This is a genomic window from Nitrospirota bacterium, from assembly GCA_016180645.1.
Taxonomy (GTDB): domain Bacteria; phylum JACPQY01; class JACPQY01; order JACPQY01; family JACPQY01; genus JACPAV01.
Map to the genome: position 1 here is coordinate 1 of JACPAV010000034.1, position 57,061 is coordinate 57,061.

Annotated in this window: 46 protein-coding genes; 21 read left to right on the forward strand and 25 right to left on the reverse strand. The window is 61.4% G+C overall.

What is annotated here, in order from left to right:
- The 6 genes from HYT87_17140 to HYT87_17165 all read left to right on the forward strand — a co-directional run.
- Positions 1–328 (forward strand): hypothetical protein (locus HYT87_17140; GenBank protein ID MBI2061467.1); only part of this gene is annotated, 328 nt, incomplete at its 5' end.
- Positions 329–347: 19 nt separating this feature from the next.
- Positions 348–1,400, forward strand: coding sequence for an NAD-dependent epimerase/dehydratase family protein (locus HYT87_17145; GenBank protein ID MBI2061468.1), 1,053 nt, complete (start codon positions 348–350; stop codon positions 1,398–1,400).
- A gap of 43 nt (positions 1,401–1,443) precedes the next feature.
- On the forward strand, positions 1,444–3,240 hold the full coding sequence (locus tag HYT87_17150) for a thiamine pyrophosphate-binding protein (GenBank protein MBI2061469.1): 1,797 nt from the start codon (positions 1,444–1,446) through the stop codon (positions 3,238–3,240).
- A gap of 33 nt (positions 3,241–3,273) precedes the next feature.
- Complete coding sequence (locus HYT87_17155; GenBank protein MBI2061470.1) at positions 3,274–4,224, forward strand: glycosyltransferase family 2 protein; 951 nt, start codon at positions 3,274–3,276, stop codon at positions 4,222–4,224.
- Between the two features lie 23 nt (positions 4,225–4,247).
- A complete protein-coding gene (locus tag HYT87_17160; protein MBI2061471.1) occupies positions 4,248–6,386 on the forward strand; it encodes a hypothetical protein in 2,139 nt (712 codons plus the stop codon).
- Between the two features lie 20 nt (positions 6,387–6,406).
- Positions 6,407–7,117, forward strand: coding sequence for a glycosyltransferase (locus HYT87_17165; GenBank protein MBI2061472.1), 711 nt, complete (start codon positions 6,407–6,409; stop codon positions 7,115–7,117).
- Between the two features lie 69 nt (positions 7,118–7,186).
- Here the strand turns inward: HYT87_17165 and HYT87_17170 are convergent, their stop codons facing one another.
- From HYT87_17170 to HYT87_17185, 4 genes are all read right to left on the reverse strand, one after another.
- Positions 7,187–8,188 (reverse strand): class I SAM-dependent methyltransferase, encoded by a 1,002-nt coding sequence (locus HYT87_17170; protein MBI2061473.1) that lies wholly within the window; start codon positions 8,186–8,188, stop codon positions 7,187–7,189.
- On the reverse strand, positions 8,181–9,110 hold the full coding sequence (locus tag HYT87_17175; protein ID MBI2061474.1) for a glycosyltransferase family 2 protein: 930 nt from the start codon (positions 9,108–9,110) through the stop codon (positions 8,181–8,183). The genes HYT87_17170 and HYT87_17175 overlap by 8 nt, the downstream gene beginning before the upstream one ends.
- A 95-nt stretch (positions 9,111–9,205) precedes the next feature.
- Complete coding sequence (locus HYT87_17180; GenBank protein ID MBI2061475.1) at positions 9,206–9,919, reverse strand: methyltransferase domain-containing protein; 714 nt, start codon at positions 9,917–9,919, stop codon at positions 9,206–9,208.
- Positions 9,920–9,945: 26 nt separating this feature from the next.
- Positions 9,946–11,832, reverse strand: coding sequence for a DegT/DnrJ/EryC1/StrS family aminotransferase (locus HYT87_17185; GenBank protein MBI2061476.1), 1,887 nt, complete (start codon positions 11,830–11,832; stop codon positions 9,946–9,948).
- A gap of 189 nt (positions 11,833–12,021) precedes the next feature.
- Here HYT87_17185 and HYT87_17190 point away from each other — a divergent pair, with 189 nt between their 5' ends.
- Together HYT87_17190 and HYT87_17195 are read left to right on the forward strand one after the other, a co-directional pair.
- Positions 12,022–13,767 carry a hypothetical protein gene (locus HYT87_17190; GenBank protein MBI2061477.1) on the forward strand — a complete coding sequence of 582 codons (1,746 nt, stop codon included), beginning with the start codon at positions 12,022–12,024 and terminating at the stop codon, positions 13,765–13,767.
- Between the two features lie 11 nt (positions 13,768–13,778).
- Positions 13,779–15,545, forward strand: coding sequence for a hypothetical protein (locus HYT87_17195; GenBank protein ID MBI2061478.1), 1,767 nt, complete (start codon positions 13,779–13,781; stop codon positions 15,543–15,545).
- Between the two features lie 104 nt (positions 15,546–15,649).
- Here the strand turns inward: HYT87_17195 and HYT87_17200 are convergent, their stop codons facing one another.
- The 14 genes from HYT87_17200 to HYT87_17265 all read right to left on the reverse strand — a co-directional run bounded on the left by HYT87_17200 (position 15,650) and on the right by HYT87_17265 (position 31,662).
- On the reverse strand, positions 15,650–16,708 hold the full coding sequence (locus HYT87_17200) for an NAD-dependent epimerase/dehydratase family protein (GenBank protein ID MBI2061479.1): 1,059 nt from the start codon (positions 16,706–16,708) through the stop codon (positions 15,650–15,652).
- Positions 16,709–17,017: 309 nt separating this feature from the next.
- Complete coding sequence (locus HYT87_17205; protein MBI2061480.1) at positions 17,018–18,721, reverse strand: hypothetical protein; 1,704 nt, start codon at positions 18,719–18,721, stop codon at positions 17,018–17,020.
- Positions 18,714–19,718 (reverse strand): FkbM family methyltransferase, encoded by a 1,005-nt coding sequence (locus HYT87_17210; protein ID MBI2061481.1) that lies wholly within the window; start codon positions 19,716–19,718, stop codon positions 18,714–18,716. The genes HYT87_17205 and HYT87_17210 overlap by 8 nt, the downstream gene beginning before the upstream one ends.
- Positions 19,718–20,479, reverse strand: a complete 762-nt coding sequence (locus HYT87_17215) for a class I SAM-dependent methyltransferase (GenBank protein ID MBI2061482.1) — start codon at positions 20,477–20,479, stop codon at positions 19,718–19,720. Before HYT87_17215 ends, HYT87_17210 begins: the two co-directional genes overlap by 1 nt.
- 27 nt (positions 20,480–20,506) lie before the next feature.
- The gene (locus tag HYT87_17220) at positions 20,507–21,736 is read right to left on the reverse strand and encodes an NAD-dependent epimerase/dehydratase family protein (protein MBI2061483.1); all 1,230 of its coding nucleotides are present in this window, start codon (positions 21,734–21,736) and stop codon (positions 20,507–20,509) included.
- A gap of 18 nt (positions 21,737–21,754) precedes the next feature.
- Positions 21,755–22,912, reverse strand: a complete 1,158-nt coding sequence (locus tag HYT87_17225) for a glycosyltransferase family 4 protein (GenBank protein MBI2061484.1) — start codon at positions 22,910–22,912, stop codon at positions 21,755–21,757.
- On the reverse strand, positions 22,909–23,868 hold the full coding sequence (locus HYT87_17230) for a glycosyltransferase family 2 protein (GenBank protein ID MBI2061485.1): 960 nt from the start codon (positions 23,866–23,868) through the stop codon (positions 22,909–22,911). Before HYT87_17230 ends, HYT87_17225 begins: the two co-directional genes overlap by 4 nt.
- An 11-nt stretch (positions 23,869–23,879) precedes the next feature.
- Positions 23,880–26,114: a lipopolysaccharide biosynthesis protein RfbH gene (rfbH, locus tag HYT87_17235; GenBank protein MBI2061486.1), complete on the reverse strand. Its 2,235-nt coding sequence runs from the start codon at positions 26,112–26,114 to the stop codon at positions 23,880–23,882.
- 20 nt (positions 26,115–26,134) lie between these two features.
- Positions 26,135–26,584: a dTDP-4-dehydrorhamnose 3,5-epimerase family protein gene (locus tag HYT87_17240; protein MBI2061487.1), complete on the reverse strand. Its 450-nt coding sequence runs from the start codon at positions 26,582–26,584 to the stop codon at positions 26,135–26,137.
- A gap of 10 nt (positions 26,585–26,594) precedes the next feature.
- Positions 26,595–27,599 carry a GDP-mannose 4,6-dehydratase gene (locus HYT87_17245; GenBank protein MBI2061488.1) on the reverse strand — a complete coding sequence of 335 codons (1,005 nt, stop codon included), beginning with the start codon at positions 27,597–27,599 and terminating at the stop codon, positions 26,595–26,597.
- A 16-nt stretch (positions 27,600–27,615) separates the two neighbouring features.
- Positions 27,616–28,929: a glycosyltransferase gene (locus tag HYT87_17250; protein MBI2061489.1), complete on the reverse strand. Its 1,314-nt coding sequence runs from the start codon at positions 28,927–28,929 to the stop codon at positions 27,616–27,618.
- The gene (locus HYT87_17255; GenBank protein ID MBI2061490.1) at positions 28,922–30,208 is read right to left on the reverse strand and encodes an ABC transporter ATP-binding protein; all 1,287 of its coding nucleotides are present in this window, start codon (positions 30,206–30,208) and stop codon (positions 28,922–28,924) included. Before HYT87_17255 ends, HYT87_17250 begins: the two co-directional genes overlap by 8 nt.
- Positions 30,209–30,212: 4 nt before the next feature.
- On the reverse strand, positions 30,213–31,052 hold the full coding sequence (locus tag HYT87_17260) for an ABC transporter permease (GenBank protein ID MBI2061491.1): 840 nt from the start codon (positions 31,050–31,052) through the stop codon (positions 30,213–30,215).
- On the reverse strand, positions 31,036–31,662 hold the full coding sequence (locus HYT87_17265) for a winged helix-turn-helix transcriptional regulator (protein ID MBI2061492.1): 627 nt from the start codon (positions 31,660–31,662) through the stop codon (positions 31,036–31,038). Before HYT87_17265 ends, HYT87_17260 begins: the two co-directional genes overlap by 17 nt.
- Positions 31,663–31,811: 149 nt before the next feature.
- On the opposite strand from HYT87_17265, the gene HYT87_17270 reads away from it, so the two are divergent.
- From HYT87_17270 to HYT87_17280, 3 genes are all read left to right on the forward strand, one after another.
- Positions 31,812–32,735, forward strand: a complete 924-nt coding sequence (locus HYT87_17270; protein MBI2061493.1) for a glycosyltransferase — start codon at positions 31,812–31,814, stop codon at positions 32,733–32,735.
- A gap of 101 nt (positions 32,736–32,836) precedes the next feature.
- Positions 32,837–34,012, forward strand: coding sequence for a glycosyltransferase (locus HYT87_17275; protein ID MBI2061494.1), 1,176 nt, complete (start codon positions 32,837–32,839; stop codon positions 34,010–34,012).
- Positions 34,009–35,577 (forward strand): hypothetical protein, encoded by a 1,569-nt coding sequence (locus tag HYT87_17280; protein ID MBI2061495.1) that lies wholly within the window; start codon positions 34,009–34,011, stop codon positions 35,575–35,577. Before HYT87_17275 ends, HYT87_17280 begins: the two co-directional genes overlap by 4 nt.
- A gap of 411 nt (positions 35,578–35,988) precedes the next feature.
- Here HYT87_17280 and HYT87_17285 read toward each other — a convergent pair whose 3' ends face one another.
- From HYT87_17285 to HYT87_17310, 6 genes are all read right to left on the reverse strand, one after another.
- Positions 35,989–37,512, reverse strand: a complete 1,524-nt coding sequence (locus HYT87_17285; protein ID MBI2061496.1) for a hypothetical protein — start codon at positions 37,510–37,512, stop codon at positions 35,989–35,991.
- A 200-nt stretch (positions 37,513–37,712) separates the two neighbouring features.
- Positions 37,713–38,435, reverse strand: a complete 723-nt coding sequence (locus tag HYT87_17290) for a glycosyltransferase family 2 protein (GenBank protein MBI2061497.1) — start codon at positions 38,433–38,435, stop codon at positions 37,713–37,715.
- On the reverse strand, positions 38,432–39,055 hold the full coding sequence (locus HYT87_17295; protein MBI2061498.1) for a methyltransferase domain-containing protein: 624 nt from the start codon (positions 39,053–39,055) through the stop codon (positions 38,432–38,434). The genes HYT87_17290 and HYT87_17295 overlap by 4 nt, the downstream gene beginning before the upstream one ends.
- A gap of 182 nt (positions 39,056–39,237) precedes the next feature.
- On the reverse strand, positions 39,238–40,968 hold the full coding sequence (locus tag HYT87_17300; GenBank protein ID MBI2061499.1) for a hypothetical protein: 1,731 nt from the start codon (positions 40,966–40,968) through the stop codon (positions 39,238–39,240).
- Positions 40,969–41,088: 120 nt separating this feature from the next.
- A complete protein-coding gene (locus HYT87_17305) occupies positions 41,089–42,231 on the reverse strand; it encodes a glycosyltransferase family 4 protein (GenBank protein ID MBI2061500.1) in 1,143 nt (380 codons plus the stop codon).
- Entirely contained in the window at positions 42,228–43,364 is a 1,137-nt protein-coding gene (locus HYT87_17310; GenBank protein MBI2061501.1) for a glycosyltransferase family 4 protein, read from the reverse strand. Before HYT87_17310 ends, HYT87_17305 begins: the two co-directional genes overlap by 4 nt.
- Positions 43,365–43,461: 97 nt before the next feature.
- On the opposite strand from HYT87_17310, the gene HYT87_17315 reads away from it, so the two are divergent.
- The 10 genes from HYT87_17315 to HYT87_17360 all read left to right on the forward strand — a co-directional run bounded on the left by HYT87_17315 (position 43,462) and on the right by HYT87_17360 (position 54,576).
- Positions 43,462–44,511 carry a class I SAM-dependent methyltransferase gene (locus HYT87_17315; GenBank protein ID MBI2061502.1) on the forward strand — a complete coding sequence of 350 codons (1,050 nt, stop codon included), beginning with the start codon at positions 43,462–43,464 and terminating at the stop codon, positions 44,509–44,511.
- A 4-nt stretch (positions 44,512–44,515) separates the two neighbouring features.
- Positions 44,516–45,703, forward strand: a complete 1,188-nt coding sequence (locus HYT87_17320; GenBank protein MBI2061503.1) for a glycosyltransferase — start codon at positions 44,516–44,518, stop codon at positions 45,701–45,703.
- 153 nt (positions 45,704–45,856) lie between these two features.
- The gene (locus tag HYT87_17325) at positions 45,857–46,993 is read left to right on the forward strand and encodes an NAD-dependent epimerase/dehydratase family protein (GenBank protein ID MBI2061504.1); all 1,137 of its coding nucleotides are present in this window, start codon (positions 45,857–45,859) and stop codon (positions 46,991–46,993) included.
- Positions 46,994–47,012: 19 nt separating this feature from the next.
- The gene (locus tag HYT87_17330; GenBank protein MBI2061505.1) at positions 47,013–47,552 is read left to right on the forward strand and encodes a methyltransferase domain-containing protein; all 540 of its coding nucleotides are present in this window, start codon (positions 47,013–47,015) and stop codon (positions 47,550–47,552) included.
- A gap of 716 nt (positions 47,553–48,268) precedes the next feature.
- Complete coding sequence (locus HYT87_17335) at positions 48,269–49,768, forward strand: hypothetical protein (GenBank protein MBI2061506.1); 1,500 nt, start codon at positions 48,269–48,271, stop codon at positions 49,766–49,768.
- A gap of 42 nt (positions 49,769–49,810) precedes the next feature.
- Positions 49,811–50,536 (forward strand): hypothetical protein, encoded by a 726-nt coding sequence (locus HYT87_17340; GenBank protein MBI2061507.1) that lies wholly within the window; start codon positions 49,811–49,813, stop codon positions 50,534–50,536.
- A 93-nt stretch (positions 50,537–50,629) separates the two neighbouring features.
- A complete protein-coding gene (locus HYT87_17345; GenBank protein ID MBI2061508.1) occupies positions 50,630–50,944 on the forward strand; it encodes a hypothetical protein in 315 nt (104 codons plus the stop codon).
- Between the two features lie 235 nt (positions 50,945–51,179).
- The gene (locus HYT87_17350) at positions 51,180–52,184 is read left to right on the forward strand and encodes a WYL domain-containing protein (GenBank protein ID MBI2061509.1); all 1,005 of its coding nucleotides are present in this window, start codon (positions 51,180–51,182) and stop codon (positions 52,182–52,184) included.
- A gap of 27 nt (positions 52,185–52,211) precedes the next feature.
- Complete coding sequence (locus HYT87_17355; GenBank protein ID MBI2061510.1) at positions 52,212–53,294, forward strand: transposase; 1,083 nt, start codon at positions 52,212–52,214, stop codon at positions 53,292–53,294.
- A gap of 322 nt (positions 53,295–53,616) precedes the next feature.
- On the forward strand, positions 53,617–54,576 hold the full coding sequence (locus tag HYT87_17360; protein MBI2061511.1) for a transposase: 960 nt from the start codon (positions 53,617–53,619) through the stop codon (positions 54,574–54,576).
- A gap of 2,040 nt (positions 54,577–56,616) precedes the next feature.
- Here HYT87_17360 and HYT87_17365 read toward each other — a convergent pair.
- Positions 56,617–56,823, reverse strand: a complete 207-nt coding sequence (locus HYT87_17365) for a hypothetical protein (GenBank protein ID MBI2061512.1) — start codon at positions 56,821–56,823, stop codon at positions 56,617–56,619.
- Positions 56,824–57,061 lie beyond the last annotated feature (238 nt).

A 57,061-nucleotide genomic window follows, 5' to 3' on the forward strand; every position in this document is an offset into this window, starting at 1 on the left:
CAGGTTCTATTCCGATATCGAACGGGTCAAACAGATATTCAGCAAACCCGAAATGAACGTAGGCTGGTTCAGCGCGGGCGAGCGGTTCGCCGATTTCCTGAAGAAGATACCCGCTCTCCTGCTGCTCGGGTTCTACATGCTCTGCAAGTTCATACAGGTGTTCTCCTTAAGCGTGATCCAGAAACGCACACGCATCTCTTTCGGATTCTTTCTTGGCATGTTCGACGGCTTTTTCCCCGCAAGAAAGAAACCGGCAACCTTTGGACGATCCGAAGGGCTGCCGGATGGAGAGAGTCCGGTGTCTCCGGAACCGGCGTCGAATCCATAAGGAACCAGGCGGGCTCGCCGTGAGTGTCATCCTTGAAGCGGATGTGCGTCAGGTGGTTGAGAGAGTCGGGAACGCCTTCCGTCGACTCAGCGGCAGGAGCCTGCTGCTTGCGGGTGGAACAGGATTTGTGGGGACCCATCTCTTGGAAACTCTGGCCTACCTAAACGACCGAGTCCTGGATCGGCCCTGCCGTGTGGTTGCCGTTGCCCGCCATCCGGAGTCCTTCTCTCGGAAATGCCCACGATTGGCCCATCGTAGGGACATCCAGTGGGTCAAGGGAGACATCCGATCCTTTCATCCCCCGCGAGGCCCGTGGTCGTTTATCGTCCACGCGGGCGCCCCATCCGATCCCAAGAAGCTGAAAGGTAATCCACAGGAGGTGATGGACGTGATCGCGGCGGGGACCCGAAGACTTCTCGAATTCGCCTCGGAGAAGGAGACGGAGGCGTTTCTGTTCCTGAGTTCGGGCGCCGTCTATGGTCCTCAGCCTCCTCAACTGGACTCACTCCCCGAAACTTACCAGGGCGGACCCGACACCCGAAACGGCCGCTCCGGATACGGTGAAGCCAAGCGTTATGCGGAAGTGCTCTGCCAAGCGTGCCTGGAGAGCAAGGGGATCCCCATCGTGGTGGCCCGGTTATTCACGTTCGTGGGCCCGCACATGGATCTAGACGCAGGCTTCGCCGTCACGGATTTCGTCCGTCAGGGCCTGAGGGACCGCGTCATCCGAATACAAGGAGATGGCCGCGCTATCCGCACGCTGTGCTACAGTGCGGACATGACCGTAGCGATATGGAAAATACTGTTGAGCGGGCGCAAAGGACAGGCCTATAATGTCGGGTCGGATCTGGAAAGGATCTCCATTGAAGAATTGGCCGGAAAAGTTGCGGGCATCATAGGACTTCGATGCAGGATCAGAGTCGAGAGGAAAGGGGGCGGAGATTTTCTTCGGCCGCGGTACGTCCCCGACATCACGAAGCTCAAGTCCGAACTGGGGTTTTCTCTCCATCACGATCTGGATCTCTCTCTTCGAAGAACGATCGAGCACGTGAGAGAGAAGGCCGCCACATAGTCCTTACAGGGCGGGCCGCGCTGGAAAAGAAGAGAGCAAAACCGTGAGGGGCTGCGACTACGTGGCGGAGTTTCTGCATCAACACAAGAGCAGGCATGTGTTTGTTTTGACGGGCGGGGCGATCGCGTTTGTCGTGGATGCCGTGGCACGCCGGAGGGACATCGAACTGGTGGGATTCCAGCACGAGCAGGCTGCCGCCATGGCCGCGGACGCCTATTCTCGTTTCGGCGAAGGGCTTGGGACAACCTTGGCCACGAGCGGGCCTGGAGCGACGAATCTGATCACCGGCATAGCCTGTTCATTCTTTGATTCGATTCCCACGCTCCATATCACGGGCCAGGTTCCCGTGCAGGAATCCAATGTCGGAACCCGAATTCGGCAAGTCGGTTTCCAGGAAACCGACATCGTTTCGATGGTGAAGCCCATCACCAAGTATGCGGTTAGGGTGACGCGGATCGATGACCTGCGGTATGAAATGGAGAAGGCGGTTTACCTGGCCACCTCTGGCCGAATGGGGCCGGCCCTGGTCGATGTTCCGATGGACATTCAGCAGCAGGACTTTGATTTTGGGTCCGCTCGTGAGTACGTGGCTCCAAGCGCCCGCGGATCGGGGGAAGGCGGCATGACCGGCGACTCGATGGAACTCCGTCGTCAAATCGATGAAGCGCTCCGCCTGATCGCCCAAGCACGGCGGCCTGTGGTGATCGGTGGATCCGGGGTGCGACGGGCAAAGGCGGAGGCCGAATTCATGGAGTTGGTGGAACGGCTCCAATTCCCGGTTCTGGTCCCCTGGGGCGCCTTGGACCTTGTCCCCCACGACCATCCTCTGCATGTCGCCCAGTTTGGCATCTATGGAAATCGCGGCGCCAACCTTGCCGTTCAGAACTGCGACCTCCTGTTGTCGATCGGTTCCCGACTCGATACACGGCAGACCGGTGGGGACCCGAAGACTTTTGCGCGTGAAGCAAAGAAGATTGTTGTTGATATTGATCGCGCAGAGTTGGGCAAGAGGTTGGAGGTGACCCACCCGATTGAGTGTGATGCCGGAACGTTTCTGCGAACGATGAACAGGGCCCTTTCCGAGTTCCGTGTGCCTGATGTCACCGAATGGAAATCACGCGTGGCGACGTACAAGGCAAGATATCCTGCCGTGGTGAGGGCGGACTTTGACGAGAAAGGATACGTCAATCCGTACGTTTTTTCGCAGCAGGTCGGAGGGCTGACGGAGCCGGGGGATATGCTGGTCATCGATACCGGTGGAACCCTGGTGTGGATGTATCAGGGGCTGTTTGTGAAAAAGGGCGTGAGAGTGTTTACGGCGGCCGGCCATTCCCCGATGGGATACGCGTTGCCGGCGGCCATGGGCGCTTGTCTCGCGCGTGGACATCAGCCTGTTCTTTGCTTTATCGGGGACGGCGGTTTGCAGCTTAATATCCAGGAGTTTCAAACCCTCAGGAACCTGTCTCTCCCGATCAAGGTTTTTGTTCTGAACAATAACTGCTACGGCATTATCAAGCAGTTCCAAGACTCCTGGTTGGGTTCCCGGTACTGGGCCAGCGACCCCCAGGGGGGGTACAGCTCGCCGGATTTCCGGGCCGTGGCGGCAGCGTACGGAATCGAATCCATCGCGATTTCCAGCAATGACGAGATCCGACCCAAGGTGATGGAAGCCTTGAAACACCCGGGGCCTGTCCTCGTTGATGTTCTCATCCGGGGCGACCAAAAGCTTGTCCCCAAGACGGAGTTCGGGAATCCCATCGAAGATTGCTCCCCGATGCTTCCGGATGACGAATTCTATTCGAACATGCTCGTGAAACCGCTGCCGAGAAAGAGGGAATAGGTTTTGCACGACGCGCAGAAAGAACGAGCCAGGGTGTCCATCGTAATCCCGGTGTTGAATGAGGAGGATAACATTCCCCGTCTGGAGCAGGAACTGCTCGCCGCGATTGCACACCTGCCCTATCAATTTGAGTTTCTGGTTGTGGATAACCACAGCGCGGATGGGACAAGGGAACGGGTTAAGGCCATCTGTCAACGCGATGATCGATGGAAGTACCTCCGCTTCAGCCGCAACTTCACGGTCGAAATGTCCATCACCGCCGGGTATCATTTCGCGTCCGGTGATGCGATCATCGTCCTCTATTCCGATCTTCAGGATCCCCCCGACGTTGTACCCCGGCTGATTGAAAAGTGGCGCGAGGGGTACGATGTGGTGTTCGGGGTGCGGGAGGTTCGGCCCGGGGATCCCGCATGGCGCAACTTCGCCGTCAAGGTTGCTTATCGACTGATCAACCGGCTTTCCGACGTTCCGATCCCCGAGAACACCGGTGACTTCCGACTGATCACGCGGCGGGTGAGGGATGCCTTGGAGCAATGCGGAGAGTACAACCGGTACCTGCGCGGGCTCATCGCGTGGCTCGGTTTTCGGCAGATCGGCATCCCCTATGAGCGACGGCCCCGAACCGCGGGTGCGAGCAAAGCCCCGCTCTGGGACCTCATTTTCTTCGTGTTCAATGCCATTACAAGTTTCTCCTTGAAGCCGTTGAGACTGTTTACGTTGATGGGATTCGTGCTGATTGGAATGTCCTTGATCGCCGCCTGCGTCTACTCCTTCCTCTATCTGATCGGGTCCCCTCCTCCGGGAATCACGACCTTGATCGTGCTCTCCTTTCTAGGCATCGGCCTGAACAGTCTGGGGATCGGGGTGCTGGGCGAGTACCTCGGCCGGGCGTACGCCGAGACCAAGCATCGACCGCTCTACGTAGTCGAGGAATCCGTAAATGTCCCATGGCCGAACCGTGGGGCGGTGGAGACCCGCGGCTGACCGCCTGACGTCGGAGACGAAGGATGACCCCGGCGAAGCGTCAGACACTCCTCCCCCAACTTCTTGCCCTCCTGGGCGGAACCTCCTATGTTGTCCTTGTTCTCTGGGGTTCGCCCATCCGGGGTCTCTCCATGGGGAGGCAACATCTCAGACACGATCATGTTTGGCTCTACAGTTTCTTCTACGATCACCTTCACTCCGTCAACCACTTCGGAGAGATCGCCTGGTGGCACCCCAATATTCAGTACGGGTTCCCTCTCTTTTTCCCGTCGATTCTCGGAACCAACACCACCACGCCGCTCTTTGCCGCGTTCACGCTCGTCGCCTGGCTCTTGGGACGTCTGGGCGTTCATCTTTCCTCATTCTTCGTCCCCTACCTGCTCTATCACGCGCTCCTGGTTCCCCTTTTGTTCGGTCTTGGCCTCCTGCTGCTTGTCCGCCGCCTCCTGAGAGAACGAGCGCTCATCCTTTTCGTGATCATGGCGGGCTGCGCATGTCCCGCCGTGGTCTTCCAGAACTCGGACGTCGGCTTTCTCGAACAGACGGGCTACGGCTTTCTCTATGCGGCGGCTTTCCTCCGATTCCTGAAGAACCCGGGGCCGCGGACTTTTTGGCCCGCCGTCGTGTGCTGCCTCGTATTGGGAGTTTCAACCAACCTCATGTTCTTTTGCTGGAACGTCCTCTTCGTGCCGATTTGGACCTTCCTGTCGATGATGTGGCGGCCGGGAGGCATGGGAGGCCAGGTTCGCAAACTCGTGAGAAGTGTCCCCATCGTGCATGGGTGCGCCGCCCTGCTCATGGCAGGGATCTGCATCCTCCCGGGTCTCGTCACTCTGATCGACGGCGAAGGTATCCTGAGATCCAGGATGGGGGCTGAGACCTACAACTACACCGACCTGTTCCCCGGGAACCCGCTTGAGATCCTGAGCGCGGGGGTCCCGGGAGCGGGGTTTGAATGGAGCGACAACCACGAGTGGGAATTGGCGCCGATGCACAAGGAAGGGGCCCATCGCGGATATCATTATGTCGGGTCGCTTGTCCTGGCTCTGGCTTTTTTCTGCCTTGTTCTGGGCCGACCTTTCTGGCGCCAAAGACTCCTTCTCTTCGTGGCCGCTTTCTCGATGATCGTGCTCCTTAGCGCGCACAGCCCGGTGTTCAGTCTGCTGCTATCCTGGCTGGGTCCGCTCAAACGCATCAATCACTACAGCGATGTGGTATTCCGGGCCGGGTTCTCGGCGATCCTCACCCTGATGGCCGGGATGGGTTTGGAGGGAATCTTGCGGAGTAGCCAACGTTGGAGATGGGTGTTTTTGGGAGTATTCGTCTTGACCGCAACCGGGTCCATGCTTCTATTTGGGGTGATCTACCGCAACGAAATATACTCGAACTGGCTGTTCGGGTTTGAGCTGGTGGCCATCATGCTGGAATTGGCCGTGGTGGTGTGGCTTGCTTTGGCCCGGGGACGGGTTCAAGTCCGCAGATCGGTTCACTTCCTTGCCTTTCTCGTTCTCTTGGACAACTCTACCGTGGCCTTCTGGTATATCCGGTCAATCGGTTTGCCTCATCGCGCCGAGATCATCGAACCCTCCTTGGAATCGATCGGCATTACGGGTCAGCCGAGTTTTCACGCCAATACGTTGCTCTATTTGAAAAATGTCAAAGCATTGCAGGCAGCGGGCATCAATCCCGAATCACTGCCAAAACTGGGGTTGGCCGAAATGGGGGGAGAGGAAGGAAAGAGAAACGGGTCGGAAGTGAACCCAGGCATGCCCCTCCAAGGGTCAGCCATCCGCTCCAATCAGGGTCCCGCGATTCCCGATAACGCTCCGGTGGCCATCCGTCCACTGCTCGCCGGCGAAGAGATTGCCATCCTAGGACAGACGTACAACCGGATTCAGTTGAGCGTATCCGCCGCCGAACCGTCGCAGCTTTTCTGGAGAGACGCCTACTTCGCCGGTTGGTCGGCCACGGTGAACGGAAGAGCGGAATCGATCACAAAGCCTTTCGGGGCATTCAAGGCTGTCCCGGTGCCACGAGGCCGCTCCAGCGTGGAATTCCGCTTCTCACCCCCCGGCTCCGTGGGGCTTGCCTTGTTAGCAGCCTATGCGTGCATCGTGGGCGCCCTGCTTCTCTGCGTTTGGGTTCCGAGGAGACATCGCTAAAGCCGGTTGCGGGGGGTGGGGTGAATTCTCCATCGGAGCGGTCGGAGCTGACCGTTATCATTCCTGCGAAGGATGAGGCGGAGAACCTCTTGACCCTTCTCCCCAGCCTGAGAGACACCCTTCGCGGCCTGCCCTGCCGGACGGATATTCTCGTCGCCGACGGTGGATCGAGCGACGATACCGCGGGTGTTCTCGGTCGGCTGGGCGTGGCGATGTTCAGACAAGAGAGTGCCGGCTACGGGGGCGCGCTACGCGAGGCTTTCAAGAGAGTGATCGCCCCCTACGTGGTTACTATGGATGCCGATTACTCCCATCCGCCGAGATTCATTCACCAACTCTGGGCCGCGCGCGGCACGGCGGATCTGGTCATCGCTTCGCGGTATGTTCCCGGCGGTCGGGCTCAAATGCCGGTCGTGCGGCTGGTCCTGAGCCGGGTCCTCAACCGGATCTACGCGCGTTTCCTGCGCCTTCCGTATCGCGACCTCTCCAGCGGCTTCCGCTTGTACCGCCGGGCCGCGCTCCAAGATATCGGCGAACTCACTTCATCGCATTTCGAGGTCTTGCAGGAAATCTCCATCAAGCTGCACGGCCGTGGTCGCCGGATCCGCGAGATTCCCTTTCACTACGCTCCGCGCAAGGAGGGGAAGTCGAAGGCGCGAATTTTCCGATTCGGCGCGGCGCACCTGCGATCGCTGAGGAAGATGTGGATCCTGAGAAATACTCGGAAATAAACCGAATAAACCGTGACAGTATACTATTATTCTTCCAAATAGAGTATACTGTCACCGAGAATATCGATCCTAAGATCCATCAAAGCGGGCGATCGCATAGAGATTTTCACCGCCGAAGTTTCGGACCGCCAGGTAGGGAATCATGAAGGGGCCTCCGAGGTTCACCGCCGATCGAATCATCGCCCCTTTCGCGCGGCGGAGTGGCGTGATCCAGCTTCGTAGGAACGCGGATCGGCCCTTCGGTCCATTTTCCGTTCCCTGCATCCCCGGCGCCATCGTAGAAGAGAGGGCATTCACGCTCGTGGCGGAGAGCAGAAGATTTTCGAGGTAAGATCGCGCCGCGCGGAGATCGTGGGAAGGCTGGATCACCAATTTTTCAACGTGGAGCCCGGCTTTCTTCAAGGCCTTCTCGAAGGCGGAATGGGTCCACCGGGTCAGGTGGTGGGGAGGGAAATCCCAACTTTCCCGGCCGAACCGAAGGGTCCACCGCTCCGCATTCGGAGTCGACAGGACCAGACACCCTTGCCTCTCAACCAGCGGCCGGAGGTTCTGGAGAAATCCGACGGGGTCCGGGAGATGTTCGATCACCTGAAAGCAGACCAGTACGTCGAACGACCGGACCCCCGCCATCGAGCGGGGTTCAAGAAAATTCGCCGTGCGCAGATCCGAGAGCCCGTAGTGTGCGCCGGCAAATTTCAAGGCCCGCTCGTTTACGTCAAACCCCGTGACTTGGTAGCCTGCATCGCGCGCCCGACTCAGGAAATGACCGGTATGACATCCCAACTCGGCCAGTCTCCCTCCGCGACAGGGAAGATCTTTGAGGAGCCGGCCGAACTCCCACCTCCAGTAGAAATCCGGCGAGAAGTGAGTCTCATAGTACGCTTGATCGCCTGCTTTCATCGGTGAGCTGAAACACAGACCGCACGAGAGGCATTCCGCCACGGTGAATTCGCCGCAACGCTCCACCGCGCGGAACTTGCGTTCTTCGCGACAGACAGGGCACGGTCCCTTCACTTCTGTGGACTCCGCGCTCCGGCTTGACCCTGCCGGGTGGGACGACGGATCAGGCATGATGGCGAAGTATGCTTTTGTCCCGGTGGAAAGCCAAGTCGAACATCCCGGCACAAAGGGCGGCCGAGTAGATGGTGCAGGCGATGGGGAACAGGTACGGATGGGTCACATTTCGGCGGTTCAACACCCAAATCCGGAATAGGCCGGAGATGGCGGCAAGGCTGGCCGTTCCCTGCCAGTTCTTGAGATAGAAGTAGAGAAGCGATTTCAACTCCTCGGCCAGCGGCAGGTGTGCGAATCGCCGCTTCGTGCGGGTCCCCCCGCTGGGCGCTTTTAGGTGGTAGATCCCCGCTGTGGGATCTTGAGCGATGCGGCCCCCGGCGAGGTGGAACTTTCGCCCGAAATCGAGGTCCCCGTGAAGGCTGGCGCGACCGAAACACTCGTCCAGCCCCCCCACCGCGATGGCTGCGGAGCGAAGCACAGAGCAGTTACACGTGCGGAGGATCGAGATTTCGGTGCGGAGGGTGAGGGTTGCCGGGATGTGTGTCCATCCGAAAGGGTGGGTGAGCATCCAATCGGGGATCTTGTCCAGCGGCTCAAGGTTGCTGCCGCGCTCCCACCAGATGGCGCCGTTGACCGCCACGAGGTCCTTTTCTCCGTAGTTCAGGAGATGGCGCCGCACGAAATCGCGCTTGATGAGGATGTCATCATCCACAATCAGCACGATTTCGCCTTTCGCCTCCCGGATGCCCACGTTCCTGGCGCGGCACGGATTGGGCTCCTCCTGCCGGATGAGCCGAATGGCACCCGAACGATTGAGGCGGTCCAAGTCTTCGCGGGTCTTTTCCAGATGCGAGACCGACTGGTCGATGACGAGAATCTCGTCCGGCTTGCGGTCTTGGTCGAGGAACTGCTGAATCGTCATCCGGAGGACTTCCTCCCGGTTATACGTAGGGATGACGACGCTGATGGAGGGGTTCACCCCGCTAGAGGCCCAGCGGCCTGCCGCGGGGAGGGACTCGGATCCGCCTTCTCGTAGGCGGGGGTCTGAATGCCCGTGCGAGCCTCTAACGGGGTTCAAGTTTGGGCGCAAATCAGGATATTCGCGCCTCCGGGGAGCCTTTCATCGAGATCGATGAGGGCCTCCCAGAAGCCAGCCCGGCTCATCGGCAATTGGATCCCGCTGCCATACCCGGACAGGAGGTAGAAGAGGGATCCCCACCGGCGATGGGTAACGACGCGAAATCCCGCATCGGAAAGCCAACCCAGAACGCCCTCCGCCCGCGCTTCCAATCCCCGAATGTCCTCGGGTTTGGAAAGAAATGCCGCGGCGGCCTTCCTGGGCACGGCCCCCAGCCACGAGAAAACGGGCATGAAGAGAACCAAGCGTCCACCGGGTTTGAGAATCCGTCGAATTTCTCCAATGGCCGACTGCGGCTGATCGAGATGCTGCAAGACGGCCCGGCACACGGCCGCGTCGAACTCCCCGGTTTTGAAGGGCAGTCGCTTGATGTCCGTGCGGACAAGATTCAGAAGGGGCGTGCGCTTGGCGGCATCGCCCAGCATCGCGGCGGAAACGTCCACGCCGACCCTTTGGACACCCTCCGGGAGGTGGGAGAGAAGAATCCCCGTTCCGCAGCCGACGTCCAATACGCGGGCACCGGGGGTGGGACTCAGCCATTCGACGCACCGTCGGATGGAGCGCAAATAGACGCGCTGCGCGGAAACAGATCGGACGTAGTAGTTGCGCACGAAATCGTCGCCCAGCTTCAGGAAAGTATCTTCGGCCATGAAAGGGGGGGGGCCTCGACTCCGGCCTAGGCGGCCTTCAACGCCATGGCAACCCGGTCCACCTGTGTCTCGGAAAGCGAGAGGGCGGAGGGCAGGCTGATCAGGTGCCGTGACCAATAGTAAGCGTTCGGGAATCGCTCGGCCAGTTCGGCCTCCCGCATGGCGCCGTAGGGCTTCAGGGCGGGAATGGGCACGAACGCCGACCGAAATTCAATTCGCGCCTGGGTGAGACTCTTCCTGATCCGATCGGCCGAATTTTCGTCCGCCGCCAGCAGACTGCACAGCCAGGGCACCTCGTTTTGATCCATCTTCAGCATCCCGCCCAGCGGGGATCCCTTGAGGCGCTCTTCGTACCATCGTTGGATTTCCCTTTTTCGAGCGACGATCTCCTCCAGGCGCCGGAACTGACCCACCAGCAGCGCGGCCTGGAGATTGGTCAATCTGTAGTTGTAACCGGTTTCGAGATGGTCGTAGGAGCCGGCGGTCAACACGCCCTGATTGGACAGCAGGTAAACCCGGTCGTGAACCTCGCGGTTGCGCGAGGCGACGGCGCCACCCTCGCCCGAGGTCACGTTCTTGTTGGCGAAGAAACTGAAGGCCGAAACAATCCCGGAGGCGCCGACCGGCCGCCCGTTGACGCGGCATCCCAGGGCTTGGGCGGCGTCTTCAGCCACCCAAAGGCCTCGCCGCGAAGTCTCTTCAACCAGCTCAGAGAGGTCGGCAACCACTTTGCCGTAGAGATGAACGGCCCAGAGTCCGACCGCACCCTGCCGGGCGAGTTCCGGGAGGCATGAGCCATCGAGAACGGGCCGGTCTCTGCGAACATCCACAAAAACCGGTTGGGCCTGTTGGTATCGGACGGCGTTGGCGGTGGCGACGTAGGTAAACGCGGGAACGCCCACCTTATCGCCCGGACGGACGTTCACGGCGAGCATGCAGAGATGACAGGCCGCCGTCCCGTTCGACACGAGACGGATGTGCGGCATTCCCGTAGCCAGGGCCAAGGCTGCTTCCGCTTCGGCGCTGAACGACCCCTTGGCAATCTCATTCCGTCGGACCGCCTCCGCGAGGCGGTCTGTATCCTCCTGAGCGAAGGCCGGCCCGCTCACGCGGATGAACTCGGGCGCGTTGGCTGAGGAAGAGCTTCCGGCGGGCTCAAGGCCGGCGGTCGATGGGATTCGCCCTTGGACGGTGGGAAGCGTTCGATGGAGACCGATTCGGACGAGGTACTTGAACAGGGCGGCGGTATATCCCGAGAAAATACTGAGAAACTTCGTCTTGCTTTGGCCGGCGGGCCGCAGCTTGTAGAAGACCGGAATTTCGATCATGGAAAGGCCGAGCCCAACCGCCTGATGGAGCAGGCGAAAGAAGTAGTCCCCGTATCCGAAAAAAATGGCATCGAGAGGGAGACGATCCATCCATGCGCGCCGCATCGCAAAGAACCCGCAGAGATTGTCCTGGATGCGGGTGCCCAGGACGATCCGAATCGCCAGGTTGTAGAGGGAGCTGCAGTAGTAACGGAACCCGTCCTGCATCCCCCCCCCGAACACGAAACGGGAGCCGACCACAAGATCGTAGTAGCCCAGGAGGTCTCTCATGACCGGGATGACGCGCGGATCGTGGTTGAAATCGGTGTCCATGACCAGCAGATGGTGCCCCCGGGCCTCTTCGAGTCCCCTCCGAATGGATTTCGCCAGGCCCCGATCCGTTTCGCGGATGATCAGACGCACACGGCCGTCCGCGCCGAATTCCCGGCGCACGACGTCCGCCGTTCCGTCCGGACTCGAATCGTCCACCACGATGACTTCAACCCCCGCTCCAGAGGCATCCAGGATGGCACGAATCAGTGGGGCGATGTTTTCTGCCTCGTTGAAGGTGGGAAGGATGACGGAGAGCAGCGTTGATGGACCCATTCAGGAAAGCCTTGCCGCCCTATATAACAAAGCACAGTCGCGCGGGCAAACCCGTCCCAGCCGGCTCGATTCAGGTGAAGTCCCACGTTCGGACTTGTGCAAACGGGACGGAAAACGTATGGTTCGCGGCGAATGGGCCACCCCCGGCCGAGCCGCTTTCAGCGGGCCCCCTTGCGGGGACTCAGCGTCGTGCTTCTCTCGGCACGGCGGCTGTCCTGCCGCCGGACACGCCGCCTAGCCCACCTCGCCGCATTGGCCGTCTTGGTCACAATCCTTTCAGCTCTGAAACCCATCACCCTCGACGAAACGGCCTACCACGCGGCCGCCGCGCAGATCGCCCGCGCCCCCTTGGACCCCTATGGATTCGTTCTGTTCTGGCTCCAGTCTCCCCTGCCCGCCAACCATTCGATCCTCCCGCCGGTGAGCAACGCGTGGTGGGCTCTCGGGCTCCGGATTCTCGGTGACCATGTACCCGCGTGGAAGCTGTGGATGTTCCCATTCAACTTTCTTTTCGTCCTTGGACTTCACGGCCTGCTTCGCCGAACGTGCCGGGGCCTTGAAACGACGCTGTTGTGGATGACTTCTCTCTCCCCGGTCTTTCTCCCGGCTTTCGGCCTCATGTTGGATGTCCCGTCCATGGCTCTTGCGCTGACCGGGCTGAACCTTCTCATGACGCCGGGGCAGAGGGGGAGTGTCCGCCGCGCGTCCCTTGCAGGCTTGTTCTTCGGCCTTGCCGTCCAGACGAAGTACTCGGCGTTTGTCCTCCTTGGAGCTGGATGCCTGCACACGGTCCTGTTTGGAAGAATCCGGCGGGGAGTTGCGGCCGCGGTCATCGCTTCAACCCTGTTCCTGTCGTGGGAGGTGTTCACGTACGTGAAGTACGGGGAATCTCATTTCCTGCATCCGATCCTCCACGGATACCCCATTCACGTTGAGCCATGGCCCCATTTCATCCGGCCGCTATTTGTTTTTACGGGAGGGCTGCTGGCCCTGCTCGCCCCGCTCGGATTTCTGGGTCTCGGTCTTCCCGGCTGGGTGTCCGTGGCCCTCATGGCGTCAACGGCGCTGGTCTATGCGGTTGTGGGCGTGTTCCCGGAGGCCGCGATGCCGTGGGCGACGCGGTTTCATATTGCCGAAACGCACTTCTCGCTGATTCGAAGGCTGTTTGCGGGGCTGGGCATGGTTCTGTGGGGAACGATTCTGGCCGGCGCCGTTCGCGGCATGGCATGGGATGCGGCGCATCGAGGGTGGAGGGCCTTTCGGCGGGCTTCGCGGAGATCCGAGATCTTTTTGTTCGCCTGGCTCGCGGCTGAAATCGTGGGGTACTTCGCCCTCTCGCCCTTCCCGGCGGCACGGCGGTTCATGGGAATGGCGGTCGTGGTCACGATGATTCTGGGCAGGCTGGCGTGTGTCCGGCGGGGGCGAGGCGCAAGCGCCTTCCTCCTCCCTTGCGCCGCCGTTCTCCAGATACTTCTGGGTCTCGCCTATGCCGGGGTCGATGAAATGGAAGCCCGGTCACACCAGCGGGGCGTGGCCTTGGCCAAGGATTGGATCGAGCAGCGCGACCCCGCGCCCTCGGTCTGGTACACGGGCCACTGGGGATTCCAGTTCTATGCGGAGCGCGCCGGGATGCAGCCGATCGTCCCGGAGCACTCGATGGAAAAATCCTATCTCGACCTTCCGCCGGCCTCCTTCATCCGGGCTGGGGACTGGTTGGTCATCCCGGATGGAAGCGTGTCCAAACAGCAGGTCAAGCTGGATGGAGAGTCAGGACCGCTGAGCCGGAGGACCACCCTTCGGATCGCGGATCGCAATCACTATCGCACGCTCTGGTGCTATCACGGCGGGTATGCGCCGCTGTGCCGCCTCGGAGGTCCGAGGCTGGAGGTGGACGTCTACCGGGTGGATCGGGACTTCACGGCCGGCCCGCCGTAGGATTGTTTTTCATGACACCAATGCGCCGCCAAATCTGTCTTGCTCTTTTCTGGAGCGGGCTGTTCGGCTTCTTCGTCGGCGCGTTCGGGCACGCCACATGGCAGATCGCCGTGGAAGATGCGCAGGTGCTCGCCGGGGTTGTCCAATATCCCTTCAAATCTCCCGAGTACCAGGCGCGTACGGCTCTCTGGGCCTTTGCAAATCAGATCAGCGCCGTCTTGCTCTGGCTGGGGATCTCCGAGAGGGTCCTCTCGATTGCCTGGAGCGGATTTCTGAGCTGCCTCTCTTTTCAGGCGCTTTCGTTGCTGACCCTGGTCATCAGTCGGAACGTGCTGCCGGCCATCGCATGTCCATTCCTGGTCCACTACTCGCGCCTGCTGGAATCCGTGGGCGATGTGGTCTACCCCGTCTACCTGTCCGGCCTGCATACCCACGGGATTCTGGGGCTGTCGTACATGGTCCTTACCGTGGGAATCCTCTCGTCGGGGCGCCGCCGCCTCGGGGCGTTCTTGCTCGGATTCGCCCCGGCCGTACATGCGAGTTGGGCCGTTTGGACCTGGGGACTCGTGGGCATTGTTTGGCTGATTTCCGAACACCACAAAAAGTTTGCCATGCGAAAAAACGCCGGAGCATTCCTGTTCGGGGTTCTGATCGCCGGGATAAGCTACTCGGTTCAGCGCTTCGGCTTCCGAGATGTTCCCGCGGTGCCGGGCGAGACGGCCGCGGCCTACTGGGATGCCTTCACGCGGCTCTGGGACTATCACCGAAGGCCGCTTTCATGGGCCGAGATCTCGTCGAGTCGCACGTTCTTTCTTTCGGTGATCGGTCTGGGCATCGGAGGGTGGGGCCTGCTGAGGATGAGGCACTCGATCCCGGCCGGCGGCGTTGTGCTTCTGAGGATTTTTTTCCTGGCGACGGGCCTGGGCATCTTCGCGCTGCTCCTGCACGCGGTCCCGTTGGGCAAGTTGCCCTCCGCCGTCGCCCTCCTGATGCCCGGACGGTGGATCAACCTCGCGTCGTTCATGACGCTCCCGATCTTCCTGGGCTTGCTGGGAAGTCGAAGGGAGAATGGCGCCACGCAGGCGGTCTTGGCCGGATTCCTATTGGTGGTGGCGATCCAAGCGCCCTTCTGGGTGCTCAAGGGCCTGGCGTTGTTTCTCGTCCTGTTCGTTGCCTCGGAATTCTTCAGCGGTGTCTTGCGCACATCGAGCCGGGCGGGCAGGAGGGTTGCCGCCGCCGGGCGGGCGGCACAGGCGATCGTTCTGCCGGCGATGGCCTTGTCGGTCTTGATCCACTCATGGAAGGCCTGGCCCGACTCCTGGAGGCAAATGCGAGACCGGGAAAATGACCCGTTTTTCTCCTCGATGGCCGGCGGCCAAGGAATGGTGATCGCCTCGCCCGCCGCGAACATGCTGCAACTCCGGACGCGACGGCCGATGCTTTTTTCCGAATCCAAATTGGATCTTGTCTCGTACGTGCCGTCGATCGGTCCCGACCTCAACCGGCTTCTCAACGTTATTTCGAACCTGGATTTTCTCTCCCCGCCGATGCGTCCGGACGCGCACATCGACGGTTTGAGGTCGATGAACTTCGGTTGGCTGGGCGGTCGAGTGAAGCAGACGTGGGAGTCGCGCGACGCGGCGGGTTGGCAGGCGATTCGCAGGGAATTCGGCGCGACCGAGGTGGTGACGTTGGCCGACTGGCGACTCCAACTTCCGGAAGCCGCGCGCAACGAAGAGTTCGCGCTCTACCGCATCCCGGCCGGCATGGAGGAATGACGGCGGCGAGTCGGACGGAAGAGACCCGGGTCACAGGCCGGCCGTGATGGCCGATCACGAAAGGACAGGATCACGACTGCGCCCCCGCGGCCGAGCACCGCGGGCTATCGTTCCGTAAGCCTGACACGGAGGGCTTCCTCGACATCCTTGCCGGTCTTGGCGGCGAAGTACCAGTCCATGGTTTGCTTGAGCCCTTGATGGAAGGCGACTCTCGGTTTCCATCCCAGGAGCTTCTCGGCCAGTGAGTTGTCGGCCACTCGATTGACGGGCCCCGTAGGCATCTCCGGCTTGGTCACGATTCGGGGCCGGAAGGAATCCCCGCGAAGTTCCGCCGCGTATTGGATGACGGAGTTCACCGCATCCAAGACCCGGATTCGCTCCATCGTCCCGAGATTCACCGCCGTTCCGTCACTTATTTTCTCCGCGGCCAGGAGGGTCCCTTCCACGATGTCGTCCACGTACGTCCAGTTTCGGATCTGTTCGCCGGTTCCCCACACTTCGAAGGGATCCTGCTTGACAAAGGCGCGAGCGATCATCGCCATGACGGCATGGTTCTCCACGCCCCTCGGGCCGTATACGGTGAAGAACCTGCAACTGGCGCAGCCGACTCCGAACTGCTTGTGAAGCGCCACCAGGGTCATTTCCGCCATGAGTTTCGCCCAGCCGTACATATTGTCCGCGTCATAAGGCGGGCCGACGTCCGTTTCTCGGAGGTAACGCTTGGTCTGGGGATCCCGTTGCAGATGGTTTGGGTAGACGCATCCTGACGATGCAAAGACGATCTTCTTCACGCCCGCCGCGACGGCGGCGCGAAAGACCAGCCCGTCCAGAACCAGGTTTGATGCGCATTCGGCCTGATGGAGGTCCACGTACCCTCGTCCGCCATGGTCGGCGGCGAGGTGGAAGACCACCTCCACGCCCTCGGCGGCGCTCTTGGCCGCCCCCTGCTCGTTCAGATCCGCGCGCGTGAATTGAACTCCTCCACGGGAGATCAGCGGTTCCAGGTTTTCCAGCTTTCCGCTGCTCAGGTCATCCACGACGCTCACCTTCGCGCCGCGCCTCGCGAGTTCGCGGACAAGATTGGAGCCGATGAAAGATGTACCCCCCGTCACCAAGACAGGCTTGTCTTTCCACTCGTATTCGGAAACAACCCGTTGATTCATTTCACGCCTTTCAAATCACTTTCCTGATTCCATCTCGACCCGCGGTCTTGCCCGCCTACCGGGGCCCGACGACAGCCACTGCGGGGCAGGAGTTAGGCCGCCGGAGCACTTCCGCGTCTCAGCCTTGCCCCGGAACCACTCGTGGATGATACTCCGAAATGTCGGCATTCGACTCTGGAAGGAAGAGGAAGGGGTCAAGTCTTGAATTGGCACAGGTGGGCAGGGATGGTGGTTCACAGATGTATCAATTCAAGACTTGACCCCAGGTCTGCCAAGACTTGACCCCAGGTCTGCTAATAAAGTATACTGTCACCTATTATTCCATAAATGGCGGAGCGCCAGGGCGAAGCAGATCGTCTGGATGGACGCGGCGATCGTGGAGACGGGCTCCGGAGGCAGAACGGCCCCGATGAACTCGTTCACTCGCCCCTGAAACGCGATCCATGGATCGGACGGAATGGATTCCAGCAGCGGGCGGATTTTCGCAAGGAGCGGTTGCGCGGGTGCCGTGTCCAGGTGGAAACTGGGGAGGAGTTGCGGGCGTCCGAAGCGGGCGTGGGAGAGAATCACCAGGAAGTGGGCGCCGCACATGGCGAGCCAGATGGGAAGCAAGGGACGGTGAACGGCCGCCCTTATCGCTCGTGGGCCTTGCTTGGCTTCGCGCAAGGTCCACGTCCAAGGACGGCGAAACGAGGGTGCATGGAGACCGGGCGCCGCCAGCAGGATCATCAGCACGAGGGCCGCGTAGGCGTGGTTCTCGTGGGCGCGGGTTCCGAGTTGCGGGACAGTCAGACCCGTCACGATCATGAGGAGCAGGATGGCGGTATGCCGCTGAGATCCCTCCCGCATATCCGTGCCGGCCCTGAGGACTTGAGGGAGCCCGCGGAGAATCGCTTCGGTGAGCCGCAGGAGGGCGGGACCGGCAAGGATCAAGAGAAGCCCCGCGGCGAGGAGGACCAAGAGTGAAACGAAGTAGAACATTGAATACCGGCCGAGAACGAGACTTGGGTGCATTGCGGGATCGGAGGGGCGAAGCCATCCCAGTCCGCAGATCACCAGCAGGAGCCAGCCGCAGAGTCGCGCGAAGCGGCCGGGGTCGCCGGTCCACCGGCGGCCGGGGATCGCGGGAATCCGGAGCGTAAACGCGAGGATAATCAGAACGGCCAGGATGATGCCGGTCCGATCCAGCGCCGCGAACAACGAAGGGGGAAGTACCAGCGCATAGGTCGGCCCGGGCTGATCCAGAACGGCTTGGAAGAGTCGCGTGACCGGTCGCCAGACGCTCACGCAGTTGTTGCAGAGGGCCACCATGTACCCGGATACGAAAACGTACTGCCTTGGAAGGGCCGCCGCATCGCCGCCGCCGAGCACGAGAAAGACCGCGCCGGCCAGGAGAACCGAGGATGCCCCCGCTGCGTACCAGACCAAGGCCGCTCTTCTTTCCCGGAGGAATTGGAAGGTCAGGAGCAAGAGGACCGGAGCCCCGAAGAACATGAGGCCTTGCGGCTTGAACATGGCGCTTCCGAGGAGCGCGGCGCCCGTGGCCGCCCATGCCAAGCGATCGTCCCGGATACCACGGAGCAGCAATAGCGACAGCAGAACCATGGAAGTATGGGCGCCGTCCCAGTAGCCCTGCCATGCGCCGTGAAGGATGAACCAGGGGTTCAACCAGAAAAGATAGTACGCCCATCGCTTGCGCTCCGCCCCCAGAAGACGCGCCAGCAGCCAGAGGATTCCGGCTTCAAAGCACAGTTCGAAAAACTTGTGCGGCGCCCACCAGAATCTCGGGATGGCATCGGCGATCCGGTATGCAGCGCCGGCAAACCAGAAGGAGAGGATTCCGTACCCGCCGTCTCCCGAGAAGGCGTGGGCCAGACCCTCGCTCGTGACCCGGGGGCCCCAGTCGAAAACCCAGGGGTCCGGGTCGGCCATCCCGTTGAAGAGAAGTCCCGGGGCCCTGAGTAGAAGGCCCAGAAGGAAAAGGAGGACTTCAGCCCGGCGATTCCTATCCACTTTTCTTTCCCATGGCGCGGAACCGCCGGGTTGCCCGACCGACGATGGGCGGAAGGAGGGCCTTTGCTCTCGCTTTCCATTTTCCGGCCGCCGCGCGCTTGAAGAAGTTCACGCACTCGCATTTCATGAAGCGAGAAGCGTCGTCATGGCCAAATTGCGACTCGTAGGCGCGTGTGAGATCCATGGCGAAGCCGGCCTGAGTGTCCAGGAGGGCGAACACCCACAGGAGGAGATAGTCGCGCCGATCCCGCTTCGATTGTTCCAGCCAGGCGATGGAGCGAAGATACCGGGCTTCCGCGTACGCGGGCGACGGCTTGCAGGCCCACGAGACGAGGGACTCGGTCAGAGGCGGGGCCTCACGGGAAAATTCTCCCACCGTTGCCTGCCTGAGACGCAGGGCGGCGCCGATTTTCAGATCCGAGATCCAGAAGCCCGTTTCCGCCAGTTCCCGGTGGGCATCGACGAACAGATCCTCCCCTTCGTAGGCGTGGATCAGGCCCGGTTCGATGTCCAGCGCCAAGACGCCGTTGCGGAGGGCGTTCGGGAGGCTGTTGAAGATCCGGAGATCCGCCCCCTGAGTGTCGCACTTGAGCCAGTCCACGCGATCCAGTCCGAGCGATCGAATCACGGTCTCCAGCGTGGCCGTGGGAACCCGCGTCTCTTTCACCACCCGGAAGGAATCGACGAATTGGTAATCCGAGAGGGACTTCAGGTCGGGTCGCAGGAGGCTCGAACAGTAGGGGGAGCGCGTGAGGTAGAACGGCGCTTCCGCGATCGAAGCGTCCCACGTTACGGCCTTGTTGACGATACAGGTTCGGTGAAATCGCCCTTCCTTGATCTCGCGCATTTCCCGGAGATCCGGATCAAAGCCGATGTAGATCGACTGGGGGGCGATTCGTTCCCAGATGGCGGGAGGATCACCGGAGGCCCCGACATCGACGAGAACCGGAGGCGTTCCCAACCGGGCCAGCGGGATTTCGAACGAGGAGGACTTCATCAAGCCACGCGGCACAGGTAGGTTCGCGCTTGGACGGGCTCGCCCAGGTGGCTGTCCAGATAGCTGTGTGGGACGCTTTCATAGGTGCGCTCCAGATGGAGAGGGTCTTTCTCGAAGTGCGCGCACAGCTCGTTTTCGTTGAAGATGATTTCGACCACCGGGCTGTTGTAGGCCAGTTTGCGAAGCAGGGTCGTGGCTCGGCGCCGAACGACGGGAACGGTGTGAAAAATGCACCAGCGGCGCGAAACCCGCCCGGCCTCTTGGATGGCCTCGGCGTAGCCCAGGAGATGCATCAGCACGGTGCCGGAGATCAAGACATCGCAACCGTTCGTCTTCAGGGGCAGGGCCGTGGCATCGCCCACCAGAAACGGATGATCGGGTTGGCTCGACCGGGCCAGATGGATCATGGGCGTGGAGTAGTCCAGGCCGACGTAATCGATGGGTTGCTTGAGGAGGAAGCGGAGGACTTCCGCATTCCAGCCGTTCCCGCATCCCGCTTCGACCAAGCGGGAAGATGCGAGACCTGTGTCCGTCACGGCTTGGGAGAGGGCCAGAAAATCCTCTCGGGGCCGGCCGGCGTACATCTCCTGCAGGACCGGCTGGAACGCGTCCCGCTGGCGGGCGGGGACGTCCGGGGATTGCCAGCCCTTCGTCAATTCCGCCGGGGGGGGGGAGGTCAGGATTTCGCATCGAAACGGGTCGTGAGCCGGCCGATCCCGTCGAAGGATTCGGCGAAGCCGTCTACGCAGTTCAGTCCGCATCCGCAAGGCCCGACGTGCTTTTCTCCCTCAGGCCTGCTGGAGCTGCGCGCCGCGGCCCGGCCCCGAGGAGGACGCAGGGAGAAACCCGACTTTACTCCGGGCGCCGGTCCAGCGCACATCCGGGATCAAGACGTGTTTCCGGGCCAGGATACGCGACTTGAACGGCCCGAGGTCCTGAAGCATCGTCCGCACTTCCGTTTCGACGTCCACGGAAGGCTTGTAGCCCAAATCGAAAAGCTTCCGGTGATCCGGGTTGTAGTAGTGATCTTCCGATTCGAGGCGGGGATTCTCCAGGGGCCGGATCTCCACTCTCAAGCCGAGCCCGCCGCCGACCTGTTGAACGATCTGCGCGAGTTGGGTGACGTTGTAGACCTCCTGAAACTGGTTCAGCACGCGGTATTCCCCCTTGGAAGCGGGATTCTCCAGGGCCAGCGTCAGGCACTGCATGGAGTCTCTCAGCGGGATGAATCCGCGCTTCTGCCCGCCTTTCCCATAGGGGGTGAGCGGATGGCCCATTACGGCCTGACAACAGAAGCGGTTGATGACGGTGCCGAAGGCTTGATCGAAATCCAGCCGCGTCATGAGGGCCGGAGCCGTTTCCGCCCCGCCGGCCCGCGTCCCGAAGACGACTCCCTGCATGACGTCCGTGGCTCGCAAGCCCCAGATCCGGCAGGCAAACATGATGTTGTTCGATCCGTGTACTTTGCTCCAGTGGTACCAGGATCCCCCTTGGCGCGGGAAAGGCAGCCGGTCCCGTCGTCCTCGGTACTCGATTTCGAAGAAGCCCTCCGGGATATCGAGGTTTGGGGTTCCATACTCCCCCATGGTGCCCAGTTTTACCAGGTGGGTATCGGGGCTCCGGTGGCGGATGGCGAAGAGGAGGTTGAAGGTGGTCGTGAGGTTATTCGTTTGGACGAATACGGCGTGGTGCGCGTCGACCATCGAATAGGGTGCGGAGGGGCATTCTCCGAAGTGGACGACCGCGTCCGGCCTGAACTCGCGGACCAGTTTGTCCACGAAGGCATACCGTCTCAGGTCGCCCTTCCAGAATCGGAGCGGTTTTCCGAACCGTTTCTTGAACGCGCGCAGGCGTTCCGCGATGGGAGGGGTGGGGATGGCGCTCCACGAGCCCATTTCCTGAACCCACTTTCGGCGGAAAAAGATATCGGCCCCGGCCACGTCATGCCCGCGAGCCGCCAGGGCTTGGGCGAGCGGCCATCCCAGGTATCCATCCATGCCGGCGATCAGTATTCTCATTTCACGACCTCCTTCACTTCAAGCGCCATGTCCGGAAAACGAGGACTCATACAGTTGATGGAATTTTCTTGCCATCGCCTCGGGGCTGAACTCCCGCGCCCATCGTTGGGCGCCTTCACGGCCTATTCTCTGCCGTTGCTCGGGGTCCGACAGCAGGGATTGCAGGGCGGAGTGAAGAGCTCGGAAGTCGCCCTCGGGAACGATGATCCCGGCTTCTCCGATCACTTCGGGGATGGCCCCCGAATCGGACCCCACCACGGGGATCCCGCACGCCATGGCCTCGCCGATGACGCGGCCGAATTGCTCGCTCATGCCCGGGGTGGTGAGCGAGGGAACCGCCAGGATATCCATGGAGTGGAGATAGGCCGGAACCTCACGGGCGGAGACTCCACCGGCGAATCGGACCCGATGGGAGAGGCCGGTCGCCTGGGCGAGGAGGAACGCGTCGGAAAGGAAGGGGCCGTCACCGACGATCAGGGCGGCGGCGTCCGGCAAGCCGTGAAGCGCCGCCAGCAGAATGCTGATGCCCTTGTCCCAAATGATCCGGCCGATGAACCCCACCGTGGGTTTGCCGGCCGTGCCGTGGGTATCCCGCACGCGGCGCACGGCATCGGGGTCGGCCGTTTTCGCGATGCAAGGCCGGAAGGTGCGCTCAATCCGGAGCCGCCGGGGATAGCCGGCATTCCGCATGGCGCGGATGGCGATGGAGTTGACGGTGTTCCCGCCTGCGATCACCCTCCCGACCGTGGCCCACCAGAGTTTGGTGTGCCTTCCGAGCGGCGGCGCGGTGTTTGTGCTCTGCCAGAAGAAAACTCTCGAACAGAGCCGATGGTAGGCACAGAGACGGGCGATCTGTCGGAACTGGGGCGTCGAGGGCTCTTCATACACGTGAATCACGTCGGGATGGGCCTTTCGGAGCGCCTGTTTCAGAGGGGACTTGGCGAACTCCGATGCCCAATAGGACGGATCTTTCAGTGGAAGATGGATGATCCGATAACCTTCGTGCGGCACGTCGGCCGACCATTTCAGGAGCTTCGCCCAGGGCGGGCCCGGGAAGGGGTAGACTTCATCCGCCACGATCACCGTCAATTCGACGCCGGGAATGCGCGCCATCGCTTCGAACGTGGCCCGGTCGACGGGATCCAACCCATACGCACAGACGATCGTGATCTTCATGTGGGCTTCCCCACGGCCGCCCCGGCGCCTGGGCGGCCCCGTCGGAGCCGGTCGATCGCGCCCCGTTTGATCGCACGGGCCACGTTGGTCCAGAAGATGCCGGATTCCCGCATTTCCGGGATCCTCAGCAGGGCGGCGCAGAAGCCCAGAAATTCAGGAATGGAGTTTGCGGCGAGGTATTGGAGCGTGAACCAGGGGTCGCGCACGGTTTGATCGATGAGCGCCCGCTTGCAGGACTTGAATTCCTCTTCCGGCAGCACTTCTCGGATGATCCGGATGATGGAGGCGTAGCCGTGGTCGGGAGGCCGGTCGTAGTAGACCTTGTTGTTGACGCGGTGTTTGACGAGGGGAAACGCGGTGTAGTACGCGGGGGCCTTCTTGAGGGCGATCCCCGTCACGTACATTTGGGCGAAGAGGCTGTCGATGTGCCGGAGGTGCCCTTCCCAATCGATGAGATCGCGGCGGAGGACCGTTCGGGAGAGCACGAAGCAAGGATGGAACAGGGACTCCAAGGCATCGGCGCCCGCGGAGAACCGTCTGGAGTTCGGGAAACCGGACCAAGACGACACCGGTGTCCCTTCATCGTTGAACCTCTCCAGGTGGCTCAGGATCAAACCGATCTCCGGATCTTCCCTCAGGATCCGGCGCACCTCCCGCAAGGCTCCGGGCAGAAGGAGATCGTCGTCCGTCAGAAAGAAGGCGTGCGATCCGCGGGCGAATTTCCAGACGTTGTGCACATTCATGGAAAGTCCCAGGTTCGACTCGTTCCGAACGTAGCGCAGCCGCGGGTCCCTGAACGAGGACACGACCTGCGGTGTGTCATCCGGCGAGGCGTTGTCGCTCACCACAATCTCCAGATCCGAATCGGACTCCTTGAGGACGCTTTGAAGACATTCGCGGAGGTTGGCGGCGCGCCGGTAGGTGGGGATGACGATGCTGATCCTCGGTGAAGGCATGGGATCCGGTTTCAGACCACCGCCCGGCGACCGGCCGTCTGACGGCGGAAAAAATCCCGGAAGCGTTCCAGGACGAAATCGATTTTCTCATCGGAAAGGCCCGGATACACGCCGATGAAGAAGGAATCGCGCATGACGCGGTCGGAGTGGGCGAGGGATCCCGCGACGCGGGCCTTGATCTGGCGGTATGCGGGTTGGCGGAGGATGTTCCCCCCGAAAATCTCCCGCGTTTCGATGTTGGCCGTTTCAAGCCAATGAACCAGTTCGAAGCGTGACGCGCCTCCATGGACGGAGATGGGGAACCCGAACCACGAAGGATTCGCGCGCGAATCCCAACGAGGGAGGACGAGGCGATCCTGGTAGGACTGAAGGCCGTCGTAGAGTCGTGAGAAGTTTCGACGGCGCGCTTGAATGAATTCGTCCAGCCGGGCGAATTGCGCAAGGCCGATGGCCGCCTGCATGTCCGTGGGTTTGAAGTTGTAGCCGAGGTTCGAATAGGTGTATTTGTGGTCGTAGCCTTTGGGGAGGTCGCCCAGTTCCCAGCCGAACCGCTTTCCGCACGTGTTCGATTCGCCGGGGGCGCACCAACAGTCTCTTCCCCAATCCCGGACGGACCTGACCAGGCGGGAGAGGTGGGACCGGTTCACGACCACCCCCCCCCCTTCCCCCATCGTCAAGTGATGGGCCGGATAGAAGCTCAGCGTGGCCAGGTCGCCGAATGTGCCCACGCGGCGGTCGCCGAACGTCCCTCCCAACGCATCGCAGCAGTCCTCGATCAGGAACAAACGGAACTTTTCCGCCAGGCCGGTCAGGATCTCCATGTCGCAAGGGTTGCCCAGGGTGTGAGGGACCAGGATCGCCCGCGTGCGGGGCGAAAGGGCCGATTCGACGAGCGTCGGATCGATGTTGTAGGTGCCGATCTCGCAGTCGACGAGAACGGGAACCAGCCCGCTGTGAACGAGGGGGGCCAGCGTGGTGGGGAAGGTCACCGCCGGGGTGATGACTTCATCTCCCGGCCGGAGGGGATGGTCCAGTTGGGCGGACATGAGGGTCAGGACGGCCGTCAGGTTGGCACTCGAGCCGGAATTGACGAGCACGAAGTCCCGTGATCCGAAGAATCTTTTCATCTCCCGCTCGAATCGGTCTCCATAGCGGCCCAGGGTGAGCCAGAACTCCAGCGCGCTGTCGACCAGGTTCGTCATTTCATTCTCTCCGTAAACCCGGCCCGAGTATTGGATGCGCGACTTGAACGGGACGAAGGGCTCCGGTCGGTGGGCCACCCGATAGTATTCCCCGACCTTCTCGAGAATGTCCCGTCTCAGCGATTCGGCGCTTCCCGTTTGGGGCCGCGATTCGTGAGCGGACTGGGTATCGGAAAGCCAGTGTCGGCGGAAGCGTTTCAGGGCTTCCTGGAGATTCATGGCGTCCGTCCCGAGGAGCGTTTCCAGTTTGCCGGTGGTCAGGCCTCCTTGAAGAGGGCGGGTGGCACGCGGGCCCATGGCGGCCGTGGGCGTGGGGAGGACACGATCGGGATCCAGAGACATGGACTTGGCGAGCTGCTTTCCAAGATCGCTGCGGGTCATACGATCTTTTCCAACGACGTTGAAGATCCCACCGGCGCCCCGCTGAACGAGTCGAACCGTGACCTCGGCCAGATACTCCGCAAGGGTGGGATTGCACCATTCGTCCGATGGAACCCGCATCGGCTTCCCGGTCGGGAGGACCTCCCAAATCTGCATGGCGAAGTTTCGAGAAAGCCGGTTCCATCCGAAGACCGCCGTGGTTCTCACAATGATCGGATCGGACGTTTCGGATCGGATGCGTTCCTCCGCCTCGAGTTTAAGCCGGCCGTAGACGTTGACGGGGTGTGGAAGATCGTCTTCACTGTAGGGACCGCGCGTGCCGTCAAAGATGTAGTCCGTCGAATAGTAGACGAGCCGCGCCCCTTGAGTCCGGGCGGCTTGGCACACATGGTCGATTCCGTCCACCAGAACCTCCCGGGCCTCCGCGGGGTGTTCCTCGCAGGCGTTCACTCCGCCGGGTATGTTGACGGCCAGGAAAATCCATTCCGGTCGGGTCTCCTCCAGAGTTCGCTCGATGGCTCGTGCGTCCCGGATGTCCAGACGAATCGCGAACTCGGTGACGTGGCGAAAGGCTCCCCGGATGACTTGGACCCCGGAGTTTTCCAACGCGTCCGACAAGGCGGTCCCGACCAATCCCGAAGCTCCCAGCACCAAGGCTTTCATCTCAGGCCGATCCGCTCCCGTTATCGGTTTTGGAGTTCCCAGTCGTAAGGGATCTCGGTGGTGGAGGGGTCGAGCCGAACAATTTCAGCGGGGTCGTGGGGCTCCGTGGCGCAATTGGCCACGAAGGCGGGGGCCGAGCCGACGCCCTTGAAGCCGTTCCAGACGAGCGCCGGAACGCGAACGAGAACATGATTCGCCTCCCCCAGGAATAGCTCCATGATTTCACCGCGGGTCGGAGAACCTTCGCGCCCGTCGTAAAGAACGAGCTTGATCGTTCCGGACACAACGGCATAGTTCAGGACCATGCGCTTGTGCAAATGCCAGCCCTTGACCACGCCCGGGTAGACCATGGAGAAATAGATCTCGCCGAACTTCTCGAAATGCGGGGCGTCCGCCCGCAACATGTGCATGATTTTTCCCCGCTCGTCCTGAATCTGGCGCAACGGATGGATCTGCACGCCTTGGATCATCGTTCGCCCCTCATACAGTCTGCCCGAAGAAACCCCTGTACCATTCGATGGTTTCCCGAAGCCCCTCCTTGAGGCCTATCTTCGCCCTCCAGCCGAGGAGGCGCCGGGCTTTGGCGGTGCTGAGGTGCTGGGACAGGATTTCGCCAGAGGCGGTATCGAGGATCTTTGGATGAATGTTGTCGGCTCCCATCAAGCGCCCGATTCGGCGCACGAGGGTCAGCACGGTGACCGGCTCTTCGGAGCTGAAATTGAAGGCTTCGCCTCGAATCTTCGCCTCCGCCAACCCGTCGGCCAACCTCAGGTAGGCGCGCACGACGTCCTTGACGTAGGTGTAGTCGCGCACGTACTTCCCGTTGCTTCGGATGACCGGTCTTTCGCCTCCAAGCAGAGATCGGATGGTTCCCGGCACGATGCGGGACCAGTTCAGGTCGGCCCCTCCATACACGTTGCCGCACCGGGCGATGCCGACGGGCAGCCCATACGTGCGGTGGTAGCACCGGGCGAGCAGGTCGGCGCAACTTTTCGAGACTTCGTAAGGGAAGAGGCCGTTGAGGGGCATGTCCTCCCGATAGGGCAGCCGGGGGGGGGTTCCGTAGGCCTTGTCACTGGAGGCGATGACGATCCGCCGGACGAACCCGGATTGCCGCCGGCAGGCTTCCAGAAGATGGTAGGTGCCGCGGATGTTGGCCTCGAACGTCTGGAGGGGCGATCGGGCGGCCGTGGTCACAATGGTTTGCGCGGCGAGGTGGAACACCGTGTCCGCATCATGTTTGAGGATGGCCCGTTCGAGGGTTTCCGGGTCCTCCACCGCTCCATGGATCACCGAGATCCTTCGGATGTCGCCGCTCCGGAGCAGCTCGGAGTTCGGATCGGCGTCCCGGATGAGCCCGATGACAAAGGATCCGCGGGCCAGCAGCTCTTTGACCAGCCAGGAGCCGACGATTCCCGTGGCCCCGGTTACCAGAACGCGGCGGGAACTCCACGAGGGCCCCACCCTCTTGCCGTTTGGCTTCATGTCAATCCTTCCACTTTCACGAAAGCGCCGAGGAGATCCTGAACGTGACCGATGCCCATGCCCGGCGGCAGACGTGTTCGACGGTCCACCCGGCCCGCTTCAGCCATCCCCGGAGCGCTTCGGGGTCCCCCCACCTCTCGGCCTTCCGGAGCAGGGTTGCAGGCCCCTTCAATTCGGGATCGTGTTCGAGGGCCATCGCGGCATACTCCTTCCATCGGGTCCGACGGGTATCGACCCGCCTGAGTTCCGCTCGGGCCCAGGCGAAATAGTGTTCGGCCATCGACCGGCGAAGGGGGTTCGGTTGCTCCACCGCGGCCACGGGCGCCGGCCGGCCGTTTTGATGCAGGTCCGCTTCGAGGTGCTCGAACAGCGCGCGGAGTGTCTCGTGCGCTTCGTATTGCCTCAGCGCCCTCTGGTGGGCCCGGTTCGCCATCTCTTCCCTTTCCTTTTCGTGGGCCAGATAATACCTGATTTTGTCGGCGGCTTCCGCCGGCGATTGGAACACGTCCACCTCGCGGCCGACGTCGAAATACTTTCCCAGGAGCGGCATGTCCTCGGTCAGGAGGAATCCGCCGCACATCGGAATCTCAAAGAGGCGGCCTTTCAGTTGGTGGGGCGCATTCGGATCATTGGGGTTCGACGTGAAGCTGAGATTCACCCGCGTGCGATTGACCGCCCTCACGAACTCCGCCGTGGAGAGACCGGGATCCCGGTAGCCCCTCCCGTAGACGAAAACGTCCGCGCCTGCCTTGGCGATGTCCGCCATTGCCCGCTCCCGTTCGCCGTGCAAGGTGCCGACGAAGCCGGCGTCGTGTTCCTTCGGAACCCCGGGAAGCTTGGAAAAGACGGATCCATTGACGGGAATGATCGGCACCATCAGACGGGCGCGCGCGCCCATCCGGCGATAGGGTTCGACGACCGACGGCGTATTGGTGACGGCATAGTCGAGGTTGGGCAGCATCCATCGAGATCGGGTTTCGAACAAGACCTCGTCGTCGAAGAAAAAGCCCAGCACATGGGTCCCGCTCCGTCGGGCGGCCTGGAGGGTGGTGTCCGTCACCAGTCCCGTGAAATCGCACATATGGAGGAGATAGCGGGGCCGAAAGGTTTCCACCAGATCGAGAATCTCGCGGTTGGCTTGCGAGATTCCCCGTGCATTGGCGCCGGCGTAGATGTCGTACCGGAGGGCGCGGCGGAAGGTGCGGCACAACGGCTCGTACCAGGTGGCGTCTATGTCCCGGTTGCACGTGAGCTGGATCCCCGGTTCGCCGGCCAGGCCGAGCCCGCGCTGGCTCGTCAGGGTCACGAGGAGGACCGTGGCGTCAACCATGGTGCGCCAGCTTCCACGTCGATCGTCCGTCCACGATGCCCGTGTTCGTGACCTCCGGGACCCCGCCGTTTTCCGCGTGGTCCAGCACTTCCAGAGTAATGGCGTCGAGACCGACGATGTTCTGGAGCCAGGAGTGGGCGACATCCGCCCCGATGTGGAGTCCGTACAGCCCCGGGCGCAGAAAATTGTCCAGGGTGAATTCGATCGTGTAGCGGCCCGGATCCAAGTTCCACAGCTTCCGATCGCCGTCATCGTCCTGGTGGACGGTGAAAACGTGGGACCCATCCACGGCGCGAATCCCCGCGCCGAAGGCGACATCCTTCAGGGGTTCCAGGGCTTCGATGTCCAGGCCGACCGCGATGGGCTGTTTCCAGAACAGGCTGAAGCTTCCATTCGCGCTGTTCAGCAACCGGATGCGCCGGATCCTCAATTTACGGACGCCGCGGTGGTGGTCCTCGTCACGGATGGTTTTTTCGGCCGCGTCCACTTGGTGCATGCTGAGGTACCGGGCCACCACGTCGTTGGCGGGCCCGTCGGCTTTCCGTTCGCCCTGCTCCAGAAGGATCGCCCGGGGGCAGAGCGCCTTGACGGTGCTCATGCTGTGGCTGACGATCAGGACCGTGCGGCCCTCCGAGGCGACCTGCTCCATCTTGCCCATGCATTTCTTCTGGAAGACCACGTCTCCCACGGCCAGGACCTCGTCCACCAGCATGATTTCCGGACGGAGGTGCGCGGCCACGGCGAAGGCGAGCCGCACGTACATCCCGCTGGAGTAGAACTTTACAGGCGTGTCGATGAATTTCTCCACCTCGGCGAACGCCACCATTTCGTCGAACCGCGCGTCAATTTCGGACTTCCTCATGCCGAGGATGGCGCCGTTGAGATATACATTTTCACGGCCCGTCAGTTCCGGGTGGAAGCCGGTTCCGACTTCGAGAAGGCTGCCCACCCGGCCCGTGATCCGGGCACGGCCTTCGGTCGGTTCGGTGATGCGGGAGAGAATCTTGAGGAGGGTGCTCTTGCCGGCGCCGTTTCGCCCGATCACGCCGACCACCTCGCCGGGCTTCACCTCGAAGGAAACGTTCTTGAGGGCCCAAATTATTTCGTGGCTCGTGGCTCGTGGCTCGTGGCTCGTTGAAGATCGGAGAAGGCGGAAGGGGGATTTTATCTTGTCCATGAGGACGTCCCGCAGAGCGGTGTAGCCGTACAGGTTCCCCTGGCCGCTCCCGATCCGGTAGAGCTTGCTCAAGCCTTCGACTTGGATGACGGTTTCGGGCATGGCGTCAAATCACGTCCGCGAAGGTTCGTTCCATGCGGCGGAAGTACAGCAGACCCCCTGCAAGAACGGCGAGGACGACCGCCGTCGAAACGGCGATCAATCCGCCCGCCGGATGAGGCGTGCCCAGCAGGGCCCATCGGAAGCCTTCCACCACGCCGGCCATCGGATTGAGGCCGTAAAGCGTTCGCCATTTTTCCGGCACCAAACTGGCCGGATACACCACGGGCGTGGCGAACATCCAGAACTGGACCAGGAACCCGAGGACGTACCTCACGTCGCGGTACTTCACGTTCAAGGCGCACAGCCACAGGCCCACGCCCAGCGCGGTCATCATCGCGAGGAGGATGAAGAGAGGCAAGGTCCATACCGCGGCCGTGGGCGCCACCCTGAAATAGACCATGAGGAGCAGAAGCATGCCGAAGGCGATGGCCAGATCGACGAGGCCCGACACCACGGACGAAAGGGGAAGGATCAGCCTCGGCACGTAGATCTTGGTGATGAGATTTTGGTGGCTGACGATGCTCTGGGTGGACTGGCTCAGGGCGTTGGAAAAATAGGTCCAGGGCAGCAGCGCAACGTAGCTGAACACGGGGTACGGTTGGCCGTCCGAAGGGATTCGCGCGAGCTTGCCGAAGAAGAGACTGAACACCACCATCGTGAAAAAGGGTTGGATGATCGCCCAGGCGGCGCCGATCGCGGTCTGCTTGTATCGGACCTTGATGTCCCTCCAGATCAGGAAGTAGAGGAGTTCGCGGTAGTTCCAGATCTCGGCCCAATCCGGAAGCCGCCACCGGCTCGTCGGGTGGATGTCGATGACGGATCCTGATTCAATCGTTGCGTTCATGCCGGCTTTGCGCGCCTGCCTCCGGCGAATGCCCGGGTCCGGGCGCCGGGGGACTGAAAAGGATTTCATGGAGCACCGAGACGCCGATATCGCCGCCGTTCCAGCGACAGTCGAGAATCGCCACCGGAGACCCATCGACCGCCGCCCGCCGTCCGTTGCCCGTTCGGGCCGATTTCCTTCCGGCCACGCCGTTCCATGACCTCACGCTCTCAAAGGTCACGTCTCCTCGAGACTTGAGCGCATCCTCGACGATGTGCACGATATCCCCCTCGCCGACCACGACAAAATGGGATTTCCCCTCGGCCTGCAATCGTTTCAGCAAGGACTCGATTCCCTGCCGCAGGGTCCGGTACGAGTCCAGGGTTTTCTGGACGTACTGCACGGAGCGCTGCATGACGTGGCGCAGCCCGCGGGGCGTGACGAAGTAGCGGAGCCGCCGTCCATCGACGCTCTTGGCCTTGACGAGGCCGATCCGCATGCAACGGCGCAGGATGATGTTCGCGAGGCCGTGGGAAATCCCGCTTTGCCGGGCCAGGGCTCGTTGGGTGAGGTTGGGGTCCGCGGCCAGGAGTTCCAAAATCCCATAGGCCCTCTCCGGAAGATTGTCCATTTATTGGACATTATGGCCGTCGGTGGTCGGCGAGTCAAGGCCAGGCAGGGACGGTGCGGCCCTTGTCCTACTGCCGGCCAAGGAGGGTCGGCGTTGGAGCACAAGGGGCGTTTGCGACTGTCGAAATGGGGGTGTAAATATCATGCGCCTTGGAAGCCGTCCGATCCACCGTATCCGTCGTCATTCCCACGCGCTTCCGTCCCGAGGCGCTTCGGAAATGTCTGCTCTCCCTGCTCGGGCAGACGCAGCGGAAGCGATTGACGGACGTGATGGTGGTGGACGACGGGAGTTCGCCCGCCACGCGCGCTTGCGTGTCCGGCCTCGAGAAAGAATTTGCGAAGACCGTTCCGGAGTGCCGATTGACATATCTTGCGCAAGATTCTCTCGGGGCGAACGCGGCGCGAAACCTCGGGATTCGGGAGAGCCGGGGCTCCATCGTTGCGCTCATGGATGACGACGCCGTGGCGCCTGAGACGTGGCTGGAGGAACTGGCCGGCGGATTGGAGAGGGCGGGCGTTGACGCGGCCGGAGGAGCCATCCGGTTGCGGGTGGAGGGACCGCTCATCGGAAAGCACCGGGAGGAGGTCAAATCCCTTTTTGCGGAAGTGCTGGAGCCGGCCCGCACGGACGACGGGCGCGTGGTCCCGGTCACGTGCAACATGGCGGCCCGCCGAAATGTTTTCGACCGCGCGATGTTCGACGAAACCGTGCGCCCGCCCGTAGAGGAAATCGACTGGCTTGTCCGCGCGCGGGCCGCGTCGGTTTTCCTTCCCGACGCCTGGCTTTGGCACGAGAAATCCCCGGAGGAACTGCGTTTGGCTGCGGCCCTCCGACTGGCTTGGAAACGGGGAAGCGAGACAGGTTGGTGGAGTCGAGTTCGTCTTCGTCGCCCGCTCTCCCGCCGCTTACGCGAGGCCGGGATGTCCGCGTGGACCGTGCTGTTCTCGGTGGGTCACGTCGCGCGGCGCCGCTGCGTGGGCGGGCTCCTCACGGCCGCGGGCGAAGCGGCGAGGCTCTTGGCCGTTCTCGGTCTCATCAACCGCGGCGTTCGTTCTCCGAGGAGCTGGCGTTGAAGGCGGCGGCGCATCGAGCAGGCCGACCGCAGGGCGCCACGGGGACCGGGCAACCGCGGCTTTATCGAATGCCCCGCCGGGAATAGAATCGCGCGCTTGGCATGAATCGCATGGCCACCCCGAAGAAGGGCCGCCGCCTGCTGTTCGTCATCGATCAGCTTTCCGGCGGCACGGGACGGGTGTTCGTGGATCTTGCCCGGGGACTGGATCGAGCGCGATTCGAACCGCGGCTGGCCGTTGTCCACGGGGACTCGACGCTGCTGGGTCAGTGGCCGGGCGACCTTCCCGTGCATGCCCTCCGCCGGCCCGGCGAATCCTGGAGGCTCGGGCGATTCCTTGCTTATCGACGGCTTCAAAAGGTTGTGGAGGAGAATCGGATCGACCTGGTGGTGTCGGCCTTGGAGGTCTCCAACATTTATGCGGCCTTGTTGAGGAGGAGCGGGCGGCGCGCGCGGACCCTTCTTTCCTACCACACCAATTTGACGGCCTTCCGGCGCTACACGCGCGAGCGATTCAGTTTTTGCGGGCTGCCCATGGAATGGTACATTCGTCACCTGTACGCGTGGGCGGATGCCGTGGTTTCACCTTCTCGGGGCGGAGCGGAGGATCTGGTCAAGACCTACGGGCTGCCCGCTGGAAAATCGCGCTGGATCCCGAACCCCGTGGATCTCGGCCGGGTGCGGGAAATGTCCCATGAGCGGATCGAATGGCCGTGGCGGAGGGGGACGACGCCCGTCGTTTCGGTGGCCTCCGTGGGACAGCGGTGCGTGGACACCAAGGGATACGACGTGCTGGTTCGAGCGTTGGCCGAGTTCCGGGGAATCCGGGCGCCCCGGCTCGCCGTTCTGGGGTCGGGACCGCAGGAAAAGGCCGTGCGCGCGCTGGCCGCATCGCTCGGCCTGTCCGACCGCGTCTGGTTTGCGGGTAACCTGGAGAATCCCTGGAAATACGCGGCGCAAACGGATCTCTTTGTTCTGCCCAGCCGGTGGGAGACCTTCAGCCTCGTCCTGGTGGAGGCCATGGCCTCCGGGTTGCCGGTCCTGGCGGCGGACTGCGACTTCGGTCCGCGGGAAATCATCGAGCACGGCAAGTCAGGCTGGTTGGTGCCGCCCGATGATCCGCATGCGATGGCGGAGGCGCTTCGCCGGCTCCTGCCGCGGAAGGACGTGCTGAGACGGCTCGCCGGAAACGGCAGAAGGAGAGCCGAAGATTTTTCTCTCTCGCGCCGTGTGCCGGAGTATGAGAAACTTTTCCACGAGGTGCTTTCCACAAGATGAAACGATTGGGACTCCATGTTCGCGCCGCCGCGGAGAAGGTGGCGGGGAACGAGCGCCTCCTCAAAGTGGGCATGGCCGTGCTCCTGGTTTACCTCGGTTGGCGGGCCGGGGCCTATCAGCTGGGCCAAGGGGGAGGTCTGTGGGCCAACCTGGCCATGGGGGTGGTTGCCCTCGTTGCTCTGGCGGCCCTCCCGTGGCGCTTTGCGCTGACGATAGCGACGCTGGTGGTGGTGGGGGAGGGCGCCCTCCGGAAGTGGGTTTTTCCGGATCGGCAGCCGGCGGTGTACGCCTTGAAGTATCTCCTGCTGGCCGCCGTTTATCTCCGGTTCATGGTGGAATGGGGTACGGGGAAGGTGAAGATGATTGTTCCCAGCCGGCTCTCGCTTCTGCTCCTTCTCTATGTCGGCTGGGTGCTTGTTCAGGCCTTCAATCCGGCGTTGCCGGACGCGTGGATCGGGGGGGTCGGCGTTTTTCAGCGGCTTTTCATGATGCCGCTTTTTCTGGTCGTCCCTCAAGTGTGCCGGGATGAAAAGGACTGGATCCGGTATTTCCAGTTCCAGGTCATTGTGGCGGCGGCCCCTCTCGTTTTGGGCGTCGTCCAGTTCTTTCACGAGCCTTGGGACCTGATCAACCTCGATCCTTACGGTGGAGAGGGGATCGGTTCCGCTTTCGGCCACTTCTTCGGACTCATGATCACACGTCCCACCGGCAGCTTTCCGTCCATCTCCCAGTTTAACGCCTACATCACCCTCGTGGCTGCGATGGCGCTGATTCTTCTGACCGCGCGTGAGCATGAGGTTCGCTTCCTGAGATGGCTCCCCTATCCGACCATCCTCCTGGTCCTCTTCGGAGTCCTGGCGTCCCAATCGCGGGGCGCGGCGGTCATGTTCGCCGTCATCCTGGCCCTGATCTTCGGCTCCAGGAGGAACCTCCGTCTTCCGCGGCGGGGTCCGGTTCTGTGGGCGGGCGCGATGGTCCTCCTGGGGCTTGGGGCCGCGGTCATGAATAAGGAAATCCGCAACCATGCCTTTGGACGATTCACGGGAACGGAAGCGGGACAGGCCAACGAATCGCGCGAGTTTTTCACCCGAATGGGGATCATCGCAAGCGGACCGCTCAAAGCGGTGGAGGATCTCAGGGGGGGATTTCTTGGAGTTGGGGCCGGATTCCGAACCAACCTGGCCGGCCGGATCGGCGCCCGGTACGCGACCTCCAGCGTCCGTTCCGCGCTGGGAGCGGAGCAGGGCGTGGGCGATGAGATCGTCACGGAACTCGGCGTGCCCGGCCTCGTCCTCTACTATCTTCTGAAGGTGACATTTCTTTTGCTCATTCTTCGGGAAGCTCGGTCCCATCCGTCGACCGGCTGGAGGAGGCTGCTGATCTTCCCGCTCTTCGTTCATTTGATCGACTTGGGGCTCGGCCTGGAGCAGCGGGACCCGGTGTTCGCTTTCTATTATTGGTCGGGGACGGGGATCCTTCTTGCCGCGATGGCGAAGAGGGCCGAGAACGAATCCGCCGCGAGTTTGGAGGCGGCCGAGAGCGGAAGGTCAGAGCTTGACTTGTGACTTAGAGCCTCTAACAGAATGCCGATTCGTAGGGGAGCATCTTCAGATGCTCCCAATACGGGCGGATCTAAAGATCCGCCCCTACGACTTGCTATCCTCCCGTGTTCGGGCTCCTCGTAGGGGAGCATCTTCAGATGCTCCCTCTTGTCGGGAGGGCCTGAAGGCCCTCCCCTACGCATTCTGTTAGACGCTCTTAGAATGCATCCGGAAACTCACCTGCCGTAGGGGAGGACCTTCAGGTCCTCCCTGCTTGGGAGCAGCTAAAGCTGCTCCCCTACACGCTGCTTGCTCCCAGGCAACGACTAAAGCTGCTCCCCTACACGCTGCTTGCTCCCAGGCAACGAACCGGCTCATTTGGCATTTCTGGACATTTCCGGACGCATTCTTGCCGGTGCAGAACAGTCGAGTCAGTCAAGAATCAAGTTCAGACCCCCATTCCTGTGGCTTCCCTTGCGGCATGCCTGTGGGTGCTGTCGCGCATGCGGAAAAAGGGATGGGTGGCTTTGCCCGTGCCCGCCTGAAGATTCCATCGACGAAGAGACCCACACCCACGGCAAGGAAGGGATCGATTGGAATTCGGTAGAAGCAATTCTCCTTCAACTCCAGCAGGCTGGAGATCCCAAAAGCATACAGGATATTGAACAGGGCGAATGCGGACAGGGCGGTTCCCGCGCGGGTTGATGGATCGTCGAACGAACGCAGGCCGGAGATCAACCGGCGTGTCCATGCGTAGAGTGCAGTCACGAAGACCGCCAACCCGATCAACGGCACGAGATAAATCACGGAGACATCCGCCATCGAGCGGAGGATGGAATCGGTCCGAAGGGTTCCCCAGTCGTCAAATTCCCAGAAGAAACGGTCGTTCTTGTTGCCGAAAAAAATATAGAGGGCGTTCAGGACCGCCAGCGCGTATTTGGCGGGGTATTCTTTTACGAGGGTGACGGCATTCCGCTGGTACTCCTGCGAGGCCCGCGGATAGATGAGGTTGTTCCAATTCCCGTAGCCGTTTCGTTTCCACGGCGCATCGAGCACTTCGATCCCCGTGTGGGGGGCCGTGCCGTAGTAGTCGATGAACGCCTGAGGCGGCGCCCAGCGATAGATGCCCACCAGGGGGGTGATTTTCCCCTCGGCCAGAAGCCTCTCCTTCTCGTCCGCCGCAACGTAGGCGGTCATCCCGAACAGATTCCCGCCCTGCCAGGTACTGGACGTGAACATGCCCAGCCAAACGTAATTTCGAACATAGAGGCTGCCCGCCGCCAGGACGAAGATGAGGGTCAGTGCGGTGTGGAGCCGCACACGGTCCGGCGCGCGCCGGGTGGTCAGATAGAGTAGGAAAACGGCGATGGGCCCCATCCAGACGATGAGGTGATAGAAACTTCTCGTGAGAACGACGACGGCGGCCAGCAGGAGCGAAATCGCAAACCATTTCGACTTTCCGGTCTGCGCGAAACGGTGGACCGTCACGGCCATGGCGCAAAGGAGCGCGGCGAGGGGCAATCCGTAGTACAGCCACCGTTCCGCTTTGAGCATGAGCGGGGAATGGACGAGGGCGAGGGTCAGGATCAGCGAGACCGCCCTTGAAACGCCGAACGACCTCATCAGGCCGAAGGTGAGCACGGCCACCATCGCTCCCAGGATGAAGTACATCGAAGCGAAGACGATGAGATCGTACCCTTGCGGCGCTCCTTTCAGAACCAGACCCAAAAGCAAGTTGAACAAGGGAGGCTGACTGTGCATATGCAGGAGCCCTTGCAGGAGATCGGAGCGGAGAATTTCCGGATCGAGAAACTGCATGAACGACTGGAGAGGTTCGTCATAGAAGAAGGGACGAACGTGGTAGAGGACCGCGCGCGAGGCCGCGAAAAGGAGGAGAAGGAGAAGGAGACTCTTGACGTCTTTGCGGTCCACTCCGTGCCCGCCTATTGACGCCAGCATATTAGGTGGGATTAACGGGGATTCTGATCGAGAGTTTCGTGTGAGGGATAGAGGAGGCCGGCAAGTCCGGGCGTCGCTGGAGGCAGAGCAACTCGTAGTGGAACTTCCGGCAGAGATGATCGATGTTCATTGGGGCGAAGGAGGGCCAGGGGGTGGAAATCGGCATCCGGTGTCGCATCTCCGGACCCTCTTTCATGCGGTCAGTAGTCTCCGCGCAGCAAATGTTTTTCCAGCCACACGTATAGGAGGGTAAACAAGTAGCGGCTTCCCATCTCCCTGATCGCGAACTTGGACCGGTCCGCTTCCCGTCCATACCAGTGAGTCGGCACGGTGCCCACTTTGAAGCCCCGAATAAGCGCCTTGAGGGGAATCTCCACGGTGATGTTGAATCGCTTGGAAATGAGGGGCTGAACCGCCTCAATCACTTCGCGGCGATACGCCTTGAATGCGTTGGTAAGGTCGTTGTGGGCCGACCAGAACATGATCTGCATCATCTTGTTTCCGATGCGGTTAAGAACCAGTTTGTGGAAAGGGTAGTTCTCTACTACCGCTCCTGGAACAAATCGGGATCCGAAAACACAATCGTAACCTGCCTCCAGTTCGCGCACATAGGCCACGGCATCTTCCGGATCATCGGAGGCATCGGCCATGCAGATGACCACCGCGTCTCCGATCATGCGGGCAAACCCTTCGCGCAGGGCCATCCCCAGGCCAGGTTCCGAGTGGCGATGCACGGTGCTGACGTTGGGATAGCGCCTGCCCAGTTCATTTGCGATCAACCCCGTGTCGTCGGTGCTGTTGTCGTTGACGATCAGAACATGATGCGAGATGCCGTGCCCGTTGAACGTGCGGGTGAGGTTCTCCACGGTTTGCGACAGGAGAGCCGACTCATTGTGGGCAGGCACCAACAGGCACGGTTTCATGGGAGGACGGTCGACGCCGGCGGGTTGGGGCTCGCTTTCTTGGCGGCCACGAGCAGCGATTGCTTGACAAAGGCAAGCGGATGCGTGTGGAGAGGCCTGATCCGGACAACATCCAGATCAAGCGAGGCTAGGCTGGACTGCCATCCGGCCAGGGATTTGAACCGATACGGACGCGGAATCCCTTCCTGGGTCAGATTGTTTGCGAGGTAGTCGTGAACCTTGGCCAACGCGATCTCCATGCGGCCCTCGGGGATATCTTCCACCATCAACAACCTCGAGCTGGACACGCGCACGCACTCCCGCAAGATCGCGTCAGGGTCTTCACAGTGGTGGAGGACAAATGAAAGAAGAACAGTTGAAAAGTGGTTTGGGGGAAAGGGGAGAGTTCGACCATCGTACCTATGAAACGGCAGACCGGTTCGGTGGTATTCGAGTATGTCCACGCCCGTCCACTGGACTTTCAAGAGATGCGTGATCTGCTGCCCGACCAGAAGATCCCCGCACCCGACATCGAGCACATGGTCTCCCGGCGAAAGCTCAGCCGCCAACAAACGGGCGAGCCGGGCTGTGCGGGAAGATACCAGCGGCTGGAGAATCGACCGAAAGGTTGCACGTAACATGGCCTTGGACATCCGTTCTTAGAGCCTCTGACAGAATGCCGATTCGTAGGGGAGCATCTTCAGATGCTCCCTCTTGTCGGGAGGGTCTGAAGACCCTACGCATTCTGTTAGACGCTCTTAGTCAATTACGCGAGCCGGGGGCGAAAAGTAACAGGCCGCTATCGCCTTGTCAATCGCGCGGCTTACTCGGATCGCGTGTCCCGGCGGGGAATGTAGACGTCCCATCCACTGATCGGTTGATCCTTCAACTTGTACTTCTCGATGAACAAGCGAACGAAATCCGGGGGAAAAGCCGAGAAGTGGTATGCTTCCCGGTTGAATCCACCGAACATTGGACCCTGCCGAGTTTGGACGGGTCTTCGCCCCTCACTCAAGAACACCGCGTCGAATGTCTGGCTCGAGATCAACCGGTAGAGGCGATTCGGTAGCGGGAATCGATCCCTTCTATAGTCATTCAGGTAGGCCGCAGTGTCGAAGGCCGCTTTCCCCGCAAGAAGGGCGAATTCAGGGGATTCTGGTACCCAAACATCGCGTGGGTAGGACGCGATCGATTCGACTAAGCGGTCGACTGTCGAATCCTGGCGATATGGTTTCAGAACCGCTGCCACGGGCATCAGGTGGTCCAGCCGACAGGGGAACCATGCCACGCCCAGCAGCACGATCAGCAGGAGGATGCCAGACGATTGCCAGAGTGCAAATCGGCTCGGCTGAATGCGTGCCGTGCCGGCGAAGGCATGCCCAACACCAAGGCACAAGAAAGCCTCGAGGGGTATGAGCGAATTAACCCATCCACCGACATGCCAAATGCCGCTCAGCCCCATGATCAGCGCGCATGCCGTCATCAACCACCATGAGCGGATGAAGAGCCGGTCGGGAGGGGTGCGTGGGCGCACCAGCGAGGCGACCAAGAGCCAGAGGGGGGCTTGTCTGACCCAAAAGAAGAATGATGCTCGGAGCGGCGAGAAGCCGTGGTAAAGCCCGTCGGAGGCGACCACGATGTCAAGGGTCCAGAACTTGAACCAGCCTGAGGTGCTCCAGTTGAGAAACATCCAAGGTACGGTGATCTCAAGGGCGACTAGAATCGCGGCAAGGAGCCAATGCGTGGCCCTTCGAGTGCCCAATACCCACATGCAAGCGAACCCACCGGCCACCGCAGCGAGGGCATTTTGCTTTGTCCAGTACGCCAGCACAAGAAAGGTGACGCCCAAGAGTCGCGAAGCCCTTCCCCTGTGCATAAGGACAAATCCGGCCATCCAGCAAAACGTGAGAAGTGGATCCACACGGGGCAAGTCGTACCAGCGACCGGTGACCTCGAAAGCGGCCAACCAAGCCAAACCACCTAGCCATGCCGCCATGCGGCTGCGCTCAGTTGCAATCAGGTGCCAAAAAATCAGTAGGGCCGTCCCGATGATCGAAACGGCCGAAATCGCCTTTGGAACCCAAAGGGCCGGCCCTGTGACTCGAAGGAGCAGTCCCGTCAACACCATGTACAATGGGTTATAGCCGCCCACAACAGGGCATTCCTCGGGATTGCAGTAGATTGGCAAACCGACCGCGTAGCGCCAAGCGTGCGTAAAGAGCGTCGAACCGAAATCACTTCCCAAGAAAGGGGAGCGAAGTCGTGCGATTTGGGCGGCGAGATAGTTCAGACTGCACGCGCCAAGCAGAACGACCGCCGCGATTTTCAGGAGTCGTGGACGGGGATCAGATCCCAGGCACGCCCAAAGTCTGGGCTTCTGCCCGGCCGTCCACACCATGCCGGCCGATATCAGGCAGACAAGAGCCGTGATGTACAACTCGACGGCCGTTCCCGGAGAGTGGTGCGCAGCGTAGAGCCGCGTCATGACAGGAGGGAATGTGCATATTCCCGCCGCCGCCAACAGAACAACAGTGAGCGATTCGATCCGCTTCAACTCGCCTCCTGAGGTCCTTCGCGGCGGGGGAAAAGGGGCCATTCTACTTTTTCGCTCCCGGTTCGGCGGGTCACAAGGTGCAAACGAAAAAGCAGAATGTCCCCTTTTCCATTTTCCGGGCTACACCAACTCGTCATAGGCATTTTCGAATTCGCGCGCCATCCGTTCGGCGGAAAAACGGGAGAAGGCCTCCTTCTTCCCCCGCTCGCCGAGAGTTCGCCGCAAATGGGAATCGGAAAGCAGTTGGACGACGCGGTCGGCTAGAGCCGCGTGGTCGCCGACCGGGAAAAGGAAACCGGTCTCACCGTCGCGCACGATTTCCTCCGGCGCGCCGATCCGGCTGGCGAGCACGGGTTTGCCCGCCGCGGAACCCTCGATCATCACAATGCCGAATCCCTCCGCCTGCACGGAGGTGTTGACGACGATGTCCGCCGCCGCATAGAAGCGCGGCACGTCGGTCCGGAACCCGGTGAACAGGAGGGACGATGTGATTCCGAGGTCGCGCCCGAGTTGATGCAAACTCTCCTCGTAAGGAAAATCCTCTTTGAAGGTGGTCCCCCCCACGAAGAGAAACCGCGCCTGGGGGAAGCGGCGGAGGACTTCGGGCGCGGCCTTGATCAGGACGTGCTGGCCCTTCCAGGGAGTCACCCTCCCGGAAAGGAGAACGACGGGGGCCTCCAAGGGAATCCCGAGTTCCCGCCGCGCGGAGACCCGCGCTTCGTCCGCTCGACGGAACGGTTCGAGGTCGATGCCGTAATAGATAATCTTGATGTTCCTTCGGCCCTTGAAAAAATCATCCAGGCGATCGCGATTGCGCCGTGAAGTCGCTACAACAAGGTCCGCGGGAAGGCGGGACGACCCTTTCACCCACCGGCCCGACAGCTCGTGACCGCCGATGGCCGCATGAGGATGGAGAACGGTTCTCGCGCCGGCAGACTTCCCCGCGAGGGAGGCGTATGCGAAAGGATGCACGCCGTTGGCGACCACAACCTTGATGCCGTGGGCGAGGATATGCCGTCGCAGCAAGAGAACGGTCTTGGCCCCTTTGATCGGGTCCCGGAGGCGCCCGGCCCGGCAATCGACGACGGTGATGCCCGGTCGAAGGTTGCGCATGCGGTCGACCACGAACCCCGGTGTGAGGAAGGCGACGTGCGGTTCGATGGCCTTGGAGTGAAATCGGATGAGCGTTTCGAGGCTGGTCTCGACGCCGCCCATGCAATATCCATTCGACGTGACATAGAGAACAGGGAGCGGCTTGCTCATGACAGCAGTTTCATGAACCGCCCGCCGATCACCGGCCAATCGAATTCCTTCTCGTATAGTGCGCGGCCCTCGCGGGCGAGCTTGCCGCGGAGATCGGAGTCCTTCAGCACGCGTTCGAGGGTGTCCGCCAGAGCCAGGGCATCGGGCGGGCCCGCAATCACGATGTTCTCGCCGTGAACAAACGGGGCCGGGAGGGCGTCGTCGTGGAAGGCCACCACGGGCAGGCCGTGTTCGAGGGCCGCCATGACCGTTCCACTCTTGGTCATGAGGCGGTGGTCCAGGTACGCGTACACGTCAAGGCACTGAAGTCGCTTGGACACTTCCTTCGGATCCAGGAAACCGGTTTGTCCGATGACGAGGCCCGAATCGGGCCGGGAAGCCTCGCGCGTCAACAGGGCCCAGTCGGCTGCGTGCAATCGTTGCGCATCGCCGATCAGGACGTAAGCCACGGACAGGCCGCGCTCTCGAAGCGTTTTCAGGGCGTCGATCAGAATCGGCGAGGCACAGAGGTTGCTGAAGGTTCCGACCAGGTACGTAGCGGAGACGGCCAGGCGGGTTCGAAGACTCTCGCGTTCGCCCTCGCCCATCGAGACCGGCGGGATATTTCCCCCGACGGGAATCACCTGAACCGTCCCGTTTCGCCCCAGCCATTCCCGCAGGATATCGCCGTACTGCGCGTGGGAGGCGACGCTCGAATCGGCTGCATGCGCCAGGATCCGGGCCTGGGTCTTCTGAAGGAAACTGATCGGACGATGTTTGAGCCGGGCCGGCTCGGCGTACAACTCGATGAAATTGACGATCAATCGGCCCCGCATCGCGTATTTCCAGATCAGCATCCAGCAAACGAGGTAGAAGCAGATGCCGTGGCGTCCGAACATGTACAAATTGAGGTTCAGAATCACCGTGTCGGGCCCGATCCGTCCAAGAAGCCGCAGGAAAGCCGCCGTCCCTCCCCAGTTCCAGCGAGTGAAAGGATGAAAAGCAAACGGCTCGCGCCGATGGTCGCCGCCCGCAGGCTGGGCAATCACGTCCACCGAGACATGGTCCGAGAGCGTCTTCGCCAGCCAGTACGTGCAGTCGGCCAGGCCTCCGAGTTTCGGGGGGAAGTCGCGACCGATCACGGCTGCTTTCATGCCCGCGAAAATAGCCCATGTGGTTTTTCCTTGCAAAGCCGGTCCAGGCCCTACTTTGCATCGAAGAGTGCGGTGAGGTAAGTTTCCAAGCGCGTCGATGAGCGATTCACTCAGATGTCCCGGTTGTGACGAGACCTCGACCTCTCGGAAAATCGGGAGGCATGCCTCGTACCGTCTGTTCCGATGCGGCGCCTGCGGGCTGGTGTTCTCCCAACCGATGGCCATCCCCGAAGGGTTTTACGACGAGTTCGAGCAGCCGTACGGTTGGAAATGGGAATTCGATGCCTTTCTCGCGCAGGAGAGCGCGAAGAATCGTACGCTGCTGGATGTGGGCTGCGGAGACGGGACCTTCTTGGAGATGGCGAAGAAATCGGGCTACCGCGTCCATGGAGTGGATTCCAGCCGGGCCGGGATCAAAGCCGCCCGCGAACGGGGACTCCGCCACGTCCTCGCCGGCTCGTTGGATCATGCCCTCCGAGCTTTCGGCGGCAGGTTCGATGTGGTCACCTGCTTCCACACGTTGGAGCATGTCGAGAATCCCTCGGCCTTCCTTCGCAAGGTGTGCGATTTTGTTCGCCGGGGCGGAACCCTTGCCATCGGTGTCCCGAATGCGCGCCGGTTCGTGGTCCGGCTTCGGAGGGAGGTGGGCGATTTTCCCCCGAATCATCTCACCCGCTGGACGGATGGGGCTCTGAAAACGTTTCTGGCGCGGCACAGGTTGAACGTCCGCGATGTCCTGCCGGAAACGATTCACATCACCGAAGCGAAAGACGCGGGATACGTGATCTGGCTTGCGGTCAACGCGCTCACGCAGACGGGGCTGATCCACCGGCAGAGGATGCGTGCTCGTTCGAGTTCATCCGGCGCGGGGAACGACGGTGGAATGCCGGGGCACGGCTCCGCCGCGGATACCGGCACGGCGCAGGCGTCGAAGACCGCCGCCACCGGCGCGCGCGCGCCTCACCCGTCCCCGGGCGCCGTGATGCCCGTTCTCCTGAACGTGGCCCGAACCGCCGCGAGCCGGATCCGACCGATGATGCATCATGCCGCTCGATCGGCCCTCGGTGGGCTCGTGCTGCGTGGGGGACGCGGTCGTACACTCCAAGGTCCGGGCCTCCTGGCTATCGCCGAAAAGCCCGGGCGATAGGGCGGTGAGAGTCCTTCACGTCATCGCCTCGCTCTCACCGGTCTACGGAGGGCCGAGCGTGGCCGTGGTGGAAATGTGCCGCGCGCTGAGGGAGGCGGGCGTGGACGCGGAAATTGCGGCGACGAATGCCGATGGCCATCGCAACTCGACTTTGGAGGAAGCGCGCAAAAGGGCCGGAGAAGGAATTCCGGCGCAGATCTTCCGCCGACTCCCTCCCTATGCTTACATGACGAGCCCCTCCATGGCCGTCTGGCTCGCGCTGCACACACGCGAATACGACATCGTCCACGTCCACGCCCTGTTTTCTCATCCGACGACGCTGGGCTGTCTCTGGTCACGGGTCCACGGCGTGCCCTACATCATCCGGCCGCTCGGGCTGCTGGACCCGTGGTGTCTGAATCAGAACCGGATGAGGAAGCAGGCGTACTGGGCGCTGGCCGATCGCGTGAATCTCCGCCATGCCGCGGCCCTCCACTTCACATCCGACGCGGAGGCGAAGGAGGCGCAGTGGGTGCCCCCCTCCGTACGCCACGCCGTGATCCCGCTGGGAGCGCCGGCGCGGAAAACGCTCCGCCTTCCTACACGCGAAGCATTCTTGAAAAAACATTCCATCCCGCCGGGCCACTCGATCCTCCTTTTTCTTTCCCGCATCAACCCCAAGAAAGGGCTGGACCTGCTCGCCCCGGCGCTGGGCGATCTCAAGAAGAGGGGCGACCGGTTCGTGCTGCTCGTCGCCGGCCCGGACGAAGACGGCTATCGGGCGCGGGTCGAGGAGATGTTTGCCAGGGCGGGCGTGGCCGGAGAGGTCCGCTTCCTGGGACTCGTGGCGGGCGAGGACAAGGAGTCACTTCTCCTGCATTCCGATCTGTTCGTGCTGCCTTCCTATCAGGAGAATTTCGCCATTTCGGCCGTCGAGGCGATGCAGCGGGGGCTTCCCGTCGTGATCTCCGACCGGGTGGGCATCCACTCGTACGTCACCCAATGGAAGGCCGGCGCGGTTGTGCGATGTTCGAGCGAGGAACTCGCTGCAACGCTCCACCGCCTTCTTGCCGATCGGGATGGCCTCAAGAAAATGGGCCGGAACGGAATTCACCTTGTCGAGGCTGAATTTTCATGGCACGATGCCACCCGGCGTTTGGAGAGGCTTTACCGCGAAATTCGGAATCCAACTCGAAAAGCCTGCGTCCGGTGAGTCTCCGAACACACACTAAGTACGTCTAACAGAATGCGTAGGGGAGGGTCTTCAGACCCTCCCGACAAGAGGGAGCATCTGAAGATGCTCCCCTACGAATCGGCATTCTGCTAGAGGCTCTAAGCTGAAAGGGAGCAGCGCATGACCTCGGGAATTAAGCGAGTCCTCGTCACGGGAGGCGCCGGTTTTATCGGCTCCTACATCGTGGACGAGCTTTTGGCGCGGAAATTCAAAGTCCGCATCCTCGATGCGCTCGATCCCCAGGTCCACGGCAAGACGCGGAAGGTTCCCGACTGGACCAGGCAACAGCTCAAATCCGGCCGCGCGGAATTCCTCCGTGGCGACGTGAACAACCCGCGCACGGTGGAGTCCGCTTTGAAGGGCGTGGATGTGATTTTCCACGAGGCTGCCGTCGTCGGCGTCGGCCAAAGCATGTATCAAATCGAATACTACAGCCGGCACAATATGCAGGGCACGTCCGTCCTGCTGGATGTTTTGGCGAACAAGAAGCACAAGGTGCGGAAGCTGCTCGTGGCCTCCTCCATGTCGATCTATGGCGAAGGAGCTTATCGCTGCGGGACATGCGGCGAGGTACATCCCGAGCTCCGGTCGAACGAACAACTCGCGCGGCGCGAGTGGGAGATGGCCTGCACAAAATGCGGGAAGCAGGCGGAAGCGGTACCGACGCCCGAATCGAAGCCCTGCTTCTCCACCTCCGTCTACGCCATATCGAAAAAAGTTCAGGAGGAAATGTGTCTGTGCGTGGGGCGCGCGTATGGAATCCCCACCGTGGCGCTCCGGTACTTCAACGCCATCGGGCCCCGGCAGGCCCTCTCGAATCCCTACACCGGAGTCGCCGCCATCTTTTCGTCGCGACTGCTTAATAATCATCGGCCACTCGTGTACGAGGACGGCCTCCAGAGCCGCGATTTTGTGAGCGTCAAAGACATCGCGCGGGCGAATCTCATGGCCATGGAGAGCGACGAAGCGAACTTCGAGGCGATTAACATCGGCACCGGCCGGCCCACCTCCGTTGCGGAAGTGGCCCGCCTGCTGGCCCACGCCTTGGGCAAACCGATCGAGCCGGAGGTGCTGAACTCTTTCCGGCAGGGCGATATCCGCCACTGCTATGCCGATATCGGCAAGGCGCGGACCCTCTTGGGGTATGAACCCTCGGTAAGGGTTGAAGAGTGGATCCCGCGCCTCATCGAGTGGGTTCGGACCCAGCAACCGAAGGATCGCGTGGAACAGGCCAAAAAGGAGTTGGAGAAACGGGGCCTGACCAGCTAGGAAGGCGCGGTACTCGCCCGTGCAACCCGACTTAGGAAGAGGAAGGACCTCCAGGGCGAGTGCGCTCGTCGAACTCGGCCCTGGCAGGAACAAAGCGTTTCCCGCGGCCTTCGGGGTCGACCGAAAGGCGCTCCCCGGTATTCACGTGGTCGCCGATTTCCGCGGCGGACTCCCGTTCCGGTCCGACACCATCGAACGGATCATCGCCTTCAGCGTTGTGGAGCACGTGCCGGACGCACCGCGGCTCATCGGCGAATGCCACCGTGTTCTCAATCGCGGGGGTGAGCTCTGGATCAAGGCTCCTTCCCCCGATTCGCCCAACGCGTGGGACGATCCAACCCACGTCCGCCCGTTCACCCGCGGGTCGTTCCTATATTTTGTCGAAGGCCACGAAAAAAACTACTACTTCGATTTCTCTTTCAGCGGCTTCCGGGACGAAATGGATCCCATCGCGCGGCAGTCGTTCTGGAAATGGCGGTGGCTCAGCCGGTGCGTTGCGACCCTGCGCATTCCGATCCTTCGCCGCGCGTACCAGCCGATCTTCGTCCTGATCAAGTAGATTCCAGGCAAGCGATCAGCCATCAGCCGTCGGCTTTCAGCCTCTGGACATAGATAGGCGCAGGACGCAAGACGCAGGCAGGAGCGATCCGTCCCGCGCAGGTGTCTTGCATCACGACCCGTCTCCCGCGTCTTGCGGCTCCTCTTGATCCAAGGCTGACCGCTGAGAGCTGACCGCTGAACGCTTACAAGATGCTAGAAACGCTTGACATGCCATTTAGCTTTTCATTTCGGGGGTTGCTTGACATGCCGGCCCGGGTTTTGTAGCGTCGGCGGGCGAAGAAGGGGGAGCAGAGCGCCACTTTCTTCACCGAATCGCCCAGAGCGTGGGCTATGAGTCGTCGGGGGAGACAAGAGAGGATACGGGAATCCTTAGAGTCCATAAAGCCAGGTTGACCGCCAGTGCGGTCGTCATGCCGCCATCACTCCATTCTCCGAGTTCCGGAATCTCCCTGCCGGCAGGCCCAAGTGAAAGGGCCGTGTTGCTGAAGCGAGCCTTAGCACCTCCTTCGACGCCAAGACCGTATCGTGGTTCCACTCGTCGTCCCGATGCCAGGACTTCATCATTCCACTCATCGTCCCCGCATGGGGGCCGAAGCGTAGCAGAGGGGGCGAGACAGGGCCCCGGCCTGCCGGCGCTGCTGCTCATTGACCTCATGTCTCTGAAAGGAGCCTGACATAAAACGATTTTCGATCTCACACGGATCTCCACGCAGCTTGGGTTGGCTTGTCGTGTGCCTCTTTTCGTTGGCCGTCAGCCCGTGTGAGGAACAGGACAAAACGAAAGGCCCTACGCGGATCGGCCCCGAGGGCGGCGTGGAAAAAGGGCCGAACGGCTCGGAGGTGATCATTCCGGCGGGATCGGTGGGCACGGATTACTCGGAGTGGCAAAAGTGCAAGCCCGAAGAATGCGGGGTGCCGACCGACGTTGAGATTACCAAGGAATCCGTCCCGAAAGATTTGGTCCCGCCGGAGGGGGCGGAGGTATTCAGCGACGTGTACATTGTGCGGGCGTCAAGACACGTCTTCGCGCCGAACCCCGTTTCCAAATACATGTTCATCATTAAGATCCCGCTGAAGGACAGGGTGGCGCCAGGGGAGGAGGTGTGCTCGACGGATTTGGCGGAGTTGTGGTGGTGCACCGATTTTGAGGGGGAAGACTTGGATCCCTCGGGCCGGTTTGTGCTTGCGCGTTCGGCCGAACTCTACGGTCCCGACAGCCCGGCCGTCATCCGACTTCCGGGTACGCCTACGGAACTCAAACTCGTTGTATTCCGAAAGACCCCGGAGAAGCTTCCTCAGGTGGCGCCCCAGCGAGCCTCCGTGAGCGGCAGGTATTTCGAGGCATTTGCCCCCAAGGGGATTGCGCCTCAACAGGTTCAGGCCGTCTTGACTTCTCTCGACGCGTCGATCGAGACGTACCGACGCTTGGGTTTCCGAGAACCGAAGCTCGATGCCTTCTCGGGATCACAGGCTTTCCGGTTGCGGATACTGCGGAACACCACCCCGCCCTGCACGGATCCCAACCTCTTGGGTCAATACGAACCGCAACAAGTGGAACAGAATGGGGTTCGTGCCCCGAGCGGTTGGCGGCCCCACCTCATCATCTGCCAACGCAGCCTGTCGGAACCGGCCGTGCTCCAGACCACCGCCGCGCACGAGCTTTTTCATGCGATCCAGTTTTCCTATTTCAACTGGCCGCGGTTCCGAGACGCCTGGGAGGAAGGGAAACCCCTTCTGTGGTTCACCGAGGGTTCCGCCGAGGCCCTCGCTGGAACCGTGGCTGCGGGCGGCACGCCGCAAGCCACGAGCGATTACGATCCACTCTCGCTCAAAGACTCCGTCTTGGCGGACCGTGTCTGTGAAAACCGGGGAGGCACGCTTTGCTACCAGGCGCAGGATTTCTTCGTCTTCCTCGCCCTGAGCCGGACCGACTCGATCTGGGGCTTCCTCAAGCAAGCGCTCCAGGCATTTGCCGTAGGCACAGACGCCGTTTCCGCCCTGGAAGCCGCACTCGCGCCGGGATCGATTCAGAAGAGCTACCTCGCGTTTGCCGAGGAACGCGCCTACCGGCATGCGCAAAAAATTCACGCCGCGGAAATTCCACTCAAACAAGCCGCGCCGCGGCCCCGACCGAGGAAAATCACGGAAACTTTTCTGCGTGGCGGGAGCAGCGCGATTATTTCGCGCCAGTCTTGTCTTCGCCTTACCGACTGAAGGGGGAGAACGGATGGTACAAGGATATGAAAGGAGTTCTGAATGAGAAACAAGATGGGAACGAGAAAACGCATCGCATGGGCATTCCTGCCCGCCGCCTTTGCGCCGGTGTTCATTGGGGGATGCGCCTCCATGTCCGCACTCCAGACGGCCCGCACGTTGCCCCAAGGTCAGGTTGTGGTCGTTGGGGCCGCAGGGGTGACGGGGGTCCATGTCGAATCAAGTGACCCCGGTGCAGGGGACGAGGATTTTGTCCTACCGGTGGTTGAGTCCATGGCCCGCCTGGGTGTCTGGCCAGGCCTGGATGTCGGACTCAAGTACTTTGTAGGAGGCATCCTCGCGGACGCGAAATATCAATTCCATGGACGAGAGCCCGCATCGGACACGGGATTGGCTGCGGGTTTCGGTGTGGACTACTCGGGGCGGGACGTGAACTGGTGGGATCTCTATTTCCCGATCTATGCCAGCTACGATCCATCCGAGTGGTTCAGCGTGTATGGCTCGCCTCGATATGTCCTGCGCCTAGCCGACACCCTGGGAAACCACCATCTCCTCGGGGCCGTAGGGGGGATTGCGATGGGCAAAGAGAAGCGAGTGTTTATTGAGGCCGGATACATGCTGGACACGGGGCTCGGCCTCGTAAAAGGACCTAGCTTCCAGGGAACCGTTGGACTGACGCTCGATTCAAAGCGGCTTTTCTCGCGCCGCGAATCCCCCCCAGACTCCCCGTCTTCAGCCGACGGACCGGCCGTGCCGGCTCCGAATTGAAAAGGCGAACCCATGAATGACCCAGTCACACTGTCGCGCATCTCGGCGAGTGAGAATACCTTGAACGAATCACCCCAAAACAAAGGAGGACGAATGAAAAGAACACCCTTCCTACTAGCATTGTCAACGGCCTTGGTGCTGGCCGCCTGCGCCGTTGCTCCGGCTCCCTTGGTCGGAACGCTCTACACGAATGTCTCCTACCCACGGCAGGTCTGGCACGGCCTGGAGACGTCGAAAAGAGGAGAAGCCTGCGCCTCAAGCATCTTGGGGCTCGTCGCCACCGGCGACGCCAGCATTGAGGCGGCGAAGAAGGATGCGGGGATTCACGAGGTGGCATCGGTGGACCACACCGGATCGAGCGTCCTCTTCTTCTATTCCACCTACTGCACGATTGTGACGGGCAAGTAGGTTCGCCTCGCCACGGGATGCGCGACAGAGTGGTTGGCCGTGGAGAAAGGATCGACCTCGCGCTTGGTTGCGCCATGTGTGCCTACTGCGAAGGGAAAGGAGGAGAAGAGAGACGTGCCATACTTGGAGATGGGCATATTTGGACTTTGACCTAAGCTGACCACCATATCCTGTAGGACAGCCGATGGGGGGGTGAGAGTGCTAGGCTCCGCGCTTTCTAGGGAGTAGGATGACATTGAGTACGGGTGTAGTCACGCGGCCGCCGCTGGAACGGTTCTGGATCATTCATCGGAGCCTGCGCGCGGGTCGAACGGAGGACGGCGAACGGCCGAGCTGCACCTCGCTGGCGCGCCTCCTCGAGGTCTCCACGAAAACGGTCCAGCGGGACATCGATTTCATGCGGGACCGCCTCAAGGCGCCCATCGAATACCACCGCGAGTCGAAATCATGGCGGTACATGCGCGATGACTACGCGTTTGCACTGAACAGCCTATCTGAAGAAGACCTCTTCGCCCTCATCTATGGGTGCCAGGTCCTCCAGAAAATCGGCGTGGGCGCTCTGGGTGACGAACTGCTGGCGCTGGCGAGGGAGACCAATCCTTCGAATCCGTCGGGAGAATCGTCCCTTGTGTCTTTCTCCGATGAACCGGGCGTCATCCTCGATCCGGGCATCCTGCGCCCGGTCATCCAAGGCCTGCTCAGGCGAAGGCGGTTGGACATCACATACTTCACCATCTACCGGGAGGCCGTCACCCGGCGCCAGGTGGATCCCTACCACCTCGGGAGATACATGGGGCGCTGGTTCCTGATCGGGTACGACCACTTCCGGAAGGGCAGGCGCGTCTTCGCCGTCGCCCAGATCAAACAAGTGCGCGTTCTGCGGCAGACCTTCACGGTGCCTCCGGAATTCAACCCGAGAAAATACATCGGGGAGGATGGATTCAGCTTCGAGCGGCTGAGCGGCCCGGTGAAGGTGGAGCTGGCGTTCGAGAGGCAGGCCGGACTCGTAGCCCGTGAACTCATCTGGCACAAGACCCAGCGGTTCGAGGAAGGCGCCGACGGCCGCATCCATCTTATTTTCGAGACGAAAAACCTCCAGCAGGTGCTCCGATGGGTTCTGGCCCGAGGCGCGGACGTGGAGGTTGTGACCCCCGCGGAACTCCGGCGTGAAGCGTACAAGGTCTTGTCCAAGGCCGCAGGCTTCTACGCAGGCGACAACAACAATGGGGTCAAGTCTTGAATTGGCATTGGTTGGGGGGCTGGACGGATGGCACGACCCCTTCGAACTCAGTTCCCCGGGGCCGATCACCATGTCATGAACCGGGGACTCGATCGCGCGCCTGTCTTCGAGACCCACGCCGATCATCAGCGATTCACCGAGCTTTTTCAGGACATTTCTCAACGTTGGGGCGCGCGCATTCTCGCCTACTGTTGCATGACCACTCATTACCATCTCTTTCTACAACCCCCCGGCGGCAACCTTTCCCGCTTCATGCGCCATGTCGATGGAGTCTACACCCAACGACTCAACCGCAACCGGGGCCGCGACGGTCCCCTTTTTCGAGGGCGATACAAGGCTGTCCTGGTCGATGTCGATTCACACCTCCTTCAACTCGTCCGGTACATCCACCTCAACCCGGTCGAGGCGGGACTCGTCGAGACGGCTGGATCATACCCATGGAGCAGTCATGGTCTCTATCGCGCCCGGAGCAAGCCCACCTGGCTGGCTCATGAGGAAGTCCTGGGTCATTTTTCCGGGCTGAAGGCTTTTGAGGAGTTTGTGGCGCGGGGGAATGATATCGTCCTCAAGACGTTCTTGGATGGGCATCGGCGCAGCCCTTTCCTCGGCTCCGCGGATTTCCTATCCCGGGCGCTTCGCAGAACCGCCTCGTCGCGGGAGCATCCGCGTAGGGAACGCGCGCCTCAGTTTCGGACGGTGGAGGACGTGAAGGACACCGTCACCCGAGAATCGGGAGTGGGCCGGGAGGAGTTGGAGAGATGCCGGCCCGGACGGCGGAACGGGAGGGATCTGGCCATCTACTTGGCCGCCCGTTGCGCGGGCTTTAGCCATGGGGACATCAGGGGTGGTTTTAGTTTGACCGGCGGCAGTGCGATCACCCGTGCGTGTGCGCGGGTGGAACGGTCCCTCTCCCGAGACCGGACTCTGCGCAAGCTCTATCGAGAGATCATGCAAAAGGTGGACTCACCTATGCCAATTCAAGACTTGACCCCAAGGGTTTCCAAGCTGAACCTCCATGGTGAAATCCCATGCAAGTGGGGGAGCGCCCACAGCGGTGGCGGGACCGAACGGGCTGCCCACGGCGAGCTCCCCGGGACCGAATTCACTTGACGCGTCACGTGTGGGCGAGTAGCGTGTCCAGCAGGATGCGAAGTACGGGGAGAGAAGGAGGGCCAGTGGTTTGAAAATCATCTCGGCCCCCCGGTCTACACGATTCCTCAACTCTCCTTGCGCATGCCGGAGAACAGATCCTGTTCGAATTCATGGTTCCATGGGATGGGCACTGACGAATGACCCCCGGGGGAGCGACGAGTTGCCGTTCGTGGTCCTTGAAGCAGATGCGTGGGGGGGCAGAGTTCAGTCAAGCGTTGCTAAACTTGACGGAGGGAACAATGGGGTCAAGTCTTGACTTGATACTACTTGGAGCGATTTGATGGCGCGGCCGTTGCGAGTCGAATTTCCCGGGGCGTACTACCACGTGATGAACCGCGGCCTCGATCGGCAGCCGGTCTTCGAGCGGGAAGCCGATCATGGGCGATTCGTGGATCTGCTCGCGGATGTCGCGACGCGGTGGGACGTCAAAGTAATGGCCTATTGCTGTATGAAGACCCACTACCATCTTTTCTTGCAGACCCCTCGCGGGAACGTGTCTCGGGTGATGAGACATGTGGACGGACTGTACACCCAGCGATTCAACCGGGCTCGCGGGCGTGACGGTCCGTTGTTCCGAGGCCGCTACAAGGCTCTTCTGGTGGATGCGGATGCCTACCTGTTGCAACTGGTCCGGTATATTCACCTCAACCCTGTTGAAGCCGGCGTGGCGAGGTCCGCGAGGGCCTACCCGTGGAGCAGTCACCCCTTGTACCTTGCCTCGAAGAAGCCGGGATGGTTGGCGTGGCAGGAGGTGCTGGGTCGATTCTCGAACCTTGGCGCCTTCGAGCGGTTTGTGGCGGAGGGGAACGAGGCTGCGCTGAGGGACCATATGGAGAGTGGGCGTCGGAGCCCGTTTCTGGGGGATGGGGGATTTCTTGCCGCGGCGATCAGGAGGGCCCGACCGTCTCGGGAGCATGCGCGGAAGGAACGGACCCCGCAGTTCCCCTCCTTGGGCGCCGTGGTGCAGGCGGTGATTCGGAAGACGGGTCGGACTTCACCGGAGATCGTGAAGGGGCGTCGGGGTCGGACGAACAACGCGCGGAACCTGGCGATCTACGTTTCCAGCCGGGTGGCGGGGTTTCCGAATGCGGAGATACGGCGGCATTTCGGCCTGGGGAGCGACAGCGCCGTGACGAAGGCGTGCGTTCGGGCCGACGGCTTGCTCCGTGCGGACGGGAGGGCCAAGAGGCTGTTGAAGGGGATCACCGCGCAGCAGGAGGCGCGTGAAGAACGTTCATGATCCGACGCAAGACGGGTCGAGAAGTATCAAATCAAGACTTGACCCCAAGGGCACTTGATGTCATTTCCATGAACGTTGGAGTCAAGATTCCATGTTTCCCGGTCCAGGTTTTCCCCCGAGAAACCGGAGAATCTGTTGACATCATGTGGAGATTCGATAGAGTACGCTCAAGGGAGACGGATACGGGGTCGTCTGAAGGGACCCCAAGGCACTTAAACGTTGTTAAAGTACGTTGCACTGCAAAGGGGAGGGAGCAGGATGACAGTGAGGGAGGGACCGCCAGTGGGTGGAGGATTGGGGAGCAAATGAATCTCGCCGGAGATTCCGTCTGCCTTTCGCCCGTTCACCCCGTTAGAGGCCCCGTGGCTTGCCACGGGGTATCTTCGCTTCAGCACAAGCCCGGGGTCCGAAGCCCGGTGCGGGGATCTAACGGGGTTCACCGGAATCTTTCATCGTTCAAGATTTTCCAAGTCAGTATATCCGTGGGGTCCCGATCCCCCATAGCCCTGCAAGATGGGCCCATATTCGGGACCCCCGGTGCAAATTCTTCATGGCCTCACCTACTACGACGCAGAGACTTCATGGGATTTCGATTCGTCGTCCCCGAAACGGAGTGGAGGGGACCGTACTTGGAGCTTTGCGGAGAGTGCGGTGAATTTTCTTCAACGAATTCCTCGCAACAATCCGCTGCCCGGCGATGCAAGGACTGAATGGTGTTTCCAATCATCGTACCCCATGCCTAGGAGGGTATGGGGCCATGATATGTCGCCGCGCCCAGGATGGCGCGGCATGGACCATGGCCCGAAGCGCAGCGGAGGTGTGCTCCCAAACGTCTCCCGGGGGTCGGGCCAAGCGGTGCCGCGCTGTGTGGGTACCAGGGAGAATGGAGGGAGTCCGCCGCGTGGCGGATTCCCCCTTCTCAAGTTTCACGAAGTCCTGCGAAGGCAACGGGGAGCGAGTCCGTGGGGGCGTCCGCCAGCCGGCGGAGCCCCCCGGCAAATTTCTTTCGCCTTACGATTCACGAGTTCACTGGCTTACGGGTTCACGACTTGTGCGCGGAACGGGGAAAACCTTTTGTGTTCGTTCAACCCCCCCCATCCTGGCCTTCCCCCTCAAGGGGGGAAGGGGTGGTAGCCGCACTCCCTTGCCGAGGACGGTATGGGGCCATGACATGTCGCCGTGCCACGGACGGCGCGGCATGGAACATGGCCTTCATGGGTGCGTCTTCAGACGCAGGCGTAAAGCCTGCGCCTACCTCCTACCCCTTGAGGGTGAGGATTCAGGTGGGGGTGAACGCTTGCGTAAGCTCCATGCGAGTGGGGGGAGCGAACCGTCCGGAGTGCGTCTGTCCAGTGGCGGACGCCCCGGCAAATCAGAATACCCGCCGCCCGGTCCGCAAACGTCTCCCGCGGGCCGGGCCAAGCGGTGCCCTATCGATGCGAAGTCTCTATAGGAAAAATGCGAGTAAGGGGGAGCAGCCGGGGTTCGGGGCCGCAAAGCTCCGACCCCGGCAAATTTGCGTTCTCATGTGGGCACAAGGGAGTCCGAGGGCTGGACTGCACGGTCCGGCCCTCGGCAAGTCTCTTTCGCCCTACGATTCCCGGTTCACGGGATCACTGGCTCACGGGTTCACGACTTGTGCGCGGAACGGGGAAAACCTTTTGTGCTCGTTCAACCCCCCATCCTGGCCTTCCCCCTCAAGGGGGGAAGGGGTGGTAGCCGCACCCCCTTGCCGAGGACGGTAAAGCCTGCGCCTACCCCCTACCCCTTGAGGGTGAGGATTCATATGGGGCTGAACGCTGTTCTATCAACCCCAAAAGGAGGACACCTCTATGAAACGATTTTCGATGCACGGCACATGAAACCGAGAAGTATCAAGTCAAGACTTGACCCGTGCGCCGTTGACGATGCGGGGGGCGACCCCAAATGTGCAGGGATGGAAGGTTGGGCTTAGGCTTTGCGGAATAAGTACAAGGCAGTTCCCCCCACCACGATGGCTACGGTCAGCCCGAAAAGCGATGAAAGGATCAACTCCATGCTCTACCCTTTCCAAATCTTATAAGCGATGAGAAGAAAAAGCAAGATCATGACCACGCCCATGCCCAGGGAAACCAGATATGTTCCGACACCGATTTCCGCCTTGAGAAAACGCAATCCCGTAGGCGTAGCAACCAGGATCAGGAATGAAATCTCGGCAAGCCTGAGAAAGAACTTCACGAAATCCGTCCGATCCCTTCCCGCTTCCATCGAGTCCGGCTTCTATCAGGCTGGACATCGCGAGTCAAACGCTTTCATTAGGAGAGAGCCGAAAGCTGATAGCTGGATGCTTGTGGGAATGCTCCTTGACGACTCACGCTTCACAATCCACCATTCACCCATGATGCGAGGAACGGGGAAAACCTTTTGTGCTCGTTCAACCCCCCATCCTGGCCTTCCCCCTCAAGGGGGGAAGGGGTGGTAGCCGCACCCCCTTGCCGAGGACGGT

Excerpts from the sequence above, each read along its gene's own strand:
- HYT87_17160 (MBI2061471.1), top strand. The coding sequence starts at position 4,248 with ATGACCCCGGCGAAGCGTCAGACACTCCTCCCCCAACTTCTTGCCCTC.
- HYT87_17170 (MBI2061473.1), bottom strand. The coding sequence starts at position 8,188 with ATGCCTGATCCGTCGTCCCACCCGGCAGGGTCAAGCCGGAGCGCGGAG.
- HYT87_17180 (MBI2061475.1), bottom strand. The coding sequence starts at position 9,919 with ATGGCCGAAGATACTTTCCTGAAGCTGGGCGACGATTTCGTGCGCAAC.
- HYT87_17185 (MBI2061476.1), bottom strand. The coding sequence starts at position 11,832 with ATGGGTCCATCAACGCTGCTCTCCGTCATCCTTCCCACCTTCAACGAG.
- HYT87_17195 (MBI2061478.1), top strand. The coding sequence starts at position 13,779 with ATGACACCAATGCGCCGCCAAATCTGTCTTGCTCTTTTCTGGAGCGGG.
- HYT87_17200 (MBI2061479.1), bottom strand. The coding sequence starts at position 16,708 with ATGAATCAACGGGTTGTTTCCGAATACGAGTGGAAAGACAAGCCTGTC.
- HYT87_17210 (MBI2061481.1), bottom strand. The coding sequence starts at position 19,718 with ATGAAGTCCTCCTCGTTCGAAATCCCGCTGGCCCGGTTGGGAACGCCT.
- HYT87_17215 (MBI2061482.1), bottom strand. The coding sequence starts at position 20,479 with ATGCGGACTGAACTGCGTAGACGGCTTCGCCGAATCCTTCGACGGGAT.
- HYT87_17220 (MBI2061483.1), bottom strand. The coding sequence starts at position 21,736 with ATGAGAATACTGATCGCCGGCATGGATGGATACCTGGGATGGCCGCTC.
- HYT87_17225 (MBI2061484.1), bottom strand. The coding sequence starts at position 22,912 with ATGAAGATCACGATCGTCTGTGCGTATGGGTTGGATCCCGTCGACCGG.
- HYT87_17230 (MBI2061485.1), bottom strand. The coding sequence starts at position 23,868 with ATGCCTTCACCGAGGATCAGCATCGTCATCCCCACCTACCGGCGCGCC.
- rfbH (MBI2061486.1), bottom strand. The coding sequence starts at position 26,114 with ATGAAAGCCTTGGTGCTGGGAGCTTCGGGATTGGTCGGGACCGCCTTG.
- HYT87_17240 (MBI2061487.1), bottom strand. The coding sequence starts at position 26,584 with ATGATCCAAGGCGTGCAGATCCATCCGTTGCGCCAGATTCAGGACGAG.
- HYT87_17245 (MBI2061488.1), bottom strand. The coding sequence starts at position 27,599 with ATGAAGCCAAACGGCAAGAGGGTGGGGCCCTCGTGGAGTTCCCGCCGC.
- HYT87_17250 (MBI2061489.1), bottom strand. The coding sequence starts at position 28,929 with ATGGTTGACGCCACGGTCCTCCTCGTGACCCTGACGAGCCAGCGCGGG.
- HYT87_17255 (MBI2061490.1), bottom strand. The coding sequence starts at position 30,208 with ATGCCCGAAACCGTCATCCAAGTCGAAGGCTTGAGCAAGCTCTACCGG.
- HYT87_17260 (MBI2061491.1), bottom strand. The coding sequence starts at position 31,052 with ATGAACGCAACGATTGAATCAGGATCCGTCATCGACATCCACCCGACG.
- HYT87_17265 (MBI2061492.1), bottom strand. The coding sequence starts at position 31,662 with ATGGACAATCTTCCGGAGAGGGCCTATGGGATTTTGGAACTCCTGGCC.
- HYT87_17275 (MBI2061494.1), top strand. The coding sequence starts at position 32,837 with ATGAATCGCATGGCCACCCCGAAGAAGGGCCGCCGCCTGCTGTTCGTC.
- HYT87_17280 (MBI2061495.1), top strand. The coding sequence starts at position 34,009 with ATGAAACGATTGGGACTCCATGTTCGCGCCGCCGCGGAGAAGGTGGCG.
- HYT87_17285 (MBI2061496.1), bottom strand. The coding sequence starts at position 37,512 with ATGCTGGCGTCAATAGGCGGGCACGGAGTGGACCGCAAAGACGTCAAG.
- HYT87_17290 (MBI2061497.1), bottom strand. The coding sequence starts at position 38,435 with ATGAAACCGTGCCTGTTGGTGCCTGCCCACAATGAGTCGGCTCTCCTG.
- HYT87_17295 (MBI2061498.1), bottom strand. The coding sequence starts at position 39,055 with ATGTTACGTGCAACCTTTCGGTCGATTCTCCAGCCGCTGGTATCTTCC.
- HYT87_17305 (MBI2061500.1), bottom strand. The coding sequence starts at position 42,231 with ATGAGCAAGCCGCTCCCTGTTCTCTATGTCACGTCGAATGGATATTGC.
- HYT87_17310 (MBI2061501.1), bottom strand. The coding sequence starts at position 43,364 with ATGAAAGCAGCCGTGATCGGTCGCGACTTCCCCCCGAAACTCGGAGGC.
- HYT87_17315 (MBI2061502.1), top strand. The coding sequence starts at position 43,462 with ATGAGCGATTCACTCAGATGTCCCGGTTGTGACGAGACCTCGACCTCT.
- HYT87_17340 (MBI2061507.1), top strand. The coding sequence starts at position 49,811 with ATGAGAAACAAGATGGGAACGAGAAAACGCATCGCATGGGCATTCCTG.
- HYT87_17345 (MBI2061508.1), top strand. The coding sequence starts at position 50,630 with ATGAAAAGAACACCCTTCCTACTAGCATTGTCAACGGCCTTGGTGCTG.
- HYT87_17355 (MBI2061510.1), top strand. The coding sequence starts at position 52,212 with ATGGCACGACCCCTTCGAACTCAGTTCCCCGGGGCCGATCACCATGTC.
- HYT87_17360 (MBI2061511.1), top strand. The coding sequence starts at position 53,617 with ATGGCGCGGCCGTTGCGAGTCGAATTTCCCGGGGCGTACTACCACGTG.
- HYT87_17365 (MBI2061512.1), bottom strand. The coding sequence starts at position 56,823 with ATGGAAGCGGGAAGGGATCGGACGGATTTCGTGAAGTTCTTTCTCAGG.